This is a genomic window from Fictibacillus barbaricus, assembly GCF_014635025.1.
Lineage (GTDB): Bacteria > Bacillota > Bacilli > Bacillales > Fictibacillaceae > Fictibacillus > Fictibacillus barbaricus.
The window spans coordinates 1-57,671 of sequence record NZ_BMCE01000002.1; the positions used below are offsets into that span (position 1 = coordinate 1).

General features: G+C 40.0%; 60 protein-coding genes, 1 pseudogene and 1 riboswitch (1 of these 62 running past the window's edge). Of the genes and pseudogenes, 12 read left to right on the plus strand and 49 right to left on the minus strand.

The genetic code is table 11. From position 1 onward, the window contains the following. Positions 1-371: 371 nt before the first annotated feature. From IEV52_RS09405 to IEV52_RS09460, 12 genes and pseudogenes are all read right to left on the minus strand, one after another. A complete protein-coding gene (locus IEV52_RS09405) occupies positions 372-1,061 on the minus strand; it encodes an amino acid ABC transporter permease (RefSeq protein ID WP_188402312.1) in 690 nt (229 codons plus the stop codon). A gap of 32 nt (positions 1,062-1,093) precedes the next feature. Further along, positions 1,094-1,765 carry an amino acid ABC transporter permease gene (locus tag IEV52_RS09410; protein ID WP_229754248.1) on the minus strand — a complete coding sequence of 224 codons (672 nt, stop codon included), beginning with the start codon at positions 1,763-1,765 and terminating at the stop codon, positions 1,094-1,096. 191 nt (positions 1,766-1,956) lie between these two features. Continuing rightward, entirely contained in the window at positions 1,957-2,790 is an 834-nt protein-coding gene (locus IEV52_RS09415) for a transporter substrate-binding domain-containing protein (RefSeq protein WP_188402314.1), read from the minus strand. A 5-nt stretch (positions 2,791-2,795) separates the two neighbouring features. Continuing rightward, positions 2,796-3,566: an amino acid ABC transporter ATP-binding protein gene (locus tag IEV52_RS09420; protein ID WP_188403860.1), complete on the minus strand. Its 771-nt coding sequence runs from the start codon at positions 3,564-3,566 to the stop codon at positions 2,796-2,798. A gap of 43 nt (positions 3,567-3,609) precedes the next feature. Further along, positions 3,610-4,647 carry an NAD/NADP octopine/nopaline dehydrogenase family protein gene (locus IEV52_RS09425; RefSeq protein ID WP_188402315.1) on the minus strand — a complete coding sequence of 346 codons (1,038 nt, stop codon included), beginning with the start codon at positions 4,645-4,647 and terminating at the stop codon, positions 3,610-3,612. Between the two features lie 57 nt (positions 4,648-4,704). Then, on the minus strand, positions 4,705-5,382 hold the full coding sequence (locus IEV52_RS09430; RefSeq protein WP_188402316.1) for a GntR family transcriptional regulator: 678 nt from the start codon (positions 5,380-5,382) through the stop codon (positions 4,705-4,707). 795 nt (positions 5,383-6,177) lie between these two features. Continuing rightward, positions 6,178-6,351, minus strand: a pseudogene (locus tag IEV52_RS22295) (IS3 family transposase); the annotation flags it as partial. 2 nt (positions 6,352-6,353) lie between these two features. Further along, on the minus strand, positions 6,354-6,527 hold the full coding sequence (locus IEV52_RS09440) for a hypothetical protein (protein ID WP_188402317.1): 174 nt from the start codon (positions 6,525-6,527) through the stop codon (positions 6,354-6,356). A gap of 345 nt (positions 6,528-6,872) precedes the next feature. Continuing rightward, on the minus strand, positions 6,873-8,162 hold the full coding sequence (locus IEV52_RS09445) for a hypothetical protein (protein WP_188402318.1): 1,290 nt from the start codon (positions 8,160-8,162) through the stop codon (positions 6,873-6,875). Then, positions 8,163-11,645, minus strand: a complete 3,483-nt coding sequence (locus IEV52_RS09450; RefSeq protein ID WP_188402319.1) for an FtsK/SpoIIIE domain-containing protein — start codon at positions 11,643-11,645, stop codon at positions 8,163-8,165. Positions 11,646-11,954: 309 nt separating this feature from the next. After that, positions 11,955-12,536 (minus strand): hypothetical protein, encoded by a 582-nt coding sequence (locus tag IEV52_RS09455; RefSeq protein ID WP_188402320.1) that lies wholly within the window; start codon positions 12,534-12,536, stop codon positions 11,955-11,957. A gap of 133 nt (positions 12,537-12,669) precedes the next feature. Beyond that, entirely contained in the window at positions 12,670-12,939 is a 270-nt protein-coding gene (locus IEV52_RS09460) for a WXG100 family type VII secretion target (RefSeq protein ID WP_188402321.1), read from the minus strand. Between the two features lie 1,027 nt (positions 12,940-13,966). On the opposite strand from IEV52_RS09460, the gene IEV52_RS09465 reads away from it, so the two are divergent. Next, complete coding sequence (locus IEV52_RS09465) at positions 13,967-14,458, plus strand: CBO0543 family protein (RefSeq protein WP_188402322.1); 492 nt, start codon at positions 13,967-13,969, stop codon at positions 14,456-14,458. Between the two features lie 10 nt (positions 14,459-14,468). Then, positions 14,469-14,945: a hypothetical protein gene (locus tag IEV52_RS09470; protein WP_188402323.1), complete on the plus strand. Its 477-nt coding sequence runs from the start codon at positions 14,469-14,471 to the stop codon at positions 14,943-14,945. A gap of 504 nt (positions 14,946-15,449) precedes the next feature. Here the strand turns inward: IEV52_RS09470 and IEV52_RS09475 are convergent. From IEV52_RS09475 to IEV52_RS09485, 3 genes are all read right to left on the minus strand, one after another. Continuing rightward, positions 15,450-15,839 carry a hypothetical protein gene (locus IEV52_RS09475; RefSeq protein WP_188402324.1) on the minus strand — a complete coding sequence of 130 codons (390 nt, stop codon included), beginning with the start codon at positions 15,837-15,839 and terminating at the stop codon, positions 15,450-15,452. A gap of 225 nt (positions 15,840-16,064) precedes the next feature. After that, complete coding sequence (gene rpiA / locus IEV52_RS09480; RefSeq protein WP_188402325.1) at positions 16,065-16,742, minus strand: ribose-5-phosphate isomerase RpiA; 678 nt, start codon at positions 16,740-16,742, stop codon at positions 16,065-16,067. Between the two features lie 212 nt (positions 16,743-16,954). Next, positions 16,955-17,338 carry a hypothetical protein gene (locus IEV52_RS09485; RefSeq protein ID WP_188402326.1) on the minus strand — a complete coding sequence of 128 codons (384 nt, stop codon included), beginning with the start codon at positions 17,336-17,338 and terminating at the stop codon, positions 16,955-16,957. Positions 17,339-17,571: 233 nt separating this feature from the next. Between IEV52_RS09485 and IEV52_RS09490 the strand changes: the two genes are divergently transcribed. The 6 genes from IEV52_RS09490 to IEV52_RS22555 all read left to right on the plus strand — a co-directional run bounded on the left by IEV52_RS09490 (position 17,572) and on the right by IEV52_RS22555 (position 21,432). Then, positions 17,572-17,922 (plus strand): YolD-like family protein, encoded by a 351-nt coding sequence (locus IEV52_RS09490; RefSeq protein ID WP_188402327.1) that lies wholly within the window; start codon positions 17,572-17,574, stop codon positions 17,920-17,922. A gap of 241 nt (positions 17,923-18,163) precedes the next feature. Then, complete coding sequence (locus IEV52_RS09495) at positions 18,164-18,502, plus strand: PadR family transcriptional regulator (protein WP_188402328.1); 339 nt, start codon at positions 18,164-18,166, stop codon at positions 18,500-18,502. Further along, the gene (locus IEV52_RS09500; protein WP_188402329.1) at positions 18,499-19,518 is read left to right on the plus strand and encodes an HAAS signaling domain-containing protein; all 1,020 of its coding nucleotides are present in this window, start codon (positions 18,499-18,501) and stop codon (positions 19,516-19,518) included. The genes IEV52_RS09495 and IEV52_RS09500 overlap by 4 nt, the downstream gene beginning before the upstream one ends. A 714-nt stretch (positions 19,519-20,232) precedes the next feature. Next, the gene (locus tag IEV52_RS09505) at positions 20,233-20,694 is read left to right on the plus strand and encodes a hypothetical protein (protein ID WP_188402330.1); all 462 of its coding nucleotides are present in this window, start codon (positions 20,233-20,235) and stop codon (positions 20,692-20,694) included. After that, entirely contained in the window at positions 20,694-21,206 is a 513-nt protein-coding gene (locus tag IEV52_RS09510; RefSeq protein WP_188402331.1) for a hypothetical protein, read from the plus strand. Before IEV52_RS09505 ends, IEV52_RS09510 begins: the two co-directional genes overlap by 1 nt. Before the next feature lie 91 nt (positions 21,207-21,297). Then, positions 21,298-21,432 carry a hypothetical protein gene (locus tag IEV52_RS22555; protein ID WP_268234765.1) on the plus strand — a complete coding sequence of 45 codons (135 nt, stop codon included), beginning with the start codon at positions 21,298-21,300 and terminating at the stop codon, positions 21,430-21,432. A 526-nt stretch (positions 21,433-21,958) separates the two neighbouring features. Here IEV52_RS22555 and IEV52_RS09515 read toward each other — a convergent pair. Continuing rightward, the gene (locus IEV52_RS09515) at positions 21,959-23,440 is read right to left on the minus strand and encodes an alkaline phosphatase family protein (RefSeq protein WP_268234766.1); all 1,482 of its coding nucleotides are present in this window, start codon (positions 23,438-23,440) and stop codon (positions 21,959-21,961) included. A gap of 302 nt (positions 23,441-23,742) precedes the next feature. Between IEV52_RS09515 and IEV52_RS09520 the strand changes: the two genes are divergently transcribed. The 3 genes from IEV52_RS09520 (at position 23,743) to IEV52_RS09530 (ending at position 24,495) form a co-directional block, all read left to right on the plus strand. After that, positions 23,743-23,994, plus strand: a complete 252-nt coding sequence (locus tag IEV52_RS09520) for a hypothetical protein (protein WP_188402333.1) — start codon at positions 23,743-23,745, stop codon at positions 23,992-23,994. A 96-nt stretch (positions 23,995-24,090) separates the two neighbouring features. Then, positions 24,091-24,285 (plus strand): hypothetical protein, encoded by a 195-nt coding sequence (locus tag IEV52_RS09525; protein WP_188402334.1) that lies wholly within the window; start codon positions 24,091-24,093, stop codon positions 24,283-24,285. 21 nt (positions 24,286-24,306) lie between these two features. After that, on the plus strand, positions 24,307-24,495 hold the full coding sequence (locus tag IEV52_RS09530) for a hypothetical protein (RefSeq protein WP_188402335.1): 189 nt from the start codon (positions 24,307-24,309) through the stop codon (positions 24,493-24,495). A 183-nt stretch (positions 24,496-24,678) separates the two neighbouring features. Here the strand turns inward: IEV52_RS09530 and IEV52_RS09535 are convergent, their stop codons facing one another. The 6 genes from IEV52_RS09535 to IEV52_RS09560 all read right to left on the minus strand — a co-directional run bounded on the left by IEV52_RS09535 (position 24,679) and on the right by IEV52_RS09560 (position 30,470). Continuing rightward, the gene (locus tag IEV52_RS09535) at positions 24,679-25,026 is read right to left on the minus strand and encodes a hypothetical protein (protein ID WP_188402336.1); all 348 of its coding nucleotides are present in this window, start codon (positions 25,024-25,026) and stop codon (positions 24,679-24,681) included. 91 nt (positions 25,027-25,117) lie between these two features. Further along, positions 25,118-25,570: a GNAT family N-acetyltransferase gene (locus IEV52_RS09540; RefSeq protein ID WP_188402337.1), complete on the minus strand. Its 453-nt coding sequence runs from the start codon at positions 25,568-25,570 to the stop codon at positions 25,118-25,120. A gap of 636 nt (positions 25,571-26,206) precedes the next feature. Then, positions 26,207-26,407 (minus strand): cold-shock protein, encoded by a 201-nt coding sequence (locus IEV52_RS09545; protein WP_188401087.1) that lies wholly within the window; start codon positions 26,405-26,407, stop codon positions 26,207-26,209. Positions 26,408-26,663: 256 nt separating this feature from the next. Beyond that, positions 26,664-27,671, minus strand: coding sequence for a ketoacyl-ACP synthase III (locus tag IEV52_RS09550; protein ID WP_188402338.1), 1,008 nt, complete (start codon positions 27,669-27,671; stop codon positions 26,664-26,666). Positions 27,672-28,144: 473 nt separating this feature from the next. Next, positions 28,145-29,356: an MFS transporter gene (locus IEV52_RS09555; protein ID WP_229754249.1), complete on the minus strand. Its 1,212-nt coding sequence runs from the start codon at positions 29,354-29,356 to the stop codon at positions 28,145-28,147. A gap of 226 nt (positions 29,357-29,582) precedes the next feature. After that, entirely contained in the window at positions 29,583-30,470 is an 888-nt protein-coding gene (locus IEV52_RS09560; RefSeq protein WP_188402340.1) for a DMT family transporter, read from the minus strand. A gap of 146 nt (positions 30,471-30,616) precedes the next feature. Between IEV52_RS09560 and IEV52_RS09565 the strand changes: the two genes are divergently transcribed. Then, positions 30,617-31,303 carry an ArsR/SmtB family transcription factor gene (locus IEV52_RS09565; RefSeq protein ID WP_188402341.1) on the plus strand — a complete coding sequence of 229 codons (687 nt, stop codon included), beginning with the start codon at positions 30,617-30,619 and terminating at the stop codon, positions 31,301-31,303. 119 nt (positions 31,304-31,422) lie between these two features. On the opposite strand, the gene IEV52_RS09570 is transcribed toward IEV52_RS09565, so the two are convergent. The 27 genes from IEV52_RS09570 to IEV52_RS09700 form a co-directional block, all read right to left on the minus strand. After that, entirely contained in the window at positions 31,423-31,920 is a 498-nt protein-coding gene (locus tag IEV52_RS09570) for a hypothetical protein (protein ID WP_188402342.1), read from the minus strand. Positions 31,921-32,448: 528 nt separating this feature from the next. Further along, positions 32,449-33,087 (minus strand): copper homeostasis protein CutC, encoded by a 639-nt coding sequence (locus IEV52_RS09575; protein ID WP_188402343.1) that lies wholly within the window; start codon positions 33,085-33,087, stop codon positions 32,449-32,451. Between the two features lie 316 nt (positions 33,088-33,403). Then, entirely contained in the window at positions 33,404-33,940 is a 537-nt protein-coding gene (gene cobO, locus IEV52_RS09580) for a cob(I)yrinic acid a,c-diamide adenosyltransferase (RefSeq protein WP_188402344.1), read from the minus strand. Beyond that, a complete protein-coding gene (gene cobA, locus IEV52_RS09585; RefSeq protein ID WP_188402345.1) occupies positions 33,937-34,704 on the minus strand; it encodes a uroporphyrinogen-III C-methyltransferase in 768 nt (255 codons plus the stop codon). Before cobA ends, cobO begins: the two co-directional genes overlap by 4 nt. 5 nt (positions 34,705-34,709) lie before the next feature. Next, positions 34,710-35,333 (minus strand): NAD(P)-binding protein, encoded by a 624-nt coding sequence (locus IEV52_RS09590; protein ID WP_188402346.1) that lies wholly within the window; start codon positions 35,331-35,333, stop codon positions 34,710-34,712. Between the two features lie 19 nt (positions 35,334-35,352). Next, complete coding sequence (locus IEV52_RS09595) at positions 35,353-36,876, minus strand: cobyric acid synthase (protein WP_188402347.1); 1,524 nt, start codon at positions 36,874-36,876, stop codon at positions 35,353-35,355. Next, positions 36,869-38,242: a cobyrinic acid a,c-diamide synthase CobB gene (locus IEV52_RS09600; RefSeq protein ID WP_188402348.1), complete on the minus strand. Its 1,374-nt coding sequence runs from the start codon at positions 38,240-38,242 to the stop codon at positions 36,869-36,871. The genes IEV52_RS09595 and IEV52_RS09600 overlap by 8 nt, the downstream gene beginning before the upstream one ends. Before the next feature lie 29 nt (positions 38,243-38,271). After that, on the minus strand, positions 38,272-39,396 hold the full coding sequence (locus IEV52_RS09605) for a cobalt-precorrin 5A hydrolase (RefSeq protein ID WP_188402349.1): 1,125 nt from the start codon (positions 39,394-39,396) through the stop codon (positions 38,272-38,274). Then, positions 39,393-40,166, minus strand: a complete 774-nt coding sequence (cobM, locus tag IEV52_RS09610) for a precorrin-4 C(11)-methyltransferase (RefSeq protein ID WP_188402350.1) — start codon at positions 40,164-40,166, stop codon at positions 39,393-39,395. Before cobM ends, IEV52_RS09605 begins: the two co-directional genes overlap by 4 nt. Then, entirely contained in the window at positions 40,166-40,867 is a 702-nt protein-coding gene (cobI, locus tag IEV52_RS09615) for a precorrin-2 C(20)-methyltransferase (protein ID WP_188402351.1), read from the minus strand. The genes cobM and cobI overlap by 1 nt, the downstream gene beginning before the upstream one ends. A gap of 1 nt (position 40,868) precedes the next feature. Next, complete coding sequence (gene cbiE, locus IEV52_RS09620; RefSeq protein ID WP_188402352.1) at positions 40,869-42,071, minus strand: precorrin-6y C5,15-methyltransferase (decarboxylating) subunit CbiE; 1,203 nt, start codon at positions 42,069-42,071, stop codon at positions 40,869-40,871. Continuing rightward, complete coding sequence (locus tag IEV52_RS09625) at positions 42,058-43,170, minus strand: cobalt-precorrin-5B (C(1))-methyltransferase (RefSeq protein ID WP_188402353.1); 1,113 nt, start codon at positions 43,168-43,170, stop codon at positions 42,058-42,060. The genes cbiE and IEV52_RS09625 overlap by 14 nt, the downstream gene beginning before the upstream one ends. A gap of 3 nt (positions 43,171-43,173) precedes the next feature. Next, the gene (locus tag IEV52_RS09630) at positions 43,174-43,821 is read right to left on the minus strand and encodes a precorrin-8X methylmutase (protein WP_188402354.1); all 648 of its coding nucleotides are present in this window, start codon (positions 43,819-43,821) and stop codon (positions 43,174-43,176) included. Continuing rightward, a complete protein-coding gene (cobK, locus tag IEV52_RS09635) occupies positions 43,821-44,597 on the minus strand; it encodes a precorrin-6A reductase (protein WP_188402355.1) in 777 nt (258 codons plus the stop codon). The genes IEV52_RS09630 and cobK overlap by 1 nt, the downstream gene beginning before the upstream one ends. Next, a complete protein-coding gene (locus IEV52_RS09640) occupies positions 44,594-45,475 on the minus strand; it encodes a sirohydrochlorin chelatase (protein ID WP_188402356.1) in 882 nt (293 codons plus the stop codon). The genes cobK and IEV52_RS09640 overlap by 4 nt, the downstream gene beginning before the upstream one ends. 11 nt (positions 45,476-45,486) lie before the next feature. After that, positions 45,487-47,085: a precorrin-3B C(17)-methyltransferase gene (cobJ, locus tag IEV52_RS09645; RefSeq protein WP_188402357.1), complete on the minus strand. Its 1,599-nt coding sequence runs from the start codon at positions 47,083-47,085 to the stop codon at positions 45,487-45,489. After that, positions 47,086-47,787, minus strand: coding sequence for a HoxN/HupN/NixA family nickel/cobalt transporter (locus tag IEV52_RS09650; protein ID WP_188402358.1), 702 nt, complete (start codon positions 47,785-47,787; stop codon positions 47,086-47,088). Beyond that, entirely contained in the window at positions 47,787-48,176 is a 390-nt protein-coding gene (locus tag IEV52_RS09655; protein ID WP_188402359.1) for a (2Fe-2S) ferredoxin domain-containing protein, read from the minus strand. The genes IEV52_RS09650 and IEV52_RS09655 overlap by 1 nt, the downstream gene beginning before the upstream one ends. Before the next feature lie 188 nt (positions 48,177-48,364). After that, a riboswitch (cobalamin riboswitch) is annotated at positions 48,365-48,551 on the minus strand. A gap of 370 nt (positions 48,552-48,921) precedes the next feature. Beyond that, positions 48,922-50,295 (minus strand): aspartate aminotransferase family protein, encoded by a 1,374-nt coding sequence (locus IEV52_RS09660; protein ID WP_188402360.1) that lies wholly within the window; start codon positions 50,293-50,295, stop codon positions 48,922-48,924. Positions 50,296-50,311: 16 nt separating this feature from the next. Further along, positions 50,312-51,778, minus strand: coding sequence for a CoA-acylating methylmalonate-semialdehyde dehydrogenase (locus IEV52_RS09665; protein WP_188402361.1), 1,467 nt, complete (start codon positions 51,776-51,778; stop codon positions 50,312-50,314). A 100-nt stretch (positions 51,779-51,878) separates the two neighbouring features. Further along, positions 51,879-53,093, minus strand: coding sequence for a M20 family metallopeptidase (locus IEV52_RS09670; RefSeq protein ID WP_188402362.1), 1,215 nt, complete (start codon positions 53,091-53,093; stop codon positions 51,879-51,881). A 3-nt stretch (positions 53,094-53,096) separates the two neighbouring features. Beyond that, a complete protein-coding gene (locus IEV52_RS09675) occupies positions 53,097-54,077 on the minus strand; it encodes a P1 family peptidase (RefSeq protein WP_188402363.1) in 981 nt (326 codons plus the stop codon). Beyond that, the gene (locus tag IEV52_RS09680; RefSeq protein WP_188402364.1) at positions 54,077-54,634 is read right to left on the minus strand and encodes an ECF transporter S component; all 558 of its coding nucleotides are present in this window, start codon (positions 54,632-54,634) and stop codon (positions 54,077-54,079) included. Before IEV52_RS09680 ends, IEV52_RS09675 begins: the two co-directional genes overlap by 1 nt. Before the next feature lie 45 nt (positions 54,635-54,679). Further along, the gene (locus IEV52_RS09685; protein WP_188402365.1) at positions 54,680-55,525 is read right to left on the minus strand and encodes an energy-coupling factor transporter transmembrane component T family protein; all 846 of its coding nucleotides are present in this window, start codon (positions 55,523-55,525) and stop codon (positions 54,680-54,682) included. Positions 55,526-55,530: 5 nt separating this feature from the next. Next, on the minus strand, positions 55,531-56,403 hold the full coding sequence (locus tag IEV52_RS09690) for an energy-coupling factor transporter ATPase (RefSeq protein ID WP_188402366.1): 873 nt from the start codon (positions 56,401-56,403) through the stop codon (positions 55,531-55,533). Then, a complete protein-coding gene (locus tag IEV52_RS09695; protein WP_188403862.1) occupies positions 56,400-57,266 on the minus strand; it encodes an energy-coupling factor transporter ATPase in 867 nt (288 codons plus the stop codon). Before IEV52_RS09695 ends, IEV52_RS09690 begins: the two co-directional genes overlap by 4 nt. A 27-nt stretch (positions 57,267-57,293) precedes the next feature. Then, on the minus strand, positions 57,294-57,671 hold the 3' portion of the coding sequence (locus IEV52_RS09700) for an MFS transporter (RefSeq protein ID WP_188402367.1). The gene runs 948 nt beyond the window's last position; 378 of the gene's 1,326 nt are visible here — the last part of the coding sequence; its start codon lies off the right edge, out of view; its stop codon occupies positions 57,294-57,296.

Consider the following 57,671-nt stretch of genomic DNA (forward strand, 5'->3'; position numbering starts at 1 on the left):
ACAAGAGAATCTATTCAACAATATAATATACCTTATTTTACTGAAGTAATCCTTATTACTTTATTATTGTACTGCTAACTTTGCATATATCAGTTAGAAACCTAAAAATTAATTAATCATTCTTTTTAGAAGAAAATATCTTAAATTATCCAAGGTTAATATTCCTCCTAATATAAGAGACTTGAACCTTTAATTCAAGAAAAAGTGTTCTTCTACTTCTTGAAGAAATGCACCCGATTGTTAAGTGTAGAATCTGTAGGAAATCAATCAAGATTAAGAGTAACTGCTGCTTAAAGAGGCATACAAAAACGCCCATGCGGCTGCAAGGACGGATGTGTATGTATGAATGGGGCTTGTGTGATGGCATGAGCTCATTTGATTCGCACATCATTCTCATAGCGGTCGGCGAACTTGGTGATTAAAATACCGATTCCCCAGTAAATGAGTGCCACCATCATGAACGCCTCGACAAAGCGAAAGTTCTGGGCTGCCATGATTTTGGCTTGTGCAAAGATATCAATCACGGTGATTAAAAACCCGAGTGAAGTGGCTTTGATGGCCACTGTGAAAGAGTTTGCGAAATCAGGGATGGCATGGACAAAAGCTTGCGGGGCAACAATTCTCGTAAACGTTTGAGAAAAACTATAGCCCAAGGATTGCGCCGCCTCAATTTGCCCCGGATCTACCGCTAAAAATGAGCCTCGGATGATCTCAGATTGAAAGGCAGACAACGTGAGGCTAACTGTGACAATTAAAATAACCAGAGGCGACATATTGTTCATATTATAATCGATACCTAGAAGTGTAACGATGAACTGTCCAATGGCAGGGAGTGCATAATACATCAAGTATAAAAACACCACCATAGGTGTCCCTCGTAAAAACAGTTTAAATAATTTTGTAAGTTGAACCAGCACAGGGATGTTATATTGTTGTATCAGAGCCAACACCACTCCTAGAAGGGTGGATAATACAAGTATAGTAATCGCTATGAGTAAGGTTTCAGGAAGTACACCCAATATCCCTAAAAACATTTCGTATGAAGCCTCTAAATCAAACATGTTAATCCCCCCTGCTTATTGTGGTTAAACCTTTATCGAATGGCCACTCTCTTCTCCAGTTTTCTAACCAATCCGTCCGTTGTGAAGCACATAGCCGAAAACATCAAGGCAATGATAAAGTAAATTAGGATTTGATTAATACCGTAAGATCGTGAGATAGACAATTCTGCGGTTCCCATAATATCCACGATGCCAATGGCAAAGATCAGCGACGTATCATGAATCAAGTAAACCAAGGCATTGCCGTATCCCGGGAGAGCAACAGGAACCATTTGGGGCAGAATAATTCGGAAAAACTTTTGCATTGGTGTGTACCCCAAGCTATCTGCAGCTTCATGTTGACTTTTTTCAACGGCGAGATAAGCGGGTCGAAACACTTCAGAAATATAACCAGAATGATAAAATCCCATGGAAATAATAGCAGCATGCATCGGGCTTATAACATATGTGCCCAAACCGATGAGAGGTAACACTTTTGGAATTCCAAAGTACGCTATAAATAGTAAAATCAGTCCAGGAACACTTCGCGCAAAAGATACATACAAATCGGCTAATTGACTAATGACGGGAATTCTCTTTAGTCGCACAAACGTTAATAGCACAGCAAAGAGTAACCCAAGCGCAGCCGACAAGATGATGATGATAATATTGATCGGAAGCGTTTTAAGAAACTCCATTAGTAATTCTTGCATACCCGTTTCCATCGTCATTTCTCCCTTCTCTAATGAATATCTCTTCTGTACATGACGGTGTCATGTCTATGTTTTTCGTCTTAGTCTACATCCATATTCTCAAGGGATTCAACCAAACGAGAGAATATGGATGTGCTCTAGTCGATCCGGAGATATTCACTATGACCTTATCTGACTCGAACCAAGACGTTCATGTAAAAGCCTCAATCGTATTGAAACACATCTTCTGCGTAGAATTCAGTAGACAACTCAGAAAGCACGCCTGCTTCTGCCAATTCCTTTAGACCTTCATCGATGGCCTGTTTCAGTTCCTCATTTTCCTCTGATTTGTGAATCATAAAGAACGTAGGAATAATTTTGACTGGGTCCAATCCCACAACAGGTAGATTTTGATCTTCAATGATTTCGATTTGTCCGTAACTCGATGGATAGAACAACGCATCATATTTGCCAGTCGCCACTTCTTTTAGTCGATCTGCGATTGGAATTCCCACATCAGCCAAATCATACTCTAGCTTAAATTCAGGATTTTCTTCTTCCCAATCCTTAACGGATTTATATGTGGCACCCGCTGGGGATAGAGGAGAAATTTTCTTCCCTACCAAATCTTGAATGCTCTCAATTCCACTATCTTCTGCCACGTAAATCTTGATCAGGGCACGACCACTCGATTCTGAAGGAATGATATATTGCTCTGCACGTTCCTCCGTGAACCCTAGACCACCTGCCAACATGTCGTACTTTCCAGTAGCTAGTCCTGTTTCACCCGCTGAATCTTCCACACCGAACAATTCAAATTCATAGTCTTCAAGCACTTTATCCAGTTCTTTTATCAGCTCAGGCTCATAACCCGTCACTTCGCCGTTCTCATCGACCCAGCTCAATGGTTTTGACGTGTGGCCAGTCGCCACTTTGATTGTTCTTACGCCTGAATCCCCAGTGCTCTCAGCTTGTGACTTGTTGACAGTGGAATTGCATGCAGTAAGGAGAGATAAACCCAGTACAGAAGCTGCTACTAAAATTGACTTTATCTTCATTCTCATCAACCACCCTTAATGTTTAATTTTTGTTGGTCTTGCTCTGCATAGATCTTTTTCAAAAACTGCCTTGTTCTCACATTCACTGATTTCTCGAAGATTTGTTCAGGCGTTCCCACTTCCACAATGTGACCATTTTCCATAAAGACCACTTTGTCGGAAATCCGCTTGGCGAAGTCCATTTCATGGGTGACAAGAAGCGTTGTCATGCCGGACTTTGCTACATCTTCTATTACTTTCAATACCTCCTCTACTAATTCGGGATCAAGAGCTGAAGTAGGTTCATCAAACAAAATCAACTCGGGTTCAAGCGCCAAGCCACGTGCAATGCCGACCCTTTGTAATTGTCCTCCCGATAAGCGAGAGGGGTATTCATTTATTTTATCTTTAAGACCTACCTTTTCTAATTGTTTCAAACTCATGGCATACGCTTCGTTTTTGGACTTTTTCTGAACGGCTATTTGAGCATCCATTACATTTTGGATGACCGTCTTATGTTTGAAAATGTTGAACATCTGGAACACCATGGCGGTTTTCCTGCGAAGCTTTAGGGTGTCTTGCTTGGATAAACTTTGATAATTGAGATGCAGATCCCCGATTTGAATTTCGCCCTGTTGGGGTTTTTCTAAGTAATTGATGCATTTTAATAAGGTGGTTTTCCCTGTTCCACTCGGACCAATAAACGATACAACCTCGCCTTTTTCGACCGATAGGTTAATACCTTTCAACACTTCTTTTTGGTTGTATGAAACATGCAAGTTTTTAACGTGTAAGATAATCTCTACCTCCCCAAGTGCTTTATTTCAAATCCTATATGTGCTATACCACGGACATCCGCCGTAGATTCTCCTCGGTCAACCCCTGAAAGCGAATCCCTACTTGCCTATAGTCGCTGTTCATAAGTAAAGATGCCGTGCTGATGATGGAGTCGGTATACGGTGTTGCCAACCCTAAGATTTTCCCTAATTCTGAAATCGGAACAAGTCCAAAAGGAATGTCTTCTGTCAGATACCTATAATCGAGTGTCGTAGGACCTAATCCAGTAGGGAACAAGCCAGGCAAAGCTTCATATAACGTGGGATAATTGGAATCATAAAATTCATTCAAGATACTCAAAATACTTTGAAGATCGACATGTAGACGACTTGCTATTTCCAGTCGTTCTTTATCCATCTTTTCTACGTAGTTACAGGAATAGGGAGATGCTCCGTCAGGATAGAAATGAAATCTCTCGGATGCGTCAATCCTTGCCGCGTTAAACAGGGTGATCGGAGGATGAATCACCACATTGGAATTATTTAAGGAAGTCTCAAATACACTTTCTCCCGGAATCAATTGCGGAAACCTTTCCATAAACGATGGAGCAATCTGGTTCTCTTTACGCAACGTACTAATTAGTACGTTGTATTTAATTTTAGTGATCGCAACAGAACCGGCTTGATCGGCCAAACTGACAAAAGGCATGGCACTCGTTTCGGCCACTGTAATGTTCTTTTCTGTAATCAAATCAGTACCCAGAATTCGTTCACATTCTAGTGCACCCCAGTAGCCTGGAAAAAAGATGATGGTTTGATTGGGTTGCAAGAACGGTTTAATTTGATTGACAATCGTCTCATGCCCTATAGCCGTCGTCGATACAATGATAAACTGGGCCTCTGCAATCACCTGATCTATGGTGGTCGATGCCTCTAAATCGACGTGCCCCGAATAGATTCCTTTCACTTCCAACCCTTGTGTAGAAATTCTTTCAGCTTTCTGTGGATCACGGGTATACAATTTTACGCTTTCTCCATTCAATTTCAGATATCCTGCAATGGCCTGCCCTGTATTTCCACCGCCCATTACTGCATATGTCATGAACTCTTCCTCCTCTCATATGGTTCGCAATCTGTTTCAATCTGTACCTTTCTCTTGTTAGAATTGGGTATGTTCGTATTTTTCGACCGTCTTGATGGCTTGATTCAACGAACCTAAAATATGTTTCTTCATTTCTTCTACTGCGTTGATCTTGTCTTTTTGGATGATGTAATGAAGGATCATCTTATGTTCTTTTACGGATTGTTTTGTATCGCCAATACTTTTGTGTGCCAATCGCCTGTACCGGTTGATCATGCTGTTGAGCTGATACAAGAACTTGACCGCCATCTTGTTGCCACTCACCGTGTAAATGTATTCGTGGAATTGCTTACCAAATCGATCGATTGTCTCATAATCTTCCAGGCTTATCGCCATTTTGAGTAATTTGATGAGATGGGTTAAGTGGTCAATGTCCTTTTGCGTGATATTATCAATGGCATCTTCAACGACAATCCCTTCCAAGTTGCTACGGATAACAAATATTTCTTTCACTTCTTGGATCGAAATCGGCGCCACATTCATTCGGCCGTTTAAACTGCGATTGACCAATCCTTCCAGTTCCAAGATCTGAAGAGCTTCTCTAAGAGGGGTTCGACTGATCTGTAGCTCTTTGGCTAACTCTTCCTCCGCAATTGGTTGACCCGGTTCCAGTTCACCTTTGATGATCATTTCTCTCAACGCTTTATGTGCAATATCTTTCGTAGAGACTCGACTGGCTTTTGCTCTTTCATTCAACTGGTTCACCGCCTTTAAAATAATTGTATACAATTATAAAGTTATTCTAGCACACATTTTTAAAAAATAAATAGAATATTTAGTTTTTTCTGTTTTTTTTGGTGTACCTGTGCGCACTAATCGAATAATTTCTCGACATTAGTAGCTACCACGTCATTCCTAGCATTTTTCCATTTGGTGCCTATCACCCGAATAATTAATCTATACATCCCTATACACTCTGCATAAAGAAAGACCTCGCTGCAGCAAGGGGTGGTGAATAAATATACGCAGTGTATAAATTCGACGGGTGCGCTAGTGTTGCTTATTAGTTATACACGCACAAATATGGATAATTTTACAACAAATTTTGACTGCTGAAATTAAAAAAAGGACCCGGATCTCTAAAGACGATTCGGTTCCCTTTTTTTATCATTTAATTATGGGCGAGTTTATGAAGTGCAACGACATAGGCTTCAGGAAATTCTGGCATCTTCTTCGGCGACATCTTTCAACACTTCCAAAAAATTGCGAAGGATGCGGGATTTAAACCACACTGGTTAAAGCTTAAGCATGAGATAAAGGATGAATTGCACGATATTGCTCGCAAATATGCAGCTGATGAAAAAGAAGGTCTACAATTTAGGGTGACAAAAGTGAATGAAAAAATAATACAGTACAACAAAGCTAGGGCAAAAAGGTTTGGTGAGATTGGAAACTCTAGATTCTGCAATTAGTAGATGGTAATAGAAGGCGCTATATCTTCAGTGAACTGCGCCCTAAATTTCGGACAGTATAATAAAAGCAACCTTCTATTTAAGCAGCTATCAGATGACTTCGGTATTCCGCCGGAGTCATCTTTTTTAGATTCCATTGTCTTCTTGATTCATTGTAGAAGATCATGTAGCGATCGACCAGTTGTTTTAATTCTTCAAAGGTTTGTGATTGTTAATTTTCCATCTCATCTTTCATGTGACCAAAGAAGGATTCTTTCAGTAAAAATAATAAAAAAAGTTGTTTTCTTCAACTTTTTCATAATATCTCCCCCTCCGTTTTTTCTGAGGTTTAGTGTGATTTTTATCGGTTAAACTGCCTCTTAGCTGAAAAACTTCTTGTTTATATAATACCATAAAAAGTAAATTTTCCTTGTCTTTTTCAAAAGCCACAATCTTTACGAAAAGAGCCTTACATAAAGACAACTTTTTCTTGTCAATTACTATTAAAGACAATAAATTCTTGTCATGAATAAATGACAAGAATTTATTGTCTTAGGTTTAAATTAGGTATTTTTACTGAATTTTTAAGTCATCACTTTTGTGTCATTAGTTTAGAAACCAATGACAAACCCTAACAAACTTTTCATAACTATAGTTAATGTTTTCCCCCTAATTGAACATTTCTTCCTTTATTTTAAATAAAAAAGTGCACTTCTCCTTCTTGGAGAAATGCACCCGTTTGTGGAATAACTCATTACTGGAATGCTGCCCGTTGTTAATTAAGTTTGGTCTATGTCACTTTTTTATTCCAGCTTTCCTAAAAACTATTTCCCTTAAGGATTGATAGTCATAAGCATCTTTCTCTACAGGCTGTTCTCTGTATGCCTTCTCTCTTCCAGGTCCACCATTAATATAGTTCGCAAAGTTTACTTCCCATATTAATGTATGTTTATGGATAAGACCTTGATCGATTAGATTCTGTGCAAAATTATTTCTAATTGGTCTTAGTTCATCATTCCAAAGGGATGTACTTATATCTATTACTTTTTGTAAATCCTTCAGCCCGATATTTATTCCCTTTTCATTCATTTCTTTAATGAATTGATTACTCCTCCTTACAAGGTCAATACCCCCTATATTCCCACCTAAGTGTTGATCTATTAGATCAAAAACTTCTAAAGTCATTCCGTTTCTTTCTAACATTGCTTTTTTTCTTTCATCGGATATACGCTGCCATGCTGGGTTCTCATTAATACGATTATTCTTTTGTTCTATTTGATATGCTTGATAAACATGAGCCGATTCATGGGCAATGTCGGATAACAAGCTAAAAGCGGACATGAGTTTGCTTTCTTTAAATGTAATCGTACGTACAATCTTTCCATCTTTATTTCTTCTTTCCTCGTATTTGGCTTCTGTACCCTCTCCAAATTCTTCATCCTTGCCAAATGTCACAACTACTTCTATAAGGTCAACCCCTTGTATTCGGTATTCATAATTAAAGTAATTTTTAAGCTCCTCTTTCTTCTGATCTTCAGTTAGATTTACCCAATTCTCTTCTTTAAATGGGGTAAAGTCATATTCCCCTTCATCTTCCGTCACTGTAACTGATTCGTTTGATGGTCCGGTTATTTGATTTTGGCCTAAATAGTGACTCAACAATTCGATCTTTTCATCTATTTTTCCTATCGTTTCCTCTGCCGTACCGGTTAGTTCCTGACTATGATAGGACTTCTTCCAAACCTCAGCTTGGTAATAAAAATTAGAGCACAAGTACTTGAATCTATCCAGATCGATCTGAGCTTCTTCACGCTCGTTCCTTGCTTTCATCCACTGAGCATATTCATACGAACAATCATTGTTTTCATTGCTTTCGCATATTCGTAAATCTCTTTCCGCTTCTAATAGGTTTTGCTCACGTTCTTCCAGTACGGCCTCTAGCACCCGTCTTAATTCATTCAGCTTTTCTTCCATTTGGTTAATTGTGGACTCAACATCCTCAGAGGCATTCATGATATAGAAGCTGAGAAGGAGGAGTGAGCTCCTAAACTCGGATAACGCTTCTGCTGAGACATGTACATCCACTTAAGTTAACCTGCCTTCTATAGATTGTTTAACGTGAGATGTGATCTTCTGAACAAAGCTATTTCTCCAGTTGACTCCAGGAAACTCAAAAGGCTGGAACTTAAAGAAATCACCTTTCGGGCTTTTGTATAGCGCACTGTTCCTTTTAAGGGACGCAGCATACTCTTCACCTAAGTATACTCTGGATTCTTCTACGCGTAATCTGCAAGCTACTCTATGGCCAAACGTTTTAATACGCGGGTTGTTCCCTGTTAGATCTGCAAGGTTATGGTTTGTATCACACCAACCAATAACGTAGATTCCATAAGAAGGTCCGAATTTTACCAACTCAAGAAATTTTGTATTCGCTGATAGCTGTGGCATATACCCTTCTGATGGTATGGCTGCATCATCAACAGGCGCAGTTGGTTTGCGAAGTGAGAACACCGCTGGTGATGGTAGAGGTGCCGTAGATTTTCCTGAAACTTGGACGACTGTCGTATCATATAACGCATTAATGCGCTGGACCCCATGGATAAAGAAGAAACAAGGAGTGTCTTTACGGCTCGTTCCTTTTTTACGGTCATTCATCTCCCTGTGCAGTTCATCCAATCGTTCTATCACTTCTGAATCAGCGTAAACCGTATCAACGTGACCTTGCAATTCCGCAACGAGGTTATCAAAAGCATCGTTCGTCTCTTTATATGCAGAAGAAAAGTCGGCGATTATTATCTTTTTTTCTGTGACATGTGGCAGATTTACTCGGAAATGGTAGAGAACCGAACAGAGAGAACTATACAGAATTTTTCTTGCCAGCTCCTCATCCTGGCCCACGATCATCATATTATCCTCACTCTTAGAATGCAGTTCGATCATTGAATAAGGGGGTGACACACGGTTGGATTTCCCAAGCCATAAGGTGATGGTGCGAGACTTCTTGCTGGATGGGTCGAGTGCTGTGTTAAACGGTATGTTTGCTTCCTCGATGCTTTCAATGGACTGGCTGAGGAACACACGCGCATCATATGTGTTACCTTTTTTAAGACCGTGTTCATGGATGGCTTTAAGGGTTACCTCCTGGTTTACCTTATCTAGATAGGCGACTTTAAAAAGTACGTTTGGCGCATACCCCGCATCACTGTTATAGATAGCCGCTCCCGTTTCCTGTCCTAGGCGGGCGATCCCTTTATAGTTATCTTCACCCAGTAGGATCCTTGCATCTTTTTCATCTGCCTTTAACCCGATTCGAACAGCCATCTGCTCCCTGGTTTGAGGCTCAAAGGAAGAATTTACGGCACTTGAGATACTTTGAGAAGCTAAGATCACATGGATTCCAAATGACCGTCCCCTTCTTACCAGGTCTTCCATCATTGATCCACATGAACGGGCGATCGTTCTGTCCCGCTGAGTATCGAACAATACTTGGAATTCATCAATGATCAGAAGGATTCGAGGCATGATCTCACCCGTTTTTAATCGGTAATTGGTGATATTCTGCACAGAGTGTTCTTTAAAGATCGTCCCCCGACGTTCTAGTTCGTTCACTAGTTCCTTTAGGATGGTCTCACCGAATTCTTGCTCGCTCTCTAGCGCAAGTAGTTTCATGTGAGGGATTTGATAGTTAGCATAGTCCATGAATTCTACGCCTTCTTTAAAGTCTAATAAGTAAAAAATCAGTTCATCTGGACTGTAATTAACACAAGCACTGGTAATCAAGGTATGGAGAAGTGTGGTCTTCCCGGAACCCGTCTTCCCCGCAATAAGCGCATGATGTGAGGTGTTTACGCCAAATACGAGCTCATGCGTATTTCCTTCGGCCTTTCCGATGGGGATTGTTAAGGTGTGCAAGCTGCTTTTGGAAAACCAAGTGTCAGGGGCAATAACTGAAAATGGCGTACCTGTCTTGTTTGCCTCATCGACCTGTTTTCCTAGTTGATCCATGAACTTGATTAATTGTGGGAGCGGCGGTGGTGATGCAAAATCAAATCGTACCTCGTGTGAAGTAGAGGAAAGATATAGTTCACTCTCTTGAGAACGAATATGTACGGCATAATCGGCAAGTTTTTCAATCGTTTGTATGAATTTACCTTTATCGTAGCTGCTAACATGCTTATCACTGTAAGCTACGATGGTATGGACACCGCATTTTGGACCGTTCGCTGCAATATATAAAAGCTTTTCAATCATATCTGTCGAGAAATTCTTAGGAAAATCCAGGATTACGAGTAATTTATAACTTTCCGCGTTCTCCTTTGCATAGTGGTTGTATTGGTAGATGTTTGAGTACCCTAAACCTGAAGAGAGTTTAAATTGGATGACTTGATCTATATGCATATACATTTCATCCAGCGCTTGATTAATGGCTGCTTGACTGGTGTAAACCTTTTTTCCGACGATCTTTTCATCTTTCGAAGATAATCTCATAAACGGAGAGAAGATGGTGCCTGCATTTTTTGGGTCGATAAAGGTGCAGTGTAACGCTGTTGGAGGCAGTTGCGCCAGCATTCTGGCTACAAGCGCTTGTACACCGCGATAGACCGTTTCCTCTGTCTCATGATCCGTATCAATGAGAAGTGAGCAGCAATCGCTAAATCGTAATGCATAAGGGAGGGTTAGCAAACCATCACTCATCCAGTCAGCATACCGGTTTGTAACAATCTCTTGTAGATGATCAAACGTATCAAGATCATTGATCTTCTTCAAGATAAAGCCTATTTTTATGGTAGGCTCTTCGTGCGCAGAGGTAGAATATAAAGAGAAATTGGGTTCTTGCTCGTTTATTTCCATAACGATCTTCATGAGATCTTCTGATGAAACACGTTGATCGAGCTCTTTTCTCAGCCTAACTTTAGCGTCCTCCTTTTTTGAAGACAGCTCTAAGTCTAGCTGTTCTAACTCCTTTTCTTTTTTTTCATCTAACTCTGAGAGGAGACCGGTACATACCTGAAACCACTCTTCTGCTTTTGAATAATAGTCCTGAACAAGTTTGTTGGTCATCTCTAACGAGACACTATTTGATTGAGCTAGCAAACAATTAAGCTCATGATAGATGTGCAGCTTTTTTTTACCGAAAATGTTTATTAGAGGTTGTTTTATAACTAACTCTGTCGATAATTCCCCAATCCTTTTAAATATCAGTTCTTGTTCTTCGACCGGTTCTTCGATATTTTCAAAAGGATACACAAAATTTTTAAATAGCTCGTCATTATCCTTATATTTGTTATAATGCGGTGCTAAAAGGGAGAGTTTATCGATAACATGTTTACATCTCGAATACAAGAAAGCCCAATAAATAAAATCTTTTTTTGCCTGTCTTTTAAGGTTAAGCTGTTTTCTTCTGTATTCTTTATCCAAGGTTATCATCTGTCTTCTATATGAATCGATAATGGACTCTTGATTTTCCTGATACTTTTTTACAACAGGATCTAAAGAGCTTACATTTTCACTGATACTCATTTGGATCATGCAAATAGAATCATAGATGGTTCGAGCATATTGGTTCATAAATCCAACCCCCTTTCCTTAGCAAATACTTCAAGATCAAGTACCGCTACATATAAGTCGCGCAACGAAAAAAGGAGTTCTGTACCAGAAGACAAGATTGGCTCTACGACATCCTCCTCAAATTTGGTGCGTCGTGTATCCTTCCACTCTTTCTCTAAAGCGACCCACGTATCCCTAAAAGTAACGTAACTCCTTTCATATTCTTTAAGATTTGTAAGAAGGTTTGAAGTATAGGGCACATTTAACACCACCACTTTTGGATTTGAACTGCTAGTAAATTTAGAGAACGTTTGCAACGAATTATTAGATCTAATCGTCTTTATCAATCAAAGCGATAAAAAGGATAAACGCGATAAAAAGGATAAACCCGATGAACAGTAACCGTAAGAACCAGCCCATCGCTCCCCATAAAGCTATGACACCCATTGGTATCCCACAAACAATAACTGCTATGCGCAATGGGAAAAGTAGACTCCTAACACATATCCTACCTTCAAGATTAGGGGTGTTCTTTTTAATGGTCCTGTAGGTTAATAGGAATCCATATAGACCACAACTCAACCCTGTAATCAGACGGACCGTCCAGCTTTCATTACTGAAGAATAAATTTACAATGAGGGTACTGCCTAAGATACTATAGAGGAGTACGGATAGGATAATCGTCCTCTTTATAATCGTTTCTTCTTTAGCTTGTATTGCAACAAACAATAGCCCAGTATCCAATTTCATATACGCTTCACAGGCTTCAGATAACCTTTTACTCGAGTCATCATAGTGTTCAATGATTTTATCCAGTTTGTTTTCTCCAATGTCCTTGAGGAGCATTTCATTACTAAGGTCGAGATCAATATCTACCTTTGACCATCCATTAAGCACATCATCTGGTTTCATAGCCCTCTTCCTTCCCAAAAACGTTAAACAAAAACAATAAATGAGTTGTAATTACACCCATAATAAAAATAAAATCCACTTGAGGTACAAGTAGATTATCTTTCTGATTTTCGTCTTGAGATCACTATGTATACTACTTTAAATATTCATCTAGAATGTTCGCTTTTCCATCCAGATGTCGGGCATATTGATCAAATGCAGGTACTGCGTTACTTATATGCTTGATTAGCATATCCAGGTTGTCTCCGAACTTTTCGTACTGAGCATCTCTCCAAACTGAACCCACGCCTGAATGTGCACTTAGTAACTGTCCGAGCAATTGCTCTTGACTATCAATAAAACTCCTGATTTGTTGAGCGTATTGTCTTAGTGCCTCTGGTGAGTTATTAACGTTTCCTGACAATGTACTTCCCCCTTTTAATAAGAAATATGGTTGTAGAAAAATTAACCTTAATGATTAATATTCTCGGGATTAAAAAAGTATAAGAGACACACCAATTTTCCGTTCTTATTTTTTTCCTTATCTATTCAGTAGATATATATCACAATAATTATAAAAATGTAACTAAAAATGGAAAAAATGGTAATTTAGTTTTGATTAAAATGGGCCAAAAGTAAGCTAATCAGCTACTAGTGAATAAAAAATACTGCCTTGAAATCTTATTCCACAATCTGGCCCGTTTGTTGAATAACAGCTCCACGAATAAAATTGTTAATGAAAAAGCCTCTTTAAAGAATCTTCACTTAAACTAACTTAATATATTATTTTTCCAACCGTTATTTGGAATATTAAACATAGACAATTCTTTCGTGTCAATTACTATTAGGGTTAAATTAGGTATTTTTACTGAATTTTTAAGACACCACTTTTGTGTCATTAGTTTAGTGTTTCAAATTTTTATGGTGTAAATCAAATACGTAGTTACGTTATAAAAAGGAAATATATATTCATACATAGAAACAGGTACTTATAAATATTTAAAGTCCCCTACAAACAACATAATGAACCCGCCTGCTTGTAGGAGAACCTCTCTTAATTAACGGACGTGGAATTCCTCAAGTAACATGGCTTCTGTTTGTGGCATAGTACGACCTAAATGCCAACAACCCATACCACCTAACCCGTATTCCCTTACTAGACGAAACTTTAAAAGGAGACTACGCGGGTCTTCAAACCATACTTCATGAAGCGCATCCTTATTGTCAACATAACGAAACCAAGGTGCTGCAACTTTTTTATCGTAGTGAACAGAGGTTTGATACCCTGTATTTAAATCAATTGCAAGTTGTGTGTTTTTTTAAAAAAAGATCCAATCGTAAATTTTTAATTGCCTTTTTGGATTTCTATTCCAAACGACGCTTTTAAGGATAATGTAAATTGATTAGGTAATTATAAAATATATAAAAACAGATAAGGAAGGTGATTTTTTATGGAGAAAAAAATGTTAAACGGACTTTTTACTTTATGCATGGTTTCATTACCATTTTTATTCAAAGGTTCAAAAATGAGGGAAAATTTAGTTGTTTTCTTTTCAAAAGGGGTCTTAGCAACGCTAATAGATGCTTATGTGGTTGGTTCCAAAAGAGTTAAATATCCAGTCCGTCCCTTTCCTAAAATTTTTGGTATAAACATTATTTATAACATGTTGTTTTTCCCACTATTAAGTGTCATTTGGGTTAAACTATCTTATAATGATAAATTAGGAAAAATTATATTGAAAAGCATGATGTTTAGTATCCCGATGAGTTTCGCTCAATGGTACCTAGAAAAAAATTCCAGATTATTCAAATGGAAAAAATGGTCTATATTCCATACTTTTGGATCTGTTAGTTTTACATTATTTACGATAAGAGGATTTGTTGCTTTGATGAAGAGATTGGATAAATTAAAGAATACGTATCTAAATGGAGATACAAATTAAGGTTGATAATATGAAAAAGACACAAAAGTTAGAAGCAGTACTTTGGAGCATAGCCCTACCCGGTTTTGGTCAATTGTTAAATGGGCATTTATTAAAGGGAATTATTTTTATTCTTTTAGAAATCATGATTAATGTTATGAGTTCATTTAACCAAGCAATTATGTTTAGTTTTTTTGGAAAAATAACGGAGGCTAGTAGCGTGATTGAATACCAGTGGCTTATGTTTTATCCATGTGTTTATATGTATGCAATATATGATGCTTATAAATTTGCTGAAGGAGAAAATCCTCAATTATCGTTTCTCCCATTTGCTTTTGGAGCCTATTTTGTCACAATAGGGCTTATATACTCATCTAACTTATTTTTCGGTATATTATTCGGTCCCATCTGGCTACCAATGTTGTTTTTAATACCAGGATTGGCAATTGGATTAATTATTCGTTATGTGCTGTTAAAATTCATTTATTGTTCAAAAACCGAAGGATAGTTTTCATTATGATTCGATTTGTATCATTTTTTCTTATTAAACAAATATCATTTTTCTCCCAATAAAAAGAAAGATGACCCTCTATGGTCACCATCAATTTAATTGTTAGCTCTAAATAAACTAATATAAGCCATATTTTTCAATGATTTGGACTGTTCTCTCTTGCACTTAATACGACATCGAGTCATAACTTTGATCACTAACTGATCCATCTATTCTACAAAGAGTTTCTACCTCCCCTTCGTTAAATGGCTTTCTATTAGTCTTTGTAACTAACATTAAATCACCTCAATCTATCCGATACTATGAAATCTTGAATACTATAATCCTGATTTCCATTTTACTTTAAAAGAAATTACCAATCTAGATTTGGAAGATTCTACTTTTCTGGCTAAAATGTTTCTCAGCCACCTTGACTGTGAATGACCTCGTTCTTTTCGTTTAATAATCTCACTTTGTAATAGTCCCCAATTTTGAAATAATAACGTCCACGATTTCCTACTATCATTGGTACTTCTTCATAGGCTCCTTCTCCTCGATACCTAAGAAGCAACTCGCATGCTCAGCTTTAGGATTGCGGACCTCTCCATAATTCACATTAAAGTTAACCACTTCATTCCCTTTGTCATCTGTTCGGTTAAACCGTTCAGAGACCATCATCAAATCATCATTTTCATAATGCATCCATCCTGATCGCTCATGTCTCCATCCTTCATCATTAGAACCTGATAGAAAGGATATTTCGATTGTTTTCAGGTTTTTTGGCAACTCTTCATTACCTCGTTCTGGAGTGAACTCATACAGCACGACTGTATATCCTTCGACTTCTTCTTTGTGAAGGATGTTGTCGACTTGCTTAACGTTGTCGTATATACATGGGCACCAAAACGGCACCCAGTCAGTAGCAACATATAAACAAATAAGAAAATAAACATTTCTTTTTTCATTTGTTTATCCCCTTTATCCCTTCTCGGGGATGTACGACACTACTCTGCTTTAATTTTATTTAGGCAAGATAAAATTATGTCTGGGACTTATTTTTAAGAACTGTACAACTTTAAAAAAGCAATCCATTGATGAAGTTTTTTATCATTGTATTTAATGACTTCAGTAACTCCATCATAATTTTGATCTAAGCAAGGTGTTTACATTTCCATTACTACCGCCGATCACAATTACATCAGCCATTTTAACAAAAAGCCCATTCTCTACTACACCCGGAATCATATTCAATGTATTATTCACTTCTTTAGTATCTTGTATCTTCTCAAAATAGCAATCCACGATATAGTTCTTATTATCCGTAATAAATGGGGCATTATTTTCCATCCGTAATTTTGGTTTACAACCCAATTTACTGATCTGGTTACAAGTCACTTCCCAGCCAAATTGGACAATCTCTACGGGTAAAGGAAACTGACCTAAACTAGTAACGTATTTCGTTTCATCAATAACTATAATAAATCGTTTGGAAATGGATGCTACCATTTTTTCACGTAATAAAGCTCCTCCACCACCCTTTATAAGTTCAAAATTCGTACTCGCTTCATCCGCACCATCTATTGTTAAATCTAATTCATTGATTGAAGACAAACTTACTAATGGAATCCCTAGTTCCATTGATAGCTTTTCAGTGTTTTTAGAGGTAGGAACCCCTTTAATATCTAGGCCTTTTCTTATTAACTCACCAAGCTTTACAAGTGACCAATAAACTGTTGAACCAGTTCCAAGACCTAAATGCATTCCATCTTTGACATATTCGATTGCTTTTTCACCCGCAAGTTTTTTAGCATTCATAAATTTCCTCCAATAATAAAAGATACTCTTTTAAATAATCCACTTCATTATGTTTAAGTATAAACCTACTCAAAGTTTCTAAACTTAAGATAGTTATTCAGTTTTTTAAAAGTGAGTGGAATGCCACAATATTGGTCTGTATAGTGAATTATTAAAAAGAGCTCACTTTTTATGTCAGCTCAAAGGTCCAAACTTAACATTATTCGATTTAATTATGAAAAAAACATGAAAATTTGACAGTTGTCTCTTTTAGTGCAAATTGTTTTTCTAACAAACATTTTAAATGTACCCAAATATCTTCTCTTTCCTGTTACCCTGCCTGACTTTACGATAACTAATAAATCAGTCATAGCATCTTTTTTAAAGTTTCGATAGGCCATTTCTGCAACTGACTCGCAGCTTATAAGCATTTCTCTTAAAGACCGGGTAATCCAGGGTTTTGAAAGGTCATTGTTTCCCGCTCTCTGGTGCCAGTTCACGATCAAGTTTTCACCCACTACACAGATACTCTTAGCGTGCTTGAAGATCGGATGATTCTCAATGTATGTCTCATCTTTATGAGTAACATAGTGACGAACACCTTTAACGACGAACAACCAGTGTTCACGGCTCGTATCATTGTCTAGAATTGCTTTCGTACAGCCATTTATAAAGTCTGTTTCTCACTTCGAAAACTTTCTCATTCCCTACACCTCTCTTGACTTTTTACAATAACTGTTATTTTTCTAGTTTTTTTGACAAAATTCTTCTAATAAAAGAAAACAATCAAAAATTGTCCAGTAGATAACAGAACGTGTGTTCGTATATACTTTTCATAAGGAGCGATATTATGACCATTCGTGATCGAGGAAATATCAAGTGGACGAGTTTGATGCTACCTGAGCATGTGAAGGAATTAAGGAGGTATATAAATGAGGAATATCATGATATTCCTGAGCATAGTATCGATGAGCAGCAACTGGAAGGAATCAACGAGTTGGTACTTGAAGCGATGGAACATAACTTTCCGTTAACGTTTGTTGTTTACCTAAAAAAACTCCTGAATACAATAAGCGGCCATATTCATTACATCGAACCGCATAAGATGGAGTTTCGTATTAAGAGTCTAGACAATGATATAAAGTTAGTCCCTTTTTCAAAAGTAAAAGCTATACATAAATATGAAGAAGCAGTGGACTAGCTTTAGTCCATTGCTTTTCATCCCTATTTTACAGATGAACATTACCCTTATATCTTTTATTTCAAGAATTTCTGCAAATAAAAGAAACAACAACTCTGGAATACCCCAATTTACTCTTCCAAAAACTATTCCCATGTTTCCATGTATTCGTTATTTCTTATAAAAATAATATAAATTCCATGATATTAGGAACTTTACAGTACTGTACGACATACACTGTTACTAAAATCGAGGTGATTGCATGAGCGATTTAATTCTTTCTCTTAAGACTGAACTTCGCAGAGGAACGCTTACGTTAGCGGTACTCAGCCAGCTTCAATCTCCCCAATACGGGTACTCCCTTGTTCAACGATTAGAAGAAAACAATGTATCTATAGACCAAAGCACATTATATCCATTACTGCGAAGACTCGAGAAACAAGAACTGTTAACAAGTGAATGGGATACAACCGAAAACAGACCTAGAAAATATTACATGCTAAGTGATTTTGGAAGGGAAGTATTTCAGCAGCTGAAGGAAGAATGGCTCCAGACGGCAATGCAATTAAATTCGATGTTGCAAGGAGGAATTTCAGAATGAATTTGATTGAATCATATATTAGTGAAGTGACACGTCGGCTACCTAAAAAAATGAGGGAGGACATAGAGCTGGAACTAAGATCGACGATCGAGGATATGCTGCCAGATGATTTTACCGATGAAGATGTGAAGAACGTCCTTATGAAGCTAGGTGATCCAGCGAATATGGCAAACGAGTATCATGCCAAACTACGGTATATCATTGGCCCGCTATTCTATGAAACTTATATCAATGTATTAATAGTAGCGGCCACATTTTCAGTCGTCATCAACTGTATCGTCCTTTTCGTGAATGGCATCTTCACTTTTGATGGAGAAACATCCCTGTTCACTTATATTGGAGGGCTTCTTCTAAAGATTCTCCTTTCTAGTTTAAATAATCTTGCCTATGTTTTCTTCTGGGTTACGATCGTTTTCACTTTTCTAGAACATGCTGGTGTTTCAACTGAAAAGGTGTATACAAAAAGAAAACCATGGACGCCGGATGAACTTGTGGAATTACAAAAAGTTAAGCAACATAGACAGATCCCAAAATGCGAAGTCTTTTTCAGTTTGTTTTGGACTGTGCTATGGGCAACGATCTTACTGAATGCATCAGATCTATTAGGATGGTATGAACAAACGGGTAAAGGGTTAGAGGGGTTGCGGCTTGAGACTCAGCTTTTTAATGGCGATGTATTGCTAATGTATGCACCCTACTTAATTCTCCTGATTCTCATTGAAGTCGGGCTAGCCATCTACAAGTTTTTTATTGCCAGATGGACCAAACAGCTCGCTTATCTAAATATGCTGTACCATTTCTTTTCTGTTGTACTGCTGCTCGTGATGTTAAACGACTCAGCATTATTTAACGAGAAATTTATTAAAATCATGACCACAAGCTTTAAAACAAATCTAAGCTGGCTCACTGTTACCATTGCGGGTTTCATGATTCTTGCATCAATTTTAGATATCGTCTCTGGTTTTAATAAAGCTAGAAAAGCCCCGTTTGAGATCAATCAAATAATTAAACATTAAAATGATTAAAAGGGCTCTTTTATTACTTTTCCTTATATAGAATTTCGACGATCACTTATTCCACATTTTTGTTATGGTTCGCAATCTGGAGTCTGGATAAGTACCTTGAAGTTCATGATGCCATTCACGATCCTAAGCAAATCAAAAAGCAAATTAAAGAGATTTTTAGTTAGGGGGGTATCATACAAAAAAGCCCGGGTGTCCGTTCCCAGGTGTAAAATTAGACTTCTATGAATCATAACCAGTTCATAGGGTGAGACATCAAAATTATTCTTTTTATGTTAGTTAACACCTGGCCTAATAATAATTTAATCAACTCTCCTTTACCTTTTTAAATAAAAAACCGCATCATTGGCAGACCAGCTGCATAAGCATCATGCCCTTTAATGAAAGAACAAAGCGATTTATTCGACTACAGCGCAAACGGAAACGGTCCTTCAGCCCTTATTAAAACCTTTTCAGCAGCTTTTTGATGAAACCCCGGTTAAATCAAAAGTCCAGAAATTCACCAATATGATATGCTGCTTTTTAAGGACCTTATCATAAAAAGCTAAAGAGGCTAATTTTCGAAGACATTTTCTCGCCAGCCTCTTTTTTGTACGTTTTCCTGGTTTCTATAAGACAATACATATTTATATCAGGTATGAATAATTAAATCCTCAGATTCCAAAACTAGTTTAAAGTCTGAATGGCGAATTCTATTGGTGACATAAAATGGTTATCTCTTTAAGCTTGTTTATAACCTGGTTCCTGATTGGGATATTGGTTCCCATTTACAAAAAATCTCATAAACAACAACTAGCTTTTGTATTTTTATTTGTCGAAATAATAAACAGTAACGTTCCTTATCTGCTTGGTGATGCATTCCACTTTTACAAGATAACCAATGACATGCGGTTATATATTTCATTTTCTCTATATCAAACGATAACAATTCCAGCATTATATACAATTACAATCTACTTATATCACCAAGTAACTTCTATTCAGAAAAAAGCCGCTATTCTGTTGATTTTTATAGTTGTAACCGCCCTTTTAGAATATCAGATCTTCAGTTTAAAAATCATTGAATCAAGTGGATTTTGGAAGTTAGTTGTCTTAATCGTGTATCGGTTGCTTTTACTTTTCCTATCTATCTTCGCTTTAAGAGGATTTAAAAGGATGTGCAAAAAGTAATGAGAAATAATATGCCTTTCACTGAAAAAGCTTTTGATTTCAATGATTATTTTATCATCGCATCCATTTTGATTTTATACGCCATCATGTATTTGCTGCCAAAGCGGTTACCCGTTTCAACTACAGTTTTGTTAATGTTATTTGCTACAGCGGTCCCTATGGTACTAGATAATGCGATTGGAAGTCATTCTATTGACCTTTACGATATCATGGACGGTCCAGCATATTCGGTCATGGATTATACAGCCTATCTTTTATATGCACCCTTTGGTTATTTCTTCATTTACTTATATGTATTGTTCAGTGTGAAAGGTTTCGGAAATGCTTTTTATATTATGACCTTTTCATTGTTTGGTATTGCATTTGAATGGGTTTGTTCCCAGGTGGGTGTCTTTCATTATAAGGATGCTTATAATACCTATTATTCTTTTCCGATCTATCTGATGACACAAACCGGGTTCTTGCTGTTCTATAAATCCATTTCATCATATAGGGAAAAGAACGAAGTGTAAAAAAGCTGTTATATCTTGGAAGCCTGATAATTATGGATAAAAGGTATTTGAATACAAATAATAAAAGCATTAATCAATTTGGAGGTTAAGTATGCGTACTGAAACTGGCTTCGCCGCATTAATTTTCTTTGCTATCTTAGGTCTCATTACTACTTTTATATTTAGCACGGTTCTTATCTCAAAAGTTAATAATTTAACAGAGTCCATAAAAAAACCAACCTATTAAGTGGTAATGACAAGTTGATGAATTTACAACAATAAGTTTCTAATTTAAATGCTCGACATATTTTTTAAAAATTTTAATAAAATCTATTCTAGTAAAATGACTATTTGTAACAACAACCCATGCTTCTATAGCTTTAACTCTCTATCTAGCAAAGTAAAATTAAAAAAGGAAACCGAGCGATATGCTCCGTTTCCTTTTCCTGTTGTCTAAATTTTCTGGTCCTCAACCACCTAGATTGTGAATGACCTCTTCCTTTTTGTTTAATGTAATAATCTCCAATTTTGAAATTATCTCGTCCACGATTTCCTTTAATCATTGGTACTTCTTCATTGTTCTGCTTAAGGAGAAACTGGCCATAAAGATCTACGAATTAGAGAGAAGCCTTTTATCGTTTTTAGAGAATAAAGGTGGTATACAGACTTTTAATAAAAGGCTTATGGATTATAACGACCAACATACAGATTTAAGAAAAGTGCTAATAAAATATGTGTAAAGATAAAAAAGGACGCTTCCTAAAGCAGTTCCTTTATTTTTCCTGTTTTAACATGGACATGATCCATTCTTTTAAATCTATAAAGCGGAAATGTTTCGGAGCAGATTCTATTCCTGTTACAATCATAGGGACTAAAGAGTCATCCTTATGCAGGGCTCCGTGGCTTGCACCTCCTACATGTGTCGGAGAACCTTCTCCGATCAGTTCATATCCTGGCTTGACCGTAATAATGATGTATTCTCCTTCATGAGAATAGAACGAGGTGTACAGCCTCCCTAGTCCATCTGGAAAGTTGCCGAAACGGATTTGTTTATCGGTAATGTTCAGGTCGAGGATGTCGTGCGATCCCTCTATGTTCCAGGTTTGCCCGTACTCATCCCGATATTCTCCCTCAGGCTGGAAGATCAGTTCACCTTCTTTCTCACCTGAAATCACATGTACCTTTTCTCCTTCCCTCCATGCGATCAGGTCGATCCTGCTTTCTTTTTGAATCGTTTTGGCAACCTGACCGAGTGATAACTGGTTTATATCAAGTGAATAAATAAACGCCATCCGTTCGTTGACAGCTAAAACAATTTCATCATCCGCTGTGACTCCCTGCCGTAGCTTCACGATTCGATAATCATCCAATACGTTTCTCAGATCGACAAGTGCTTCATTCCGGTCCTGTTCAATATACGCCTGACCGTTGTCACCTAAAATAATCCATATGTTGTCACGAATAGCATCTTCCCTTGATGGGAAGCTGTTTAAGATTTCAGCAAGATGGTCATCTGCTTTCTTTATTGCGTTAACATCATCCGGCCCGTTCTTATGTACACTTTTATCCCCATCAGGAAAATAAACAAGCGAAAAGTCAGGGAGGTTATTTTCCTGAATCAGGTAAATAAGTTCCCTCGCGCTAAACGCATCATGAAATCCATACTTTCTCCAAAAATAGTGTAAACGGTTAGATGGATCCATTTTTGACAATGCTCCATATGAAAAAATGTAAGGAGAATTTACATGTATGGTCTTAGGACTCCCTGTCAGCCATGCGATTATACGAGGCACTTTTAAAGAACGGGTTGCGCTCCCTCTATACATTAATGTGTTAATAGACGCCGAACGCTTATCCAAAAGAGATACTTCTTCATGAATGGTTTTCACCCCATCCGCCAAATGAACATTATTCAGATTATATAAAATATCATGCATAGACTGATACAATCCAAGCTTAAAGAGTTCCCGGATATGGCTGCCGTAGTTGATGATCCTCTTTTCAGCCTGATGATACCAAACCAATGCAGGCACTTTATGCTGATCACTGTACACACCCGTTAACAGTGTACTGTCCACATTAACTGACATCGTAGGAAACGGGCTGATCACTTCTGGATAGAAACGGCCATGATCCATAAGAAATTTAAACGTCATGGCCTGCCCATTTGAGATCGCCTTCTGCAAAGGCGCAGTCATTAAAGAATCCAGTAATAGAACGATTACACGTTTATTTGTCTCATTTCTCGTTGCCAAGGAGCATTCTCCTTTCCTTTTCATTAAATAGAATTCTATGTATTTCGCCTAAGTAAGGTATCAACCAGTTATGTTTGAATGGTATTTAATTGTTAGTTTTACAAAATTATAGAAATATATCCTCTCGCCGATAATAAGTGCCTCTTTCCCTCTTTCAATTCCCTTCACAAACTGGTTTGCGATAAAGCTTGACTATTGATTGCTTATTTAAATTTATTCAATCAATAATGGCCATTAGGTAAAAAGGACAGACTAATAATAAACCTCTTTATCCAATATTTTTTATTTAAGGTGGGGTAACAATGAAGTGGGTCATCAAATCAAAGCATTTAAATGAAGAAAAAAAGATAATTGGATTAGAATTGCAGGATGCAGATGGCTCATTCGATGCCAATGTCAGATGGGACGGAGCTATGGAAATTCACATTCATTCCATTACTGAAGAATATAACCAGATCGCAGATACCATACATACGTCCGATATTGATGGACTAATAGCCAAATTACAAGGATTAAAAAAGGTATGTGTAGATTATCTTGACGATTGGAAATAAGAGCAGGCTCAACATTGAGAAATGTGCTAACCCCTCCTGCTGTTTACTTGGATAAACTCATACTAAAATAAATACTTGTTATAGAAGGAGATTAAAATGAAACATAAAAAAAATGACCGGATTAATACAGTTTCCCATGATAATCCGAATACTCGACAAAATAAAGAAGAAATTTTATACGTCACATTCCAAGATATGGAATTAGATACGAATGTCAATGAAGACCCGATTCGGGAAGGATTATTGGATGAATCAATGGATTCGTTTTTAGAATCAAAAGGAAAACAGTAATTTTAATTTTGGAATTTGGAGGTGAATGCAAATAATGAGTGGAATACAAGAACTGATTCAAACAAGCTTGGTAAAAAAGTGGAAAGAAATGAAACACTCTACTTACGGGAAAGGTTTTCAGAAGATGTTTATATGTTTAACATAGCAAAATATCATGAGGTTGAAGACTATGGGATGAAGAGGTTAGATTCTGAAAGACGCTGTCAATAAAGCTGATAAGTAAGTGGAAAGCCTTGTTATATTGCATGGCTTTTTATAATTAAAGACTCATTTTTAAGGTTAAACCGTCAGCAAAGTTTTGGTTCTTTTCGTTGCCCTGAAAATGGTACTTCCCCTTCTTGAAGAAATGCACCTAATTGTTGAAGATCAATTGGTTTTAATCTAAAAGCAAGATTAGTCATTATGTATATGAATTTCCTTAGCTTCTACCTCTCTGGTATCTTCTTTTTTGCTTATTTTATCGGAACTAACAAGTACTATTTTTAGATTTGCTCCTTCTGAAAGCTCATTAGCATTCAATTTCTTTCCGTTCTCGTTGAAGAATGCTGTTTTACCTGTAACAAGCACTTTACAAAGATAACCCAAGTCTTTAACATTATTTTCTCCTTTGTTCACTTCATCAGAACAATCCACAATAAGATAACCTTTTTTGTTCTCAAAAAGTTTCCCCTCAAAAGAGCTTGTACCTGAGCAACCAAATAAAAGTATGCAAATGTTCATTAAAATAAAACCGTACTTCATCTTTGTATCTCACCCTTCTGCCCTTAACTTCCATCAAAAAAGGCACTTCTCCTTCTTGAAGAAATGCACCCGATTGCTTAATAAAACCGTATTAAATTTCCTTTTTAAAAGAAGTTAGAGATAGGTTTTCTGTTAATCTTGTTTCTCCTGTTTTTAAAAATCCATTTTCCAAATAGAAGGTTACTGCTGGTGTATTTTTGGATCCAGTTGACACTATTATTGTTTCAATTCCTCCCTTATTGCTTTCAATGAAATCCAATAACATCTTGGCAATTCCTTTTCTAAAATGTTTAGGATGCACCATTAACCTATGGATATCAATTACACCCTTTTCTGCTTTTATAGAAATGACTCCGCATAACTCTTCATTTAAGTAATAGCCAAAGAAAGTCTCTCCACATTGTTGTAGCGTGTCAACTGTGTCTTTTAATGGCGGTATTTCATAAAAGTCAATTATTTCTGCTTCTACCTTATATGAAGATATTTGAATATTTAATACTTCTTTGGCAAGTTTAGAATTAGTAATATCAATTTTTTTTATCAAAACTTTCCCCCATTTACTTTTCCTATTTAATTTTAAAGTAGTTAAGTTTAAGCACAAACCAATATCATCTAAACCTTAACATATATATCCAATTTTCTGAAGACTGTTGTTTAACAATCTGCCCCTTAAACTGAAGAAAGAGCATCTTTTATTAACTCTGCAACTAACCTGCCCCGTTAATTTAAGTGGATTCCTTCACAATTTTCTTTTTAGGGTTATTCCACAATCTGGCCCGTTTGCGGAATAAGTTTCTTAACTGGCTTAAGGTTTATGAATAATATTTCAAAAAGTATTCCATAATGAAAAAACCCTTGGAATTTATTTTCCAAGGGAGTGAAACACTTTATTATTCAGTAAAGAACTTTTTTGTATTTTCACAAATGTTTTAGTTATGTCAGTAACCATAATGCTGTATTTTAGAAAGCTCCCAAGCGTTTTTTTGAATAAACAATCATATACTTTCCAAGAATGCCAATCAGTATGTTATACTGTTAACAAACCTTTAATGCTTTAAATGATTTACTTTGCCTGTACCATCTCCCTGCTCAAATTTTTGAGCGGGGTTTTTTATTGAGTTTTCTATAACAATAAAAAAACAGGCTCTATAGAGAGCCTGTTAATATAATTTATTTAAAATTATACTTTTTGAACGTTAGCAGCTTGAGCTCCACGAGCACCTTGCTCAACTTCAAATGTTACTTTTTGGCCTTCGTCTAAAGACTTGAAGCCATCTGTTTGGATTGAAGAGAAATGTACGAATACGTCATCTCCATTTTCGCGTTCGATAAATCCAAAACCTTTTTCTGCGTTAAACCATTTTACTGTACCTTGTTCCATTTTTGTTGCCTCCCAGTGCGTTGCCACACAATGTATTACTATCCTTGCCCAAATCTATTCTCAAGAAGGAAAATTATATCTCAAACTATCGATTACACCGAACAAAAATAATTCTATTTTCATTATAACAGTAATTAGAAGATATTGCAAAAGAAAAAGGATAACGATGTTTAATAATTTCTTTAATTTTTTGAGTATCAAACAACATTATAACCTCCATTGTTTCATTATTTTTCTAGGTAATAGTCAAAAGACTTCACAATGGTGTTGGCACTGTGACTTGTTGGTCAAAATTTATTTGTAAAAGTTGTCCAGCATGAACCAAACCACTTCCAAAACCGTACATAAGTACTCGGTCTCCATTTTTGACTTTTCCTCCACGGATTCCAAGGTCAAGCGCTAAAGGTATTGTAGCAGCAGAAGTATTTCCAAAGTTGACCAAGCTATAAAGAGTTTTTTTGATTGGGTATTCTAATTTTTCGCAAATCGGCTCTATCAACCGTAAGTTAGCACTGTGAGGTATAAACCAATCAACTTGATCTAAACTCGTTTGTGTTTTTTCTGAAATCTGTCTAATACTATCCGGAACATTCCTTACAACCCATCGAAAAACTTCTCTACCATTTTGTACAAGGTATTGAGTATCTATTAACTCAATATCATTGACCTTTTTTGATAGTCCAGAACGATATACATGTTGTGCTCCTCTTCCATCACTTCCCAGATGGAAGCCAATGAAGCTTTTTGATTTTTCATCCCTTTCAACTAATACAGCTCCAGCACCATCACCAAATAATATACATGTATTTCTATCGGTATAGTCTGTAATTTTAGAGATTGTATCTGCTCCAATAACGAGTATCTTTTTGTGGAGTCCAGATGCAATATAGCAGTGTGCAGTATGCAATGCATAAACAAATCCTGCACATGCTGCACTTAAATCTATGGCACCTGTTTGGGATATTTTCAATCGATCCTGTATGATACTTGAGACAGATGGAAATGGAAAATCTGGTGTGCTTGTTGCCACAATAATCATATCTACATCTTCGACTGTTTTATTATATCTTTGCATTAAATCTTTTACAGCAGAGACACACAAGTCACTGGTATATTCATCAGGACGGGTTATTCTACGTTCGTGAATTCCGGTTCTTTGAATAATCCACTCATTATTTGTATCAACCATTTGCTCAAGATCAAAATTTGTTAATCTTCTTTCGGGTACATATGTCCCTATAGCTGTTATTCTTGCTCCTAACATTCACTCCACCTCTATTTATTGTAAGTTAGTATTAATACCTGGTACTAATTATAACCATATTTATCCTTATTTCAAGAAAAGAAGACTCTTCATGAAAATTAAGCCTTCTGCTCTGTTTGATTAAGTGTAATACTCACATTCTAACGAAAATACCTCTATAATCTTTTAGTTCGATCCTAAACAATCTGGCCCTTTTCTGGAATAACATGACTACCGTTTTTAAAACAACAACAGTAATATAAGGTATTGTTTATGTTTGGCTACCATCAAAAAGTATTCTTAGTGACAGGGTAGTTGTTACATTAAAGGGAGTTCCGAACATTTCGAAACCCCCTTGGGTAAATACGCTCAAAATTCAATAAGATAATCTTCCTCAGACTGGAATGTGACGCAAAAATCCTGAATTTCACCGAATGAATTTTTTTATTGCTCCCTTTACTACATTAAATCTTAACTACGAAAATTCATCTTGTTTATAGTGTACTTGAGTTTTTAGTAGCTTGATGCAATTGATCTTTTCGCATCTTAACTTGCCGAAGCTGATATTGTCCATAAAAAATTAAGCCCACAAGTACAAATAAAGAAGAAGACAAAAACATACCACTGTATCCAATATAATTTGCAATGGTACCTAAGACAAAAGCTCCCCCTGCGATACCTAAATCAATTGACATAAAATAAGTAGCAGTAGCCGCACCTCTACGTTCAGAAGGCACAGCATCTATTACAAGCGCTTGTAAGCTCGGTTGTATAGATCCTAATCCGAGACTTATTAGAAATGCTGAAAGCAAAAAGATAGTAAAGGTATTCGATTGACTTAACACAAACGTTCCTACGATACACAATAACATTCCCGGATAGATGACAAAAGAAGCTCCATATTTATCGGATATTTTTCCAGAAAGAGGCCTTATTACTAATAACACAAGTGAATAAACAGCAAAAAAGTACCCTGCTGCTTCTACCATCTCTAATTCTTTTGCATAAAGAGAAATAAACGATACTATGCCACCATATACAGATACGATCATGACAGAAACAATACAGATATGTAATACTTTTGGTTCGACAAGTTTTTCAATAAGAGATAGTTTTTGGTCTCCACGCTCTTTTTGTGTATGCTCTTCAACTTTTATCAGACTTCCTAAGGTGGCGCTAATCCCGGCCAGAACACAACTAAAAATAAACAAAACATTAAAACTTCCGTTATTCATAACCCACAACCCTACGGAAGGTCCTATTACAAGGGATAAACTGATGAAAGCACCATAATAACCAATTCCCTCAGCACGACATTCAGATGGCACTACATCAGCTGCCATTGTTCCTGATGCAGTTGTAGCGATTCCAAAACTAAACCCATGTATGAACCTTAAAAGAAAAAATAAAAGTAGACCTGGAATAGTTATATAGAAAAACATTAATATAAAAAAAGCAATACGGGCGAACAAAAATACTTTCTTTCTCCCGATTTCATCCAGCCACTTCCCGGCAAGAGGACGGGCAAATATCTGGGCTGTTGTAAAAAATGCGATAATTAACCCCACTTGTCGTTCTGTACCATCCAGATGTTCCACTAAGAAAACAGGCAACGTTGGTAACAACATATAAAAGCTAGTAAACATAAAAAAATTACTAAAACACAGTAGTAAAAAATTCCTATTCCATAATTTGTTATTATGCATCATTTTATCCTCATTCCGGCTTTCTTGTATTTTAACGCTAAAATTTGTAACCATTCTTATTCTATAATCCTGCCCGTTTGTTCAATAAGTTCAATAAAAAAGAGCACTTCTCCTTCCTGAAGAAATGCACCCGATTGTGGAATAACTCATTACAACCAACTTGGCGGGCGTTAGAGAGTTCTATGGAAATGCAGGATGAAATTTAACTTAAAAACAACAAGACAACTTAAAAAGTAATATCATCTTTTACAGATCTTGTTCTATAGAAATTTCCGTTAACTAAAATAATACCCCCAACGATAAACAACCCACCAAGTATTATGTACGACTCTAAGCGCTCCCCGAGTATAAGCCAACCCGAAACAACACCAAAAAAAGGAGCTAAAAATAAATAAGCACTGGTCCTGCCTGGGTCACCTTTTTGTAAGAGATAGTACCAAACAGCAAACTGGACTATAGAGGACATAATAACCAGCCATGATAGGATGAACAAAAAATTAAAAGTGAAAATTAAAGCTGGATTTTCAAAAAGAAAACTGCAACCAAAAAGGACTAAGCCCCCAAATAGCATTTGATATGCGGATAAAACCCATGTGTCAAATTGTTGTCCCCACGTTTTTGCGAGTATTGTCCCGACAGCCCAAGATATTGCTGAGACAAATCCAAATAATGTACCTATTCTTAATTCCAGGTGACTACCCATTGTAATAAATACACCTACAAAACCTAAAATAACACCCAACCACTGAATATTATTATATTTTATTTTTAAAACTAACGTACTTATAACTACTACCAATAGGGGATTTAAAAAAGTGAGAATAGAAGATTCACCTGCCGTGATGGTTCTTAAACTCATGAAAATACAGCCCATAACCCCTGTTGTTTGAAAAAAACCAATTATAAAGATCATGATCCACGAATTAGTTGTTTTAGGATGAGGTCTCTTTAGTATCCTTACAATTAATGCCATTATTACCCCAGCTAGTGAGAATCGAAATGCTGCCAATAAAAGAGGCGATGAATAAACTAATCCCATTTTCCCTATGGCAAATGAAGATCCCATTAACGCCGTTGTTATTATTACTAATAATCCAAAAATATACTTATTCATGAGATCCTCCTGCATTTTGATAAATTACCATAATTGCTTCTCTCCTTTTATTCTAAGATTAATAACTCCTTTATTTGTTCATTGTATATCCCAGATATTTAAAGTATCATCGAAATATGGAATACAAATAATGAGGTGAATTCTTTATGAATGGAAGTCCTAATATCGCAGAAATAGCTTCTCTATTAGCCGATCCATCCAGAGCAGAAATATTAATCAGCCTTTTAGATGGCAGATTTCATACAGCTAGTGAATTGGCTCTCCTAGCAAAAATCAAACCTCAAACTGCCAGTTTTCATTTGTCCAAACTAAGTAAAAGCAAAGTGATCAAGATGGAAAAACATGGACGTTTTCATTATTATCATTTGGCGAATCAAGAGGTCGCACAATTATTAGAGTCCTTCCTCACTATCTCACGTCCGGTTGAAATAAGATCATTCAAACAAAATGTGCAAACAACAGCCTTATGTGAAGCTAGAACTTGTTATGATCATTTAGCTGGGAAATTAGGAGTAGGTTTAACAGAATCTATGGTCAAAAATGGATATTTGATAAAAACTGAGGAACAGTTTGAAGTTACAGAAAGTGGAAATCTATTATTTTCTGATTTAGGATTAAACTTGTCTTTATTAAGAAAGAAACGACGCTCATTTTCACGAGTTTGCTTGGATTGGAGTGAAAGACAGCACCACTTAGCAGGTACGCTAGGGAGTGCACTGGCTAGTCATTTTTTTGATAATCAATGGATCACTCATATTCCTTCTACTCGGGCTGTTAAAATTACTAGTAAGGGAAAAGCTAGTTTAAAAAGGTATTTTGACTATCAATTGTAATTTAATAAAAAAGCACTTACCTTATTACAGATAAGCACCCTTTGAAGGGTGGATAGTTTAAAAAGAAAATCATCCACATTATAAAAAAAGCCCCTCTCCGTAAAGAGGGCTTTTTAATTCTATTCATAGTATTTACCTAAAATTCTATTCATTTCATCAATATTTTTTGAAAGTTTATCTACTTCCTTGGAAAATAAATCATCATATATTAATACATCATCTATTCCATTATATATTTCTACAGTTTTTAAAACCTCTTTGTTTTGTGTAATACTATTTAATATATTCTTCTTAAGTGCTAAAGTATCTTCATATTTTACATCTTTATTAATAATTTTTTCTCTAGCTGTATCTAGACGTCTATTGAGTTCATAATTCTCTTCGAGTCCATTTTCGAGAACATACCAATCACTTCTTGCAAATGCATCTGTTGTCTCCCCAGCTTTGGAAATATGCTTACGTGTATCTTCTAATAAAGGAAAATATTCCTTATCTAAATACTCCCTAAATGCATAGAATTCATTAGTTTGCTTTTTTGTGGAGATAATTTTGGTACTTATTATTGTGCCCCCTACTGCTACTATAACAAGTAATCCTATCAATAACCATTTCTTCATTTTCTCTACCCCTTAATCTCTTATCTAAGATGTCATACTGTAACATAATATCACTCTGTAATTGCAATAAACAGATATTTTTCACACCGCTATTTACTTAATCTAACTACTAACGGGAAAAAAAAATTCAGACAATCTCGATATTAATGTACAGGACGATTAGTAACACCCTTTCCTTTTTGAAGAAACGCACCCGATTGTGGAAGAATGATTCTTCCACCACTCCCTTATTATTTTATATTGGAATTAACTATACAATTAGCAACAATTATATTTAGTTTTCTAAAAATGTGGGTAAGTGGGATCGCTTCCGCCTCTATAATATCCTTATAAAGGTCGTTTAGGGGTAAACTCAATTTGGTTTATCCTGAGATCCAATTAAAAAGAGCACTTCTCCTTCTTAGAGAAATGCACTGATTAGAATAAAAACTCCAAAACGATAAAACGCTAAAACAGCTCAGCAGACTCCTCTGATCTTAGATTTATAATAGTAGTAAGATGATGATGGATTAAGCCCTCTTACAAAGTTCAAAAATCCCCTACTATTTTTGTCCCATGAACTTCTCTTATATTTAAATTATCCGTGATATAATGAAGATTCTTATCAGAGATTCCGCCGCCAGGTAAGATAATTATTCTTCCTGCCGCATAATCCACATATTCCTTTAACCTAATCATGTTATGTTCAATAGGTAAATTATTAGGTCCTCCGTGAGTTAATATTCTATTCACACGATGTTTCACTAGCCAATCAATAGCATCAAATTGATATTCATGTTGGATTTGGTCAAACGCCATGTGAAAGGTGATATCCAACCCTTTTGCATCATCTAGGAGAGTAAGCATTGCATCCTCATCAATCCAACCTGAATCAGTTAAACAGCCTATCACCACTCCATCTGTTCCCAACTGTTTAAAATGAGCAATATCATTCTGCATAATCTCTATTTCTTCTTTATTATAAATAAAGCTTCCACCTCTGGGTCTGATCATTGTCATAACCTTAATATTTTTGCTTTTACAGTATTGAATGGTTTTTGAAGCCACCCCATGACTAACCGTGGTGCCGCCAACAGATAGATTATCACAAAGTTCAATGCGATTAGCACCCCTTATTATTGCTTCAGGAACAATTGTAAAGTTCTCTACACAAATTTCTTTTAACATAGTCACCCACCCTGCATAATCAATAATCAATCTAGTTACAAAACCACCAACTCGTATCAAGATTTATCATAAGTTCTTTCAAGAAATAGCTTTTCCTGAATCGTCCGTACGTCATTCTCGGCATCATTCTTCATAATAAAAGGTTTCAAAGTTTTTAAACTAGTTATTGTTTCTTTATCAGTATAGCCAATTTGTACGTAAGTCCTCTGTTGGGTTGGTAAAAGCGTATTAATATAATATTCATTAACATCATCAAGTAAAGCACAAGCAACCCTCTCTTTTTAATAAGGGAGGGTTGCATTTTTATGTAGAACCGTTAAAATTCAATGCCTTTAATGGCAGATACTCCTTCATCATAATAATGCTTGACGGACTGCATCTCCGTCACTAAGTCGGCTATATCGGTGATCTCCTTTCTGGCGTTCCTTCCGGTTAAGACCACGTGCATAGCGGGCGGACGGTTTAGGATGCTTGCAACGACTTCATCCAGCGGCAGCACATCGTCAATCGGGAATTTATCAATGGAAAGCGCATTGTTGATCTCATCCAGCACAAGCATATCGTAGTCTGGTGATAAGAGCTTTTCCTTTGCAAGGATCCAGGATTCTTTTAATGCTTCCCGATGTTCCTCAGGTGTCTTTGTCCATGTAAAACCAATGCCTGTCTGAATCATCTCGATGCCCATCTTATCAAACATCAGTTTCTCGCCATACGTTCGGGATGGTGATTTAATGAATTGCAGGATCAACACTTTCTTTCCTCTGCCGGCGGCTCTAAGAGCTAACCCTAAAGCAGCCGTTGTCTTTCCCTTTCCATGTCCTGTATAAACGAGTGTCATTCCCCTTTGAGTCATGCTAACACTTCTTCCTTTTTATCGAACCACCGAATTTTTTCTCTAAGCTGCACCACTTCTCCGACGATGACCATCGAAGGATGAGAGATGGCTGCTTCTTCGACCATCTTTTCAATCGTCTCCAGTGTCCCTGTTACCGTTCTCTGCCGGGGAGTCGTCCCCCATTCAATAACTGCCGCGTGTGTGTCCGGACTCTTGCCGTGGGTGATAAGCTCACTGCAGATATTCTTCAAGTTGCCGATGCCCATATAAAAAGCGATCGTATCACTGCCTTCTGCCAGTGCTTTCCAGTTAATGAAGTCTTGTCCTTTTTCTTTCCGGCCATGACCTGTAACGATCGTAAAAGAACCGGCATGATCTCTATGTGTGACAGGAATGCCCGCATAGGCAGGTGCCGCGATTCCTGAGGTGACACCAGGAACGATTTCGAACGGTATATCGTGCTCAGCCAATATTTCGGCTTCTTCTCCAACTCTTCCGAACACACAAGGGTCACCTCCTTTTAAACGGGTAACGACTTTTCCTTCATTCGCTTTTTCAACTAAAAGCTCGTGGATCTGTTCCTGGATAAGCGCGTGTTTGCCCGGCAGTTTCCCGCAATAGATCAGTTCTGCCGTTTCTTTGGCATAGTTTAAGAGCTCTTTGTTGATCAAGCGGTCATAGGCGATAACATCCGCTTTTTTGATACATTCCATCCCATGAACCGTAATGAGCTTCGGATCTCCGGGACCTGCTCCAACGAGGTACACCTTACCTTTATTCAAAACACTCATCCCCTCTCTATACATAATCCGAGAAATCTCTCTTCTCTCTCCTTATGGGAAAGATTCAAGAATTCCTCATCCAAAATTTCAGTCAATATCCTTTTCCTTTTATCTGGATCCTTTATAGAGGTTCGTATATACTTACGGCATTGATCCAAAAAATCAAGATATTCGCCAAACGTATCGTCATAGACAGAGGAAAAGCCGGCCGTGATCTTTTTTGCCATTCCAGGACTAGCTCCTGATGTAGAGACAGCGATCGTTAACTTTCCCTGTCGAAAAAGAGAAGGCAGGATAAAATTCCCTTCTCCTTGGTCATCACTCCGGCAGAAGAGCTGTTGATCTGTGATGGAATCTTGAACACTCTGATTGACTGCCCTCTCATTTACTGCTGTAATAACAAGGAATGCCCCTTTTATATCTGCTGGTTCAAAACTTTTTTGTTCCCATTTTATCGTTTTATCCGTTGCCAGTCGTAAGAGCTTATCTGTAACTTTTGGACTGATCACTAAGATATCAGCTCCAGCCTCCAGCAACCCCTTGATTTTTCGCTCTGCTATTTTGCCCCCCCCGACCACAACCGCTCTCTTGCCTTTCATTTTCAGCATGACTGGATAATAGTTGTCCATTTCAGCACCTCCCTGCTGGCTAAACGTTTTGACACCTTTGCTCGCTGTAGGCTTTCATCTGTTGATAGATAAGTTCAAGGTTCACATGTCTGCGCACTTGTGAGGCTAGTTTATCAAAGTTCTTCTCTCTTAATCTGCTGAAATAAACTGGTTCCTTCATCTCGCTCAATCCTTTTTGCCTTCTGATCGAGTTAAGAAGAGTGTTCCTGAACTCATCATTATGGAAAACTCCGTGAAAATAGGTGCCTATGATTCTTTCATCCTCACTTTTCGCACCGTCACTTTCTCGGTTCGTTGTTTCAATAAAGGAATCGATACTCCCTAAAGTACGGGAATTACCCATATGTATCTCATAACCTTCAACTCTGATTCTCTTCGCTCCAAAAACGGCTATCCCTTCTGAGCGTACCGTCTTCTTTTTCGTGCTAAGTTCGGTTTGTATAGGAAGCAGACCCAGACCTTCAGTGCTGCCATATGAGGTTTCTACATTTTTAGGATCGCTGACAAAACGCCCGAGCATCTGATAGCCTCCACAGATTCCAAACGTATGTGTCCCATCGGCCTCAGCATAGAACTTAATCTTGTCGTATAGTCCACTTTTCTTTAGAAAGAATAGATCTTCTATCGTGTTCTTGCTGCCTGGCAGGATGATCATGTCTGGTTTTTCCAGCTGGTCAGCCCGTGTGACGAAGCGTACCGAACAATCCGGTTCTGAAAAGAACGGATCGATATCCGTAAAGTTCGAGATCATAGGATACTGGATAACCGCAATGTCGAGACTCTTTGATTCATCTTTTTCTTTTCTGTAGCGCTGAAGAACAACAGAGTCTTCAGCTTCAATCGTAAGGTCGGGCATATACGGTATTACACCCAGAACGGGCTTGCCGCTATAACTCTCAAACCAGTCAAGACCGGGTTTGAGCAATGAAAGATCACCCCGGAACTTATTGATGATGACACCTATGATCCGTTTACGGTCTTGTTCAGAAAGAAGCTGAAGCGTGCCTACAAGGCTTGCGAAGACACCACCCTTTTCGATATCTCCGACCAAGATGACAGGGGCATCCGCCATTGATGCTACCCGCATGTTAACGAGCTCCCTATCGTTAAGATTCACTTCTGCTGGACTTCCGGCGCCTTCGATCACTATGCAGTCGTATGTCTCATACAGTGCTGCAAGTGAATCTTGGATCAGCTGAAGGCCTGTCTCAAAAAAGGATCTCCTATACTCAAAGGCGTTCATGTTCTGAAGAACTTTACCATGCACCACGATCTGAGATTCGTTCTCCCGGCTCGGTTTAATCAGTATCGGATTCATATCGGTAGTTGCTGCTATCCCTGCTGCTTCTGCTTGCACTCCCTGAGCCCTTCCGATCTCCTTGCCGTCCAAGGTTATGTACGAATTTAACGCCATGTTCTGTGACTTAAACGGTGCTGTTCGAAATCCATCCTGCGAAAAGATCCGGCAAAATGCTGTCGTGATGATGCTCTTCCCTGCATCAGAATGTGTGCCCTGTATCATGACAGAAAGAGGTCTAGACATTGAGTTTCCGCTCCTGACACTCTTTCATCCAATTGATTACCATATCCGGACAAGAAGCAAAATGAAAATGAGTGTAGCCCGCGACGAGGCTGCCCTTCATATATCCTTCATCCTTGCTTCCTCTCATCCCTTTTGTTTTATAGGCATATGGAACTTCTGTATGTGAGTGGTACGTTGAGTAATGGAACTCATGTCCTTTAGCTATTGTGCCCTCCTTTAACAAAAAGTTCCCCGGTTTACCAGTGATCTCCCTGTATCCAAGAGCAGCACGCTTCGATTGCATGACCACTCTCCCTGGGATGACCCCTGCCATATCATACCGCTTGCTGTCTGTTGTCTGAATCTCTTCTGTGAGGTACATGAATCCCCCACACTCGGCGAGAGTTGGGATGCCTGACTGTATAGCGTTCCTAATGGATTCTTTGACCGCACTTTGTTGTGAAAGCTCCCAAGCAAACTCTTCAGGAAACCCTCCTCCTAAATAGAGCGCTTCTGTATCAGGAGGTACACACTCACCCTTCAACGGGGAGAAGAAAGTAAGCTCTGCTCCATGTGCTTCTAATAGATTGAGGTTCTCTTGATAATAAAAGTTGAAAGCTGCGTCTTTCGCAACAGCGACTTTGACGCTTGGCAGACCCTTGGCCTGAAAAAGAGAAGATCGATTGGCTTCTAAAGGGGCTGCTTCTTCTGCAAGTTTCATCAAAGTATCAAGGTCTATTCTGTCTTCGATCAATTCTCCAAGTTTCTGAAAGAACAGATCAAGATCACCTCGTTCGATGGATGGGACCAGCCCCAGATGACGTTCCGGTATGTTCAGTTCATTTTTTCTTTCCAAGTAGCCTACAACAGGCAGTTTGCATTCTTTCTCAATGGCTCGTTTAACCAGTTCATAATGTCCTTTAGATCCTACCTGGTTTGCGATCACTCCCACAATGTTGGCATCAGAAAAACATTGGAATCCTTTAACGATCGCTGCTGCACTTCTTGCCATACTGGCACAGTTAACGACCAGCAAAACCGGGCTCTTTGTGATCATACTTATCTCAGCTGTGCTTCCTTCATTCGATTCCGGATTTTTCCCATCAAAAAATCCCATAACTCCTTCTATGATGGAAATATCAACCCCTTCACGATTCCGGTTTATGATGTCTTTTACAACACCTTCATCCATCATCCAACTGTCCAGATTCCTGGATATTCTTCCTGTTACAGCTGTATGGTAACTAGGGTCGATATAATCAGGGCCGCATTTATACCCCTGCACAGTGTAGCCACGTCTTTTTAAAGCGCTCATAAGCCCGATTGTCAGCGTCGTTTTGCCTACACCGCTTCCTGTACCTGCGATTATGATTCTTCTATTACTCATAAACCCCCACCTCCTCTTTTACTAACCTATCAATAAGGAATTACAGCGACCGAAATGGTAACGTTGCCTGACTTTTTCTTTACAAGAGCCAGATTGCTTGCGCCACTGGCTAATCGTGCGGCGGGTTCACTTACTCCATAAGCGCCCGTATAGGAAAAGACGGTTTGAGATGGTTCAGAGATCGTCACGTTATTCAGTTCTTCAGGTGTATAAGAGGTAAAGCTCCAGTCATACTTGGAGACGGTTTCTAAGAGACCGGCTTCATCTTTTTTCAAGTCGATCGTGGCTATTCCTTTTACACTCTTTATCGAGAACTTCAGTTCATCCAAGGTTTCCTGGATCACAGATTGTATTTCCTCAGCACTCGTGCCCCGGTTGCATCCTATGCCGAGGATGATCACCTTGGGGCGATAAAGTACACCGTTCTTGAGAATCTGTTCCTCGTCTTTGCACAAGTTTCGATGCGTCACGATTAAAGCTGCATCAGGGTTATGCTGCTGTGCCTCCTGTATGGATCCATACAGCCTGATATTTTCTGGAATCGGCCGGTCATATTCCCACCAATTCCTCTCTCCTGATTCCTGGACGATCGCAACATGCTCTTCGTTCACAACAGAGGCTGATACAGGCGTCAGTTTTTCAGCAGAGTCCCACACCCAGCCGAAACGCTTGCCAAAGAGATCAACAGGTATCGTCTTTTGTACATCAGAAGCTGTAGTGATAACCGATTCGGCCCCAATCAGGGCAGCGATCTCCCTTGTCAGTTCGTTCGCTCCGCCCATATGTCCCGACAGGACAGAAATCGCAAACTGCCCCTTGTCATCAAGTACGACGATGCCGGGATCTGTCTTTTTGTCTTTTAACAGCGGAGCGATCATCCGTACGACTGCTCCAAGGGAAATGATCAAGACGATGCCTTTATAATGGTTGAAAAGAGAAGGAAGGAGCAGGCGTACACTTCCTTCGAACATCTGGATGTTCTTCTCTTGTTCATCCCCTTTTCCGAACTTTTTCATGTAGAAAAGATCTGACGAAGTGAAGGAACGCTGAAGCTTTCTTGCCAGCATCACACCATGTTTAGTGATCGCGACAATCGCATATTCATTTGTTATTTCGATTTCGGGCTGTTTTCCTTCCTGCAGGACATGAATCATAGGGGCACTCCTTTACGGAAACCATGGGTAAAGGACTTGTCATATAGCTTAGATCTGAAATCTTTTTCGTGTATTCTTTCATCGAGCGCCCATCCTGCTAAGATCATCACCTGTTTTCGCATCCCGTTCAGCCTGAGATCCTCATCCAGGTTCTCAAGTGTTGTACGTATGATTTTTTCATCCGGCCAGGATGCTTTATACACGGCAGCGACAGGGGTCTTTTCATCCCATCCTGCTTCCAGGAATTCGTTTACGATTTTTTTCGTTAAAGTTGCACTTAGGAAGAGCGCAATCGTACAATGATGGCTTGCAAGATCTCTGAGCTTTTCTCTTTCAGGCATCTTCGTTCGTCCTTCTGCCCTCGTAAGGATGACCGTCTGCGTCAGGTCTGGAACCGTTAGCTCGGCCCCGATCGCTGCGGCAGACGCAAAGACGGAAGAGACACCTGGAATGATTTCCACTTTGATGCCTTCCCGTTTTAAAAGACTGATCTGTTCAAGCGTTGCTCCGTAGACGGCTGGGTCGCCTGTATGGACCCTTACAACTTCCTTTCCTTCCCTTACACGGGTGACCATCAGTTCTACCATCTCTTCCAGATGCATGCCTGCCGTCTTGATGACCTCTGCATCGGCCTTTGCCCGTTCGATGAGTGCTTCACTCACGAGTGAATCGGCATACATGACGACATCTGCCTTTTCCAGTGCGTTCAAGCCTTTGACCGTAATTAGATCCGGATCTCCAGGACCGGCCCCTACAATCGTAATCTTCATTATTTTCTCACCACCATTAGTGTTAAATATTCAAGGTCTGCATGATCCAGCTCATGGATGTTCCAGATGATCTCTTCTTCTGATGTTACTTTCGTGACAACCGATGCCTTTTCCATTAGATCAAGCTCGCGCAATATGTTAAGCATCAGCGGCATGACCTTTGCCACTTTTATAAAAAAGATGCAGTCGTTTTCTACGATCGCTTTTTTCATTGCTTCGTAATCGTCACGTGCCGGGATGATCGCAACATGTTCATCCCCTTCAGCAAGAGCGAGCCCCAGTGCAGAAGCTGCTCCGTTGATCGAAGAAATACCGGGTACGGTTTTGATCGGAACTTCAGGATGCCTCTTTTTCATCATGTTCATCATATGGATGAACGTACTGTAAAGAAGAGGATCTCCCTCCGTTACAAAAGCGACGTCCTTTCCTTCGCTGAGCTTTTTGTAGACGGCTTCAACCGTGTTCGACCATTCCCGTTCCAGAATTTCGGGGTCTTTTGTCATTGGAAAAACAAGGCCGAGCATCTCTTTTTCCCCTTGTTTCAGATATACGTCAACGATCTTATGGGCATAGCTTTTTGTGCCTTTTCTTTTCTTCGGATAAGCGATAACCGGTGATTCCTTCAGCTTCCGGAAAGCTTTTACGGTTAGCAGTTCCGGATCCCCCGGACCTACACCAAGACCAAACAGAGTACCGACCATATTAATCTCCTTTTCTTGAGGCTGTTATGATATAGATAGGATTCAAGCTATCGAACCTCGTTAAATTTAAGATAGGCTTACTCCTAGATATCTGTGCGAGCGTAATCGCAGTTTCATAGTTTCTTTCCTTAAATCCTTCAACTGCTTGAGTGAGATTCTCGATTGTGACGGCGTTCAGAACGATCCTTCCGCCAGGCTTCAACCGGCTGCAGCAAACATTCAGTATTCCTTGCATATCTCCTGCTGTCCCTCCGATAAAGATGGCATCAGGATCTGGAAATCCGTCTAGCTTTTCCGGTGCTTTGCCTTGTACGACGGTTAAGTCTGTTCGAAACTTTTTCATATTTTCATAGCAGTTTTTCAAGTCATGCTCGTTCTTCTCGATACCGTAAACGGCACCTTCCCGAGCAAGCTTGGCAGATTCGATCGCCACTGATCCTGTACATATGCCGATATCCCAAACAATGCTGTCTTCCTGAAGCTGAAGTGCGCCAAGGCTTAGTGTGCGGATTTCTTTTTTTGTGATCAGGCCTTTCTCGGGCTTTCTTTGAAAAAACTCCTCATCCTCGATCCCAAAACGCCACTTTGGGCCCTCTGATAACTGTTTTAATATCACTACGTTCAGTGGAGATCCTTCCCACTCAGCCATCTCTTCTAAGGTCATGGACGTGCATCGCTCGTTCCTGCCCCCGAGGTTTTCAGCAACGAACCCCGTATACTCGTTCATGCCGTAGTAGAGAAGATATTGGGCGACCGCTTTTGGTGTGTTCTCGCTGTCTGTTAAGATGGCGACCTTCTTCTTTCCATCGATCCGTTGTGCGAGCCCCTTCATGGTTCTGCCGTGGACACTCGTAACATAAGCGTCTTGATGGCTTTCACCGAATCTCGCAAAAGCGAGCTGTACAGAACTCAAGTAAGGGTAGACCTCTGCATCAAGGTGTCTGGAGAGATAGCTGCCGATGCCATAATAGAGGGGATCACCTGAAGCGAGGACAACCGTACTCTTATCTTCATGTTTCAAGCGTTCCGCAACATGCTTCAATCCGCCTTTTATGGCCACTTTTTCTCCCTGGTATTCAGGGAAGAAGGCAAGGTGGCGATCTCCGCCTATAAGGATTTCACTCTTGTTTATCATCTCCTGATATCCTGGCAGGAGTTCAGCCGGGCCTCCGTCTCCCATCCCGATCACTTTAATTGATGTCATGCTGTTCCGCCTTTCCTAATCGTTCTCCCTTTAACGTATATAGACTGGTAGAGACTGTGAGTCCCCCCTTTGCTTCTTTGAGTGCGTTTCTGCAGCAGCTCAGGCAGAGTTCTTCAAAGAAAGCGCTGATGCCATGAGTTGCCATAAGATCCCCGACTTGTGAGGCAGTGTTCGCTTCTCTTACCTGTTTGAGGATTTCTTCGGTTGCACCCGCTCGTTCAGCAACTGATGCTAAGAACCCAAAATCGATGGGGGCACTCTTGGAGTGGACCATCATAACGCCTTGTGCGACTTTGGAGAACTTCCCCATCATCCCGACCATCGAGATCTTCTCGATCCCCTGCCGTTTGCACTCTTTTAATGTAAACCCTACAAAGTCACCCATCTCTATGAAAGCTTCCTCCGGTAGAGACGGGTACTCCTTGATGCCGTATTTTTCACTCCTGCCGCCAGTCGTGATGACGAGATGACGGCATCCGCATGCTCTGGCAACAGAGATGGCTTGTACGATACTTGCTTTATAAGCAGCTGAAGAGAATGGGATGACGATTCCTCTTGTTCCGAGTATGGATATACCGCCTAGAATGCCAAGTCTTCCATTTAAGGTCTTCTTCGCGATCTCTTCTCCATCTGGGACGGAGATCACGATTTTAATCCCTTTTTTAATTCCAAAAGATGCTAACACCTCATTTGCCGTCTCGTGGATCATCTTTCTTGGAACAGGGTTGATCGCTGCTTCACCTACCGCGACTGGTAACCCTTCCTTCGTCACTCTCCCGACACCAATTCCTCCGTCTATCATTATTCCGTCTTCCTTGTTCCAGGACACCTCGGATTTGATCAGTGCCTGATGGGTAGCATCCGGGTCATCTCCTGCATCTTTAATGGTCCCTGCTTCCGCTGCTCCCGCTCGAAGGTCGCAGGACTCCATCTGAAAGGTGGCAAACTTTTTTACCGGCAGGTAGATAGTGGCTTCATATTGCGGCTCCCCGGTGATCAAAGCGGTAAGCGCAGCTTTTGTAGCGGCAGTGGCACAGGCGCCTGTCGTATAGCCCTGCCGAAGATCTTTTTTATCTTTTTTTGCCGTCTTGCTGTCCATGATCTAACCCTGGTCAGCTAGAAGGGAGATCGCGTTTAACGCAGCGACGGTAACCGTACTGCCGCCTTTGCGTCCAATATTTGTGATAAAAGGGATATCAAGCTTCGCGAGCTCCTCTTTTGATTCGGCAGCAGATACAAAACCGACCGGTAAACCGATCACAAGGCCTGGTTTTGCTTCCCCCTCTTTTACGAGACGGATCAGTTCAAGAAGTGCGGTTGGTGCGTTCCCGATGGCAAAGATGCCGCCGTCTGCTTCTTTGATCGCTTTACGCATCGAGATGATTGCGCGCGTGGTATTCAGCCTTTTCGCTTCTTTCATCACGTCGTCATCAGAGATATATACTTTCACTTCTCCTCCGAATTTTTCAATCCGGTGTTTGCTGACACCGACTTGGACCATCTGAACATCCGCTACCACTTTCTTTCCGTTATGGATCGCTTGGATACCCGCTTGAATAGCGTTCGGGTGAAAGAGCATGCTTTTCCCCAGCTCAAAATCGGCTGAGGCGTGGATGACTCGTCGTACGACCGGATACTGTTCGTCCGTAAAAGGATGGGGACCGATCTCTTCATCGATCATCTCAAAGCTGCGTCCTTCGATCTGTTCTGGCTGGACGGTGAGCGGTTTAAATTCTGTTTTAAAATCCATCATGTGTGTACTCCTCTCCATTCTCGTGAAATATGCCGTACAATTTCTTCAAAATCTGCATACTGGTTCTCATACTGGATCTTCGGCCGCCTGATCATCACGACAGAAATCCCTATCTCTAAAGCAGCTTCTACCTTTTCATCCACCGCTCCTTGTTTGCCGCTTTCCTTTGTTACCATCACGTCGACATGAAACTGTTGAAACAAAGCCTGATTGAACTCTTTAGAGAACGGCCCTTGGATCGCCACGATGTTTTTTTGAGGAAATCCGAGCTTCTCGCACTTTTCCATGTTGTCTTTTCTCGGCAGCATCCTTGCGATCAAGGTTATGTCAGAACGCCCCAGCAGTTTGTCAGTAAATATTTGAAGAGTCTTGCTTCCGGTAGTGAGCATCACGACACCACCTTTTAAAGCAGCCTGTTCTGCTGCCTCTTCATACGTATCTGTCCATATCAGATTTTCATCATAAAAGTCCTTTTTATCACGCTCGTAACGGATATAGGTGACACCTTGTTCTTTTGCGCCAAACATCGCGTTCTTGCTGGCTTCCTCAGCAAAAGGATGAGAGGCATCAACTACCATGGTGATCCGGTGCTCCTTAATAAAAGCTGTGATGCCGTCTTGATCTAGACGTCCCGTGTGTACATGGATTCCATATTTCTTGAGCTCTGAAGCGGCATTCTCCGTGACCACCGTAGCAAGGAGCGGATAGCCTGCTTTTTGAATCTTAAGTGCGAGTTCTCTTGCATCACTCGTACCGGCCAGAAAAAGAATCATACTTTCTGTTCCTCATTCTCATGGGAGTAGTGATGATGGTGATGATCGTGATCATGATGATGGTGGTGGTCGATATGCGCCATCGCATCTAAACGGTACTGACAAGTGTCACAGTTCATCTTCACTTCACCTTGGAGCACCTCTTCGATACGGTCGATCAGGATTCTTTGCAGTTCCGGATGAAACCCGAAGTATTTAGCGAGTAAAAAAGAATGCTCAGGGTACTGCTCCTTAAACTTTGCTAAAGAATCTTCTAACCGATTGATCAGGATGCCCGTGAAAAGAAAGTAAGGAAGGATGATAACCCTTTTCGCCCCGAGCTTGACCAGGCGCTCTATCCCTTCATCAAGGGATGGATGGGTGACGCCCATAAACGCTGGCTCAATGATTTGGTAGTTCAACTTTTCCCAAAGCAGCCTTGTGATCTTATAAAGATCGCTGTTGGCATCGGGATCACTTCCTCCGCGCCCGAGTAATAGAACGGCCGTATCATCCGTTGGTGACTCTGTATCTTCCCCTATCTCTTCCAGCCGATACTGAAGGATTTTTAAAGCTGAATCGTGGATGCCGATCGGCCTGCTGTACGTGATGTCTACATGCGGATACTGCTCTTTCGCTTCATCGATCGCTGCGGGAATATGAATCTTTGAGTGTCCAGCGGGCAGAAGCATGATCGGAACCACAGCTACGGAAGTCGCTCCTTTTAGTACACAGTTCTTGATTCCTTGATGAACGTCGGGTCTTTCAAACTCTAAAAAGCATGTTTCTACAAGCAGATCAGGATCTACTTGTGTCTTGATCTGGTCGATGAAACTCCGGACTTGGTCGTTCCCCTCACTGTCCCTGCTTCCATGGCCTACCATCAATATTGCTCTCATTGTTCTCCTCCTTAATCACCGCATGGCGCCGGCTCTAGCTCTATTGCCGGGGTCATGTCTCTATAAGTAAAACCGCCAACTTTTTGTACCCGCTTAAAGAACTTGAAGAAGCGTTCATTCGGATTGCCTTTTTCCTCATACTCCGAAATGATCGATGAAACGATTCCGGCAAGTTTCTCTGGTTCGATTCCTTCCATTACCGGTTGAGCAGAATGGGCTGTCCTGCTTAGAGGTTTCCCCCCTATGAACAGATCGAATTTTCCTTTACGAAAAACGATCCCGATATCTTCTTGAACAGCTCCATAGCAAGCCATTCCGCATCCGTTGAAGCCAAGCTTCAGCTCTTTTGGAAGCGGTATGCCTCCCAGCTCATCTTGCAGTTGTTGCACATATGGAATCGAATCATATTTTTCACCGTTACAGAAATCACAGGCTTTGATCTGAAGGACATCACCGGCCGGAAGCAGTAAAAAACCTTCTTCCTTCAGCTTCTCGGTAATTTCATCAGGATTATTCGTTTTAAGCTGAATTTTGATTTGATGATGGGGTGTATATTCCATCTCCCCATGTTCACCAACAACCTCAGCGAGCACCATCAGTTGTTTTGCTGTGAACTTCTTATTCACAAGCCCAGGCGAGACCCCAAACTCCAAGATAGAATCCACATAATGGACAGAGGGTTCCTGGAAGTCGATTAAAGAGCCCGAGGAAAGAGCGAGTGCCTCGTTTGCGAGTTCGAGAGCCGAGATCTTTGATTCTTTTTCCGATGTATCCACCTCGTCCTGCAGAGCCCATGGTTCGTTTTCCTTTCTCAGCCGCTCATGGGGCTTTAATCGCTGCACGTCAGTGTTCAACGTATATTTCCGCTGATATCCTCTCGGTGTGATGAGTTTATTGCTGTCATAGACGAACGTCTGTGAGTTACCCACGATTACCGTTGTCAGCATGCCGATGTCATGATCGAGCATCTCTTTCAGGTTGGTGATTACAACGTTTTCCCTGTCCCGATAAGCGCTTTTTACTAGTCCGACAGGGGTATGAGGAGCTCGGTGTTTAAGCAGAATCTTCTGTGCTTCTACGATCTGTCTTGTTCGCCGACCGCTTTTTGGGTTATAGAACGCAATGACAAAATCGGCTTCTGCGGCAGCATGAATTCTTTTCTCGATCAATTTCCAGGGCGTGAGATGGTCACTTAAGCTGATCGTACAGGCGTCATGCATGACAGGCGCCCCAAGCAGTGACGCACAAGAGTTGATTGCTGATATACCAGGTATGACTTCAACCTCGACACCCGATTCTTCCGTCCAGCCTCTTTCGACCAGCACCTCGTATACGAGACCGCTCATCCCATAAACACCAGCATCACCGCTTGAGATGACCGCTACTTTCTTTCCTTCTTCCGCCATCTTCACAGCAGCCTGAGCACGGCTTACTTCCTCAGACATTCCAGTGCTGATGATCTTTTGTGTCGTGATCAATCCTTGTATCAGTTCCACATACGTCTTGTATCCTACGATGCAGTCGCTTTCTTGGATCGCTTGTTTAGCGCGTTCGGTAATATGATCGTAACTTCCTGGGCCAAAACCGATAATCAAGAGTTTTCCTCGCATCTAGAATCCTCCTTTTAAGAGTTCTATCATCATATAAATGCCAAGACCCACACTGTATAATCCTGTTATGGATCCGAGTACGACGAAAAAACCCTTCTTCATGTTTGCCTTCATAAAGCCCCATGTGATCAGGAAAGTCACACAGATGGTAGAGAGCAGAAGCCCTACAACAAAAAGAACTAATTGTGCGGTTGCACCCGTTATGCTTCCGAATCCGGCCGCATGAGAAACTACCGCAATCTGCGTGGGACTCTCAACACCGATCCCGTGGATGATCCCGATAATAAATGCGCCGACCACACCGAGCTTCGTCAGTTTTTCATCACTATGGTTCTTAGAGCCCGTCATCCTTCTTATGTAATCCAAGAGAATTTCAAATCTGCCTTTATATTCGTAGTCCCCTCTGCGCTGAATGATGGAGAGCATAATGACAAGACCGAGTACAATCAGAGTGATACTGACCGCAAGCTCAAGATAGCTTTGGGCGCCGCTTGGCATCTTGGCTCCCACATAGATCGACAAGAGTCCGATACAAAAAACGATCGATCCATGTCCGAGCGCATACATGATACCTAGTGACAGCTGCCTTCTCCGTTTCTTTTCACTTCCTACCATGTCAGCGATGGCTGCAACATGGTCACCATCCAGTCCATGACGTATCCCGATGAAAATAGCGAGTAAAGAAAAGGTAATGACTTCCATTATTGAACGGCCTCCTTCTTTTCTCCCTTTTCGACTCCGGTGATCCATCCGTTCTCCTGACTGAGGCAAAAGCCGGTTTCCCCATATTCGTAGACGATGAGCTCTTTAACCTTTTCTCCAAGTAAGAGATGCTGATGCACGATTGTTCGGGCTGCCTCTTCATCCGGCACTTTATACCACGTTCCTTCAGGATAGATGATCGCAATGCAAGCATCTTTACATCTGCCGTTACAGCGTGTCCTTGTCGTGTGGACGAGAGTGTCCATCTCTTGCTTCTTGATCTCATCTCTTATCGCTTGCGTGACTTCTTCTCCTCCCTTTCTCATACAACTCGATCCGTTACAGATCAGAACATGACTCATGGTTCCGTTTAAGTTCCAGGTTGTCATCACACACTTCCTTTCTTTTTTTCCACACAAAAAGGGCGCCCCATATGTCAGCCCCCTAAAAAAGATACCAATAATCAAGGAGGTTCATAGACATATAGTTCGCCCTATATCTATTCATAGCAAAAAAGAACAATCAACGATTGTATTTTCAGTCGCTAAGTCTAACACATCATCCTCCCTCCGAGAATCGTATTACGCATTTAAAAGCAGGTCTCCTGGCTTACACTTCACTTGATCCCTGTCTCCTTCCCAGCCTATAGCCAGTGGTTCATAACAAGGTCATACGTGCTTACAGTAGCGGGGGCTGCACCGGATTTTAACCGGTTTCCCTATTATCTCAAGTTAAACTTGAGCACTTTTAAATATCTATTCAGTTTTTAAGTACGTATTAAAACTACTATACTTTCAATTTATTCACAATAGTTTTTTATTTTGTCTTTAAAAGTAATGCAACGAAAAAAGAACAGCCTTATTAAGGGTTAGGACTTTTCCAGTATGTATACATAGATCCTGGAAAAGTACCTGCAAATACATTTGATTAAAGAGACACGAAAATCATAATCATTAGAAAGATTGTTTTAACTCTCATGAATGAACCCCCTATAAATTTGTCAATATAGTCTGTATTAAATTATTTAATTCATCTGTTAATAATGTAAATATAAAAAACCCCACATTTTTGTGAGGTAAATTAAGCATGTACTTTAAATAATAATAGGCTATTATCAATTCATTTATATCAAATTCATTTAGATTCAAATAAATACAATTCATTCAGGACATTTGTGAGGACCTGAATGATAAATGACAAATCATTGTCCTCTAGACTTAATGGTGGTGCTAATGTTAACACATTGTTATAACCCTCTACTGTCACACCGTTTTTCCCGATAATCAAACCATTCTTTTTACAGGTTCCGATAACCTCATTTACCATGCCAGTTGCAAGTGGCTCTTTCGTTGCTTTATTTTTAACGAGCTCAATTCCGACGAGAAGTCCTTTACCACGAACATCACCGACATATGGATTGTTTTGCAAATGAGCCAGTAATTCATTTAATAATTGATCACCTAATTCTTTAGACCGAACGAATAACTTTTCATTTTCCATGATTTCGAGATTTTTCAACGCAAGTGCACAAGCTGCTGGATTACCACCAAATGTGTTGATATGCCTGAAGAAATCATATTCATCATTTCCTTTAAAAGCTTCGTATACCTCTTTCTTTACCGCTGTTGCCGAAAGGGGTAAGTAAGCTGAAGTTATACCTTTAGCCATCGTAATAATGTCCGGTTGCACCTCATAATTCATAAAGCCAAATGGCTTTCCGGTTCGACCGAATCCGCAAATGACTTCATCCACAATCAACAAGGCGCCATGTTTTTCACAAATTTCTTTGACGGCCTTCATGTATCCATCAGGAGGCATCAACACACCCCCTCCAGTAATGATCGGTTCCATAATCATTGCTGCCACCGTCTCACTAAGTTCCCATGTCATCGTCCGATCGACTTCTTTTACACATGCCATATCTTGTGCATTCTCAAGATCAGAATCTAACATCCTATATGTGTCTGGAGGTGAAACATGAAGAAATCCAGGAGCAAGTGGTTCATATTTGTATTTTCTTTGGGCCTGGCCGGTTGCGGCAAGCGCTCCCATTGAATTCCCGTGGTAGGAACGGTAACGTGAAACGATCTTGTATCGGTTATGCTGGCCGCGTTGCTGGTGATATTGTCTCGCTATTTTAAAAGCAGCTTCATTCGCTTCGGAACCACTGTTAGAAAAGAATATAACATAATCTCCACCGAGCATTTCATTTAGCTTTTCAGCGAGTTTCACTGCAGGCAAGTGACTATGTGTTAAGGGGTAATACGCCATTTCCTTTAATTGGTCGTAAGCTGCCTCTGCTAATTCCGTTCGTCCATAACCAGTATTTACACACCACAAACCAGCCATTGCATCTAAGTATTTGTTACCGTTAATATCTGTTACCCAAGCACCCTTCGCACTGGTAACCACCATTGTCAAATTCGGATTATAAGGTTTCATAGAATGCCAAACAAACTGTTCATCCTGCTTAAGTACGTCTTTGGATTGATCAACTTGATGAACCATTACACGCCACCCCTTTTTAGTAATCGTAACGAGATGTGATCATTTTTTTACGCGTATAAAAATTGATTCCATCTTTCCCGTTCACGTGTAGATCGCCATAGAATGAATCTTTCCAGCCCGAGAATGGGAAGAACGCCATTGTCGCCGGTACACCTACATTGATCCCGAGCATCCCTGCATCGGCTTCTTCACGGAATTGGCGAACAGCTTGTGCACTTTTCGTATAGAGTGTTGCACCATTTCCATATCGTGACTTTCTGATATATTCCAGACCTTCAGATAAATCTTCAGCCCGTAAAATACTGAGGACAGGTGCGAAGATTTCGTCTCTTGCTATCGTCATATTAGGTGTAACATAGTCAAATATCGTAGCTCCCAGGAAGTTCCCATCGGTTAACTCAGACATTTCACTGCGGCCATCACGAATTAAGTCAGCACCTTCTTCAATGCCTTTCTCAATATATCCCAGTACCTTTTGTCGATGGGAATCTCTAATGATTGGTGTCAATAGCACTTCATCATCGAGTCCGTTACCTATTGTTAACTCGTCTGCTTTCTTTCGAAGTTTTTCCACAAATTGATCATTTTCCCCGACGACAACTACAGCACTGCATGCCATACAGCGTTGTCCTGCACTTCCAAAAGTAGAACTGATGACATTTTGAACGGCTTTTTCTATATCTGCATCCGGCATGACGATATGGTGATTTTTCGCTCCTGAAAGGGCTTGAACTCTTTTGCCGTTTAACGCTGCATTTTCATACACATATTTTGCAACAGGCTGTGAACCTACAAATGAAATAGCTTTGATATCTTCATGCTCCAGGAGGCCATTTACGACATCATGAGCACCATGCACAATATTGAAAACGCCATTAGGCAGACCTGCTTCCGTCAATAATTCCGCTAAACGGTTCGCTAAAATAGGTGTTCGTTCAGAAGGCTTCAGGATAAACGTGTTTCCACACACAATCGCGAGTGGGAACATCCATAATGGCACCATCATCGGAAAGTTAAAAGGTGTGATGCCACCAACGACACCAAGCGGATAGCGGAACATTTCCGAATCAATATCTTCTGCAATGTTAGAAAGCGTTTCGCCCATCAAATGCGTTGGAGCACCAGAAGCAAATTCCACACATTCAATTCCTCGTTGGATTTCACCATATGCTTCATTGAAGGCTTTACCATTTTCCTGAACGACTAATTTGGCAAGTTCTTCATGATGTTCAGTCAAGAGATAGTGGAATTTGAACATGATACGCGCACGCTTAGGAACAGGCACATGTTTCCACTTCTGGAATGCCGTATCAGCTGCCTTAACCGCTTTGTCGAGGTCTTCTTTCGTTGAGATCGGAACACGTGCCAGGATTTCACCTGTAGCTGGATTTGGCACTTCTAGACTCTCGGAACTATTTGATTCAACCCATTGTCCATTGATATAATTTTTCAAAAGTTTCGTATCACTCTTCGTTACTGTCATCTTAATTGTGCCTCCTTAAAGAATGTTTACTGGATGTCTATCATGTCCCTCAAAGGAAAACCCACCAAAAATGAAGAGCTGGTGAGTTTCTATTAAGCTTCTATTTCAAAAAATTCAGGGCGGAAAGTGTGTAGATTTTTACGGTTTCAACGAGTTCATCGATATCCACATATTCATCAGCATGATGAGGGATATGGCGATCGCCTGCTCCTGTTGTAAGGATCGGCACACCAGCAAGATGGAGGAACGTCCCATCTGTCGCCCCCGGGACTCCATTATAGACAGGGGCTTTTCCCGTAACTTGCGTATAAGCCTGCGCCACAGCTTGGACCACGTCATGATCTTTAGGCGTCTCAGTCCAAGGCCTGTCTTCAATGAGATCAAGTGTCGCTTTAAAATCTGGATCAACCTTGCTTAAGCCTTCGATAATGTCTTCTATTTCCTTCTTCAATTGATTATGATCCTGACCGGGAACCGTGCGGATATCAAGTGCTGTCATACATTGTCCGGGAACGACATTAATTTGAGGTTCACCTTTAACAGGAGCTTGTACAATAGTTGGTGTAATACTCGGCCACCCAAGATAAGGATGTTCACCAAGCCGTTCTTTTTCCCTTTGTTCGAGTTGATCCAATTCCACAATCAATCTGGCCATTCGTGTAGTGGGATTAATCCCTGTAAGCGGCATTGCACCGTGGGCCATTTTTCCGTACGTTTTTAAAACGATGCGCATCGCCCCTTTTTGTGTAATACATAGCTGATTTTCCTCAGGTTCACAGATGATGGCTCCCTCTACACGATCTGCCCAGCCTCTGCTTATAAAATCTTTAATTCCTATCATCATCCCCTCTTCGTCACATGGGATGCAGAGGATAATTTTCCCTGTAAAAGGGACGCCTGATTTTTTCAGTGAATGAACGGCAGTAATAGCAGCAGCCAGGTTTCCTTTTGTATCACAGGAACCTCTTCCATAAATCCTCCCGTTACTGATTTCTGCACCAAAAGGATCATACGTCCATGAATCAAGGTCTCCTTCTGTCACTACATCTGTATGGCCTTCAAATAAAAGCGTTTTTCCCGGAACACCAGAGTCATAAATGGCAATAACATTTGGCCTCCCTGGCACTACTTCTTCATAATAAACCTCTAAACCTATTGTTTTGAGATAATCGACTATGAAACGAGCTACCTTCTCTTCGTTTCCCCCCTCGACATTTGGACGATAGACACTTTGAATACGAATAAGTTTCCTTGTCAGTTCCACCACTTCTTTTTTATCCACATAATGAAGAACAGATTCTATCATTGTATTCATTGCTCAAGTCCTTTCTGTTTTAAGATTGACTTCTTTACTTGATGGAAAGCCCTCAATCCCTTCAGCATTCTTAACTGCCAAGATGACAGCTTCAGCCAAAACGTCTGCGGCAATCGTCCCAACCAGGTCAACTGAAACATCTACATCTCCTGTTGCCAATGAAAAGATGGTGTCCCCGTCAAACATCGTATGAACGGGATAAATGGTTCTCGCTAAGCCATTTTGTGCCATGGAAGCTATCTTGGAGGCTTGCGCTTTAGTTAACTTTGCATTGCAAGCGACAACGCCTATTGTTGTATTTGTTCCTGCCATTAGAGGAATGGCAGGCTGTTCAAGCATCCAATCTAAACTGCTCCTGATTATGCCTTGATCATCTCTAGCACCGGCAATGATTTCTCCTGTTTCATGATTTCGAATCTCCCCCATCGCATTAACAGCAACGAGGGCACCGACTATTAAACCATTCGGGAAAACTTTAGACGCTGAACCGAGTCCTCCTTTCATGGCTCGATGGTGGCCAGCAACTTTTCCAACTGTCGCTCCGCATCCTGCTCCTGAATTACCGAAAGGAAAACGTCCGCGTTTCGCTTTTAATGCCGCCTGAAAGCCCATTTTTTGATCCGGCCGGGCAGAAGGATCTCCTACGGGTAGATCAAACAGGACAGCCGACGGAACAATCGGAACTACTCCAATACCAACATTAAGTCCAATTCCTTGTTTTTCCAAAAACTGCATGACGCCGCTTGCTGCATCAAGGCCATATGCACTTCCTCCTGCGAGACAAATACCGTGTACCTGATCTACGAGATTCATAGGATTCAGCAAATCTGTTTCTCTTGTTCCGGGAGCAGAACCTCTGACATCCACACCGCAAACAGCACCCTTTTCTATCAATAAAACTGTACAGCCTGTATAACCTGTTGTGTCTTCTTCATTCCCCACTTTAATGCCTGGAACGTCTGTAATATTATTAAACCGTTCCACTACATTTCTCCTGAGATCTTTGATTTCCTGTTCCCTCGGTGGTCCAGCTTTTTCCACGCGACAACCACTGCGAGCGTAATAATTACAGAAACGATCGCTTCCGGTATTCCGTTCGTTAAAGCAATTGTAACGGCAACGCCCGGGGCAATATATCCTCTAATTACCGCCATTGTCAAAACGAGCAGTGTATTGGTGAAAGCTCCGACGAATCCCGCCATGCCAATAGCGGCATACTCATTAACTCTCCTTAGAGAAACGTAAGATAAATAGGCGGTGACTCCGATAAACAGCCGGGGAAGAATGGCCACTAACGGGTCTTTAAACAGGGGTATTGTCGCATCAAGAAATGAAGACACACCGAAGATCAGGCCGATCACCAGTCCAACAAACGGCCCTTGCATGACTCCTCCAATGATAGCCGGGATATGCATGATAGTAGCGTTCCCTGCTGCAGTTGGAACTGGGATAAAACCTAACCTGGTGACACCTAGTAAAATAGCAACTGCTCCTAAGACTCCTGCAATAACAATCTTTCTAGTAGTCAATCCTCTTTCCATTCTGTTACCCTCCTTAAATTTATATTGAACGATCAGATTCATAATCTAATAGGGAAAAGGAAATGCCAGTAAGAGAACAGCAAACAAAATACAGAAAAGAAGCGCTGCATAATCCGTGCTCTTCGCTTTATACTTTGCATAAATGGACCGTTCACTTCCTGGAGTGTAGCATCTGGCTTCCATGGCAAGCACTAAATCTTCTGCCCGTGCCATGGCAACATTGAATAAAGGAATGATAATAGGAAATACATCTTTTGTTCGTTGGATGATTCTCCACCAGGCTCCTGTGCCAAATTCTGCCCCTCTTGAAGCCTGAGCCTTCATCATTTTTTCCATTTCCATCGCAAACGTAGGAACAAACCGGATCGCAATCGTAATGATCAGCGCAAACTCATGAACCGGAAACTTTACGTGTTTTAATGGGTCCAGCAAACTCTCAATCCCATGTGTAATTTGTGTGGTTGAAGTGCTTAACGTTAACACACTGCTTAAAAAAATGATTTCAATAAATCGAAGAGCAGAAACAATTACCAAGCGGATGCTGTCACTCGTAATCAGGATAAAACCATAGTCGACAAAAACAGTCCCCCCTGAAGCGATTTCACTATAGAACAAGAGCTGCAAGACGGCTAATACCAAAATAAAAGGGATGGCTGGCTTCACTCCTGATAAACCATAGCTGATCGGAATGCGTGAGATGTAAAACAAATAACAGGCAAACGCAAGTGCGATAAAGTTTCCAACATAGGTGTGACATATAGCCATTGCAATAACCAGAATGGTGAAGGCTAAAAGCTTTATACGAGGATCAAGACGATGAATGAGTGAACCTGTCGGCAAATACTGGCCGATTGTAATATTGCGGGTTAATTCGAATTCAAAACTAGCCATCTCCCTCACCTCCTATAGGATTGAAGAACAGAAACGATTTCTTTTGTGGCAGCTTCTATTTCATACGATTTAAGATTGACATCATACCCTTGTTCTTTTAATTTCGTGAGGATCTCCACCGTTTGCGGGGCTCCAATATGATGCTTTGCAAGGGTCTCATTATTACCAAAAATATCTCTTGGTGTTCCTTCAATCAGATTTCTGCCATCTGCTAATACATAGATTCTTTCGGCTAAATATGCCACTTCCTCCATGTTGTGAGAGACAAAGATGACAGTCATGTTTTCCTTTTTGTTCAACTGAACAATATTGTCCAGAAGCTCCTGTCTGGAACGGGGATCGAGGCCTGCTGTCGGCTCGTCCAATACCAAAATCTTAGGCTTCAGAGCCAACACACCTGCCAAGGCAACTTTTCTTTTTTGTCCGCCGCTTAAGGCATAGGTCACCCGGTCTTTCAGTTCATTAAAGGAAAGACCCACTAATTCCATTGCCCATTCTACACGGTCCCTTACTTCTTTTAATGGGAGCCCCATCTTTAATGGCCCATAAGCAATATCATCACCGATCAATTTTTCGAAAATCTGATCTTCAGGGTTCTGAAACACAAGACCTACCTTTCTTCGCAATCCTTTAATATCCAGCTTTGGATCAGATAAATGGTGGCCATCTACTATGACTTCTCCGCGCTGAGGCCTCATCAGCCCGTTAAAATGCTGGATTAACGTTGATTTTCCTGATCCTGTATGTCCAATGATAGCTATGCATTCCCCATCGTACACTCGTAAACTGACGCCAGTGAGCGCCTGGTGTTCAAGAGGAGTCTTTTCCATGTAGATATGCTGCAAATTTTTCACTTCTAAGATGGGATTATCACTCATCCAACATACACCCCTCTCTTGGCTGATAAACGCATAACCTCTTGAACGATCTCGTCATTATGAATCAGATCGGCCTGAAATTCATGGTCATATTCATGAACCAATCTGGCTAATTGATTGGCTACTGGAACATCGAGTTGCAATCTGTGCAGCAGTTCATAGTGCTGAAAAATTTCTCTTGGTGTGCCAACCATTACGACTTGGCCTTTTTCGATAACGATGACCTTGCTCGCTTCAGCTACTTCTGACATATGGTGGGTTACTGAAACGATCGTCATTCCCTCGTTATTAAGCTTGCGGATAACGTCAAGAATATCTCTTCTCCCATAGGTGTCCAGCATGCTGGTTGCCTCATCCAGCACTAAACAATCAGGCTTCATCGCAAGGATTCCGGCAATAGCGACACGCTGCTTTTGTCCTCCTGAGAGATGATGAGGCGGCCGCTTCCGGAAATCACTCATTCCCACCGCTTCCAATGCAAAATCAATTCTTTCTTTCATTTCTGAAGCAGGTACTTCAATATTTTCCAAACCAAAAGCCACATCATCTTCAACAATGGTCGCGATAATCTGGTTATCGGGATGCTGAAATACCATCCCGACCTTCTTCCGGATTTCGCGCTGCAGCTTTTGTTCTTTCGTATTGTGATCACTGACAAAAATATCTCCGCTACTAGGCTTTAAGATACCGTTCAGGTGTTTTGAAAGTGTAGATTTCCCAGAGCCGTTATGTCCTATGATCGCGACATATTCACCTGGAAATATATCAAATGAAACCTCATTTAGTACTTGTATGGAACGATTATTGTTTAGGCTATATTCAAAAGAAACATTGTTTACCTGAATAAGAGGCTTTGTCATCAGAATCCCCCCTGCAGCTCCGCCGGTAACTTATGACGATTTTGTTTTCACCAACGGTGCATCTGTTTTCACAACCGAAATTTGTTTTTTGATACTCAACACTAGCAAACTTGTAATGATCAAACTAAAGCTAAGAAAATATAACCCTGCCTCCATGTTCCCAGTAAGTTCGTTTAAATAACCAATCATATAAGGGCCCACAAATCCTCCTAGATTACCAATTGAATTAATTAACGCTATTCCAACAGCTGCAGAAACTTCTGTCAAAAAGAAAGCAGGAAGTGACCAGAAAGGGCCAAAAAAGCTGTAAATTCCAATGGTCGCAATAGACATCATGATGACAGAGAGATATGGATTCGTAGTCATTCCAGCACCGATTAAACCTAACGCACCTAATAAAGGGGGCAA

Excerpts from the sequence above, each read along its gene's own strand:
- IEV52_RS09405 (WP_188402312.1), bottom strand. The coding sequence starts at position 1,061 with ATGTTTGATTTAGAGGCTTCATACGAAATGTTTTTAGGGATATTGGGT.
- IEV52_RS09410 (WP_229754248.1), bottom strand. The coding sequence starts at position 1,765 with ATGGAAACGGGTATGCAAGAATTACTAATGGAGTTTCTTAAAACGCTT.
- IEV52_RS09415 (WP_188402314.1), bottom strand. The coding sequence starts at position 2,790 with ATGAAGATAAAGTCAATTTTAGTAGCAGCTTCTGTACTGGGTTTATCT.
- IEV52_RS09425 (WP_188402315.1), bottom strand. The coding sequence starts at position 4,647 with ATGACATATGCAGTAATGGGCGGTGGAAATACAGGGCAGGCCATTGCA.
- IEV52_RS09450 (WP_188402319.1), bottom strand. The coding sequence starts at position 11,645 with ATGAACCAATATGCTCGAACCATCTATGATTCTATTTGCATGATCCAA.
- IEV52_RS09455 (WP_188402320.1), bottom strand. The coding sequence starts at position 12,536 with ATGAAACCAGATGATGTGCTTAATGGATGGTCAAAGGTAGATATTGAT.
- IEV52_RS09465 (WP_188402322.1), top strand. The coding sequence starts at position 13,967 with ATGGAGAAAAAAATGTTAAACGGACTTTTTACTTTATGCATGGTTTCA.
- IEV52_RS09470 (WP_188402323.1), top strand. The coding sequence starts at position 14,469 with ATGAAAAAGACACAAAAGTTAGAAGCAGTACTTTGGAGCATAGCCCTA.
- rpiA (WP_188402325.1), bottom strand. The coding sequence starts at position 16,742 with ATGAATGCTAAAAAACTTGCGGGTGAAAAAGCAATCGAATATGTCAAA.
- IEV52_RS09490 (WP_188402327.1), top strand. The coding sequence starts at position 17,572 with ATGACCATTCGTGATCGAGGAAATATCAAGTGGACGAGTTTGATGCTA.
- IEV52_RS09495 (WP_188402328.1), top strand. The coding sequence starts at position 18,164 with ATGAGCGATTTAATTCTTTCTCTTAAGACTGAACTTCGCAGAGGAACG.
- IEV52_RS09500 (WP_188402329.1), top strand. The coding sequence starts at position 18,499 with ATGAATTTGATTGAATCATATATTAGTGAAGTGACACGTCGGCTACCT.
- IEV52_RS09505 (WP_188402330.1), top strand. The coding sequence starts at position 20,233 with ATGGTTATCTCTTTAAGCTTGTTTATAACCTGGTTCCTGATTGGGATA.
- IEV52_RS09510 (WP_188402331.1), top strand. The coding sequence starts at position 20,694 with ATGAGAAATAATATGCCTTTCACTGAAAAAGCTTTTGATTTCAATGAT.
- IEV52_RS22555 (WP_268234765.1), top strand. The coding sequence starts at position 21,298 with ATGCGTACTGAAACTGGCTTCGCCGCATTAATTTTCTTTGCTATCTTA.
- IEV52_RS09520 (WP_188402333.1), top strand. The coding sequence starts at position 23,743 with ATGAAGTGGGTCATCAAATCAAAGCATTTAAATGAAGAAAAAAAGATA.
- IEV52_RS09525 (WP_188402334.1), top strand. The coding sequence starts at position 24,091 with ATGAAACATAAAAAAAATGACCGGATTAATACAGTTTCCCATGATAAT.
- IEV52_RS09535 (WP_188402336.1), bottom strand. The coding sequence starts at position 25,026 with ATGAAGTACGGTTTTATTTTAATGAACATTTGCATACTTTTATTTGGT.
- IEV52_RS09545 (WP_188401087.1), bottom strand. The coding sequence starts at position 26,407 with ATGGAACAAGGTACAGTAAAATGGTTTAACGCAGAAAAAGGTTTTGGA.
- IEV52_RS09550 (WP_188402338.1), bottom strand. The coding sequence starts at position 27,671 with ATGTTAGGAGCAAGAATAACAGCTATAGGGACATATGTACCCGAAAGA.
- IEV52_RS09555 (WP_229754249.1), bottom strand. The coding sequence starts at position 29,356 with ATGCATAATAACAAATTATGGAATAGGAATTTTTTACTACTGTGTTTT.
- IEV52_RS09560 (WP_188402340.1), bottom strand. The coding sequence starts at position 30,470 with ATGAATAAGTATATTTTTGGATTATTAGTAATAATAACAACGGCGTTA.
- IEV52_RS09565 (WP_188402341.1), top strand. The coding sequence starts at position 30,617 with ATGAATGGAAGTCCTAATATCGCAGAAATAGCTTCTCTATTAGCCGAT.
- IEV52_RS09570 (WP_188402342.1), bottom strand. The coding sequence starts at position 31,920 with ATGAAGAAATGGTTATTGATAGGATTACTTGTTATAGTAGCAGTAGGG.
- IEV52_RS09575 (WP_188402343.1), bottom strand. The coding sequence starts at position 33,087 with ATGTTAAAAGAAATTTGTGTAGAGAACTTTACAATTGTTCCTGAAGCA.
- cobO (WP_188402344.1), bottom strand. The coding sequence starts at position 33,940 with ATGACTCAAAGGGGAATGACACTCGTTTATACAGGACATGGAAAGGGA.
- IEV52_RS09590 (WP_188402346.1), bottom strand. The coding sequence starts at position 35,333 with ATGGACAACTATTATCCAGTCATGCTGAAAATGAAAGGCAAGAGAGCG.
- IEV52_RS09595 (WP_188402347.1), bottom strand. The coding sequence starts at position 36,876 with ATGTCTAGACCTCTTTCTGTCATGATACAGGGCACACATTCTGATGCA.
- IEV52_RS09600 (WP_188402348.1), bottom strand. The coding sequence starts at position 38,242 with ATGAGTAATAGAAGAATCATAATCGCAGGTACAGGAAGCGGTGTAGGC.
- IEV52_RS09605 (WP_188402349.1), bottom strand. The coding sequence starts at position 39,396 with ATGATTCATGTCCTGCAGGAAGGAAAACAGCCCGAAATCGAAATAACA.
- cobM (WP_188402350.1), bottom strand. The coding sequence starts at position 40,166 with ATGAAGATTACGATTGTAGGGGCCGGTCCTGGAGATCCGGATCTAATT.
- cobI (WP_188402351.1), bottom strand. The coding sequence starts at position 40,867 with ATGGTCGGTACTCTGTTTGGTCTTGGTGTAGGTCCGGGGGATCCGGAA.
- cbiE (WP_188402352.1), bottom strand. The coding sequence starts at position 42,071 with ATGACATCAATTAAAGTGATCGGGATGGGAGACGGAGGCCCGGCTGAA.
- IEV52_RS09625 (WP_188402353.1), bottom strand. The coding sequence starts at position 43,170 with ATGGACAGCAAGACGGCAAAAAAAGATAAAAAAGATCTTCGGCAGGGC.
- IEV52_RS09630 (WP_188402354.1), bottom strand. The coding sequence starts at position 43,821 with ATGGATTTTAAAACAGAATTTAAACCGCTCACCGTCCAGCCAGAACAG.
- cobK (WP_188402355.1), bottom strand. The coding sequence starts at position 44,597 with ATGATTCTTTTTCTGGCCGGTACGAGTGATGCAAGAGAACTCGCACTT.
- IEV52_RS09640 (WP_188402356.1), bottom strand. The coding sequence starts at position 45,475 with ATGAGAGCAATATTGATGGTAGGCCATGGAAGCAGGGACAGTGAGGGG.
- cobJ (WP_188402357.1), bottom strand. The coding sequence starts at position 47,085 with ATGCGAGGAAAACTCTTGATTATCGGTTTTGGCCCAGGAAGTTACGAT.
- IEV52_RS09650 (WP_188402358.1), bottom strand. The coding sequence starts at position 47,787 with ATGGAAGTCATTACCTTTTCTTTACTCGCTATTTTCATCGGGATACGT.
- IEV52_RS09655 (WP_188402359.1), bottom strand. The coding sequence starts at position 48,176 with ATGACAACCTGGAACTTAAACGGAACCATGAGTCATGTTCTGATCTGT.
- IEV52_RS09660 (WP_188402360.1), bottom strand. The coding sequence starts at position 50,295 with ATGGTTCATCAAGTTGATCAATCCAAAGACGTACTTAAGCAGGATGAA.
- IEV52_RS09665 (WP_188402361.1), bottom strand. The coding sequence starts at position 51,778 with ATGACAGTAACGAAGAGTGATACGAAACTTTTGAAAAATTATATCAAT.
- IEV52_RS09670 (WP_188402362.1), bottom strand. The coding sequence starts at position 53,093 with ATGAATACAATGATAGAATCTGTTCTTCATTATGTGGATAAAAAAGAA.
- IEV52_RS09680 (WP_188402364.1), bottom strand. The coding sequence starts at position 54,634 with ATGGAAAGAGGATTGACTACTAGAAAGATTGTTATTGCAGGAGTCTTA.
- IEV52_RS09685 (WP_188402365.1), bottom strand. The coding sequence starts at position 55,525 with ATGGCTAGTTTTGAATTCGAATTAACCCGCAATATTACAATCGGCCAG.
- IEV52_RS09690 (WP_188402366.1), bottom strand. The coding sequence starts at position 56,403 with ATGAGTGATAATCCCATCTTAGAAGTGAAAAATTTGCAGCATATCTAC.